We start from the raw sequence: 57671 nt of genomic DNA, 5'->3' as shown, positions 1-57671 counted from the left end.
TTAGTATACTCTCTGGGTCTGAGCTAAGTTCTCCATTGCTATTCCACCCACCGGGATGGGGCAATTTAATATCTCTTAATGCATGCTCTTGTATCTTGCCAAAAGAAAATTGAGAAAGGGCCATATCAAGCACTACATGGCTACCACATCTACGTGGAATAGAAATCATAAACGGGTTATTGCCGATCCTATTTTCTATGCCGCCCCATGCAGGCATATTAGGTTGGGTATTAGTAAACATGATAGCTATGCAGTCGTTTTCAGCAGCTAACCAGCCATAATATCCAGCTCTCATCCAATGATTTGTATTGCGCAATGCTATTATGCCAATTCCATTTGTCTGAGCGAGTTGTATGGCCTGTTTACTACACCGAATTGCGTTCAATACGCCAGAGCCTTGATTACCATCCCAGCGCTCAATACTCCCAAATTGCTCTGTTAAAGTAGCTTCAGAGTCAGTCTTAACAACCCCATTTTTTACGCATTGTATAAAAAACGGAACTCTGTTTATTCCGTGTGAATGTACCCCGCGCAATGTGTTCTCAGTATGAACTTCTGCAAGAGTTTGTGCTTTGTTATTGCTAAATTCATATTTACAAAAAAGCTTAAACAGAACTTCGTTCATTTCAGTTGCAAATATTGTTTGAGTCGCTGTCATAAATTACCAACTTATACCGCTGTAATCTTGCGCAGCAAATAGCATTCCCCGAGGCTCTTCGTCGCCTTGTTTGCCTAACATCGCAGGAACTAGTGCACCAGGCAGTACCGACCTTACATCGTTCATCGCATCTGGGCCGCCTAAATCTGTGCGACACCATCCTGGATCAAGTAGATTTGCCAAAACGCCAGTATTTGCTAGTTTCACTGCTAAGTCTCTAGTGTACTTGTCCAGAGCCGCTTTTGTAATGCTGTAGGCGTCTAGATTTGGCGTATCTTTGATCCCCGATGTGACATTTATGATACGACCGTAACCACGGGTCTTCATATGCTGCGAAAAATAATTGCAAATTTGGATAACGGCCAACACATTTATTTGGAAGCTTATATGATAATCTTCGACTGGAACGTTATATAAATCGATAAACTGAGTCATTATGGCTGCGTTATTATAAATTATGTCTATACCACCACTTACTTTTTCAGCTTGCTCTATGCATTGGCTAATTGCATCTGGCTGACTTAAATCACAAGCCACCTGTCGAATGTTGATATCGAAATTGTTCAATAGTGCCAACGTTTTTTCTTGGTTTGCTACCGCGCTAGAGTGCAGTACCAAGTTGACGCCTTTTGATGCTAGGCCAATTGCTATTTGCTGGCCTATACCTCGACTTGCACCCGTGACAAATGCCCATTTATTTTTAATCTCGCTCATTTTGCTTCCTGTGTGTTCTTTAGATTAACGTGGCGTAAATTAAATCTTGCCTCTAATATATGGTCTTATTTTTTGTATGTATAAATCCGCAAGCGCTTGGTGCGTAGATTGCGGCAACGGCGGATTTGTACTTGCTGCTGCATTATCTCTTACTTGCTCTGGTGAAGAAGCACCCGCCAATACACTGGAAACACCATGTTGATCCAAACACCAGCGCAAGGCAAACTGAGACATTGACATCCCATCGGGCACCAGTTCGCGTATTAACTCAACTAATTCTAACCCCTTAGCATAGGGTAAACCTGAGAATGTTTCGCCTACGCTAAAGGCATTGCCATCACGATTGTAATTACGATGATCACTATTTGAAAATACAGTGTTTTTATTCATTTTTCCGCTCAACAAGCCGCTTGCTAAGGGGAGGCGCGCGAGTATGCCAACATCAGCATCTTTTGCCGCAGCTAGGAGAGTTTCACAAGCATCTTGTCTAAAAATATTTAAGATTATCTGCAGTGAAGTAATGGCCGGAATGCCAAGGCAAGTATGCGCTTGTTCGATAGTTTCAACACTTGCGGCAACATTGTCCACTAGCCCTTCACGCGTTAAGTCGTCAAGGCAATGCCAAAGAATGTCGTCGTTAAGCATTTCTTCCGGAATACAATGCAATTGAATAAGTGGAATACTCGATAGTTGCAAGCGCTCCAATGAGCCTTCAATACTTTTACGAATGTTTTCTGGAGTATAGCCGTTGGGGTATAAACTATCATTGCGTCCAAATTTGGTACCTATAATTCTTTGCTTTGCGTTCGATTTGCACCAATCGCCAATCCATTGCTCACTTTGTCCGCTGCCATAAACATCTGCAGTATCCCAAAAACTAACACCCGATTCGTCTGCGGCGTTTAAGATAGTGTTTACCTGTTGCTTACTTACCGGACCAAAATCGCCACCGAGTTGCCAGCACCCCAAACCAATTTCCGACACTAAATAGCCACTTTTGCCTAGTGGTCGGTGGGGGATTTTGTGGTCGTATGATGAGGATAAAGACTGTTTGTTTTGCATATAAGCGTCCTAATGAATTGTATTAACGAAACTCTAGAGGCTGTGTTATTGTTTATCAATGCATACAAATAAAAAGACTGTTTATATATGAAAACAGACATGCTCAAACATATCGCATCATTTATCGCTGTTGCTGAAAATAAAAGTTTGACGATGGCAGCTGAACAACTGGGCTGTTCTAAAGCGCATTTAAGTCAACAAATTAAAAAATTAGAGCAGTACTACCAGATCCAATTATTCTTGCGTACGACACGTCAGCTAACCTTGAGCGCTGTTGGTGAGGGATTTCTGAAGGAGTGTCAACTAGCGATAAAAATAATTAACAATGCTGAGCTCAATTTACTTGAGACGAAGAATTTACTTCGCGGCGAAATAAACCTAACTTCGGTAGGTGGAGTGATTGGCGAGCAATACATAGCGCCGGCCGTGATCCAATTTATGAAGATGCATCCCAACATTAAGGTTAACCTAGATTTTAGTTCAGACCATCGAGACTTGATTGCAAGTCGCTACGACCTTGCTATCAGAATGGGCGAGTTAGATGACTCGAGTCTAATAGCAAGGCACTTGTGTTGGTATACGCCTACTTTGGTTGCAAGCCCAGAGTACTTAAAAAAATATGGTTGTCCCTCTCATCCAAATCAGCTCGTCAATCACCAAACCATTTCAGGCAGTATTTCAAAGTGGCAGTTTGTCAAAGCCGATCCCAATTCACCGAAAATGCGTGAGGAATACGAGCTAAAAGTAGACAGTTGCCTAACCAGCGCCAATGGGCATGTGATGATGGCTGCTTGTAAGGCCGGTTTGGGGTTTTCGCGTCTGCCGTCTATATACGTTAAAGACAGTCTCGAATCTGGCGAGCTAGTGGCTGTGCTCAAACCTTGGAATCAAAGTAAGAGTCCTTGCCATCTCGTATACCCACCAAGCAAATTTAGACTTCAACGAGTAAAAGCATTGGCTGAATGGATAGTTGATGCAATGCAATAATTACTTAACTTTGCAGGCAATCGACATAGTTGAAGTAGCATAGCGCTTTTTGGTTAAGTCCTGTTATTGTTAGTTTTTACGAGTAGTGACATAAGTATGCAAGTGCCCTTCAAATTACCTTGAAGATTTGCGTCCCAAATCCAATTCTATTCGCTATCTCAACTGATTTGTGTGTGGCCGAATCGGTCATGAATAAGAATATTACTTCCCTTGTTTTTTTCATCTGGTACAATGAGTTAATATTTTGTTATAACGCTTTGAGTAATGCATGATTTATAAGTCACAAAGCCCAGCTGGGTTTGCCGAGGAATATATTGTTGAATCCATTTGGAGTGGGCGGTTTCCTCCTGGCACAATACTTCCTGCAGAGCGCGAGCTTTCTGAGCTAATCGGCGTGACCCGCACAACTCTTAGAGAAGTTTTACAAAGGCTTGCGCGCGATGGATGGCTAACTATTCAGCACGGAAAGCCGACTAAAGTGAATAACTTTTGGGAGACTTGTGGTTTAAACATATTAGAAACCCTTGCCCGACTTGACCAGGACGGTCGTCCTCAATTAGTCGACAACCTATTATCTGCTCGCACCAACTTAAGCGCAGTTTTCATGCGTGCCGCCTTTAGGCAGAACCCAGACCAATGTGTAAACATTATTAAGCGCTACGAAACCGTCGAACAAGAAGGTAAAGCCTTTGCGCAACATGACTATCAAATGCATCACGACTTAGCGTTTGCCTCAAATAACCCAGTTTATGTGCTCATGATGAACGGTTTCAAAGGGATTTATGCACGAATTGGTGGTTACTTCTTCTCTCACCAGAGCGCTCGTAGTGTTGCCACTGATTACTACAAACAACTTTTGTTGGTACTCGAAAGTGGAGAAAGCGATCGAGTTATCGCTGTCGTGCGTAAGTACGGTATCGAGAGTGGTAAAATTTGGCAGGAAGTGCGCCAAGACATGCCCACTAACATCGTTGATTAAGGGCTTTATAAAGTCCTTTTGAATAATAGCACCACGCAAAGCGAATTGTTGAATAAACAGTCGCTTTTGTTTTATTTATAAGGTGTTCGTTCACACTTTTTTTTGTAAAGCCGTGTACGTGCTCTATAAGGAATACTTAATGACAACCGCTGTAAAGAATCCATTCCCACATCTTTTTCAACCCTTAAATTTAGGCTTCACTCAGTTAAGAAATAGAGTATTGATGGGGTCTATGCACACTGGTCTGGAAGAGGCACCTAATGGTCATAAACGCATGGCGGCGTTTTTTGCTGAGCGCGCTAAAGGTGGTGTTGGCCTGATCGTTACTGGAGGAATTGGTCCGAATGATGAAGGGGCAACTCATGCAATCACTAAGCGCCTTGATTCTGATGAAGCGGTAGAGCATCACAAAGAAGTAACGAGTGCGGTACATAAGCATGGCGGTAAAATATGTATGCAGATTTTGCATACTGGTAGGTATGCTTACAATAAGGAGTTAGTCGCGCCAAGTCCAATTCAAGCTCCTATTAATCCATTTGTGCCAAAAGAACTTGATGAAGCCGGCATCGAAAAACAAATTGATGACTTTGTTTATACCGCTTTGCAAGCGCAACGAGCAGGTTATGACGGCGTAGAAATTATGGGTTCTGAAGGCTATTTCTTAAATCAATTTATTGCACAGCGGACAAATCAACGCAAAGATCAGTGGGGCGGCGAGTATCAGAATCGCATTAAATTACCCATAGAAGTAGTTCGACGAGTTAGGGAAGCTGTAGGCCGTAATTTTATTATCATTTATCGTTTATCTATGCTTGACCTCGTTGAAGGTGGTTCGACTTATGAAGAGGTGGTCGAATTAGGCCTCAATATCGAAAAAGCAGGTGCTAGCATTATCAATACTGGCATTGGTTGGCATGAAGCGCGTATCCCAACGATCGCTACCAAAGTACCTAGAGCTGCATTTACATGGGTAACCGCCAAGTTTCGGCAGGCTTTGAATATTCCTGTCATTACGTCTAACAGAATAAATACGCCAGAGGTTGCTGAAGAGGTGCTTGCTAGGGGGGACGCCGACATGGTGTCAATGGCGCGACCATTTTTAGCAGATGCAGAGTTTGTAAATAAGGCGGCTCAAGGTAAATCAGAAACAATTAATACATGTATAGGTTGTAATCAAGCCTGTTTAGACCATGCTTTTGAAGGCAAGATGACAAGTTGTCTAGTGAATCCTAGAGCATGTCATGAAACTGAGTTTAGTATCGAACCGGCTACTAAGATTAAAAAAATCGCTGTCGTGGGGGCCGGACCTGCGGGGCTTGCGGCTTCCACCACTGCTGCGCAGCGTGGACATAAGGTTACTTTATTTGATGCTGCCGACGAAATTGGCGGTCAGTTCAATATCGCTAAACAAGTGCCAGGTAAAGAAGAATTTTATGAAACAATACGGTATTTTGCGGTACAAATTGAAGCACTGGGTGTTGATTTACAACTAAATACTAAAGTTAATGCGGAAATGCTGAATATGTCAGACTTTGACGAAGTAATTATTGCTACTGGTATTACGCCTAGGACTCCAAATATCGAAGGCATAGAACACGAAAAAGTACTTAGTTATATTGATGTGTTGAAAGATAAAAAGCCAGTTGGACAAAAGGTTGCAGTATTGGGCGCAGGTGGAATTGGCTTTGATACATCAGAGTTCTTATCGCATGGAAAACGCTCGACAAGTACTGATATTCCCTCCTTCATGAAAGAATGGGGCATTGATATGACACTGCAATCAAGAGGGGGAGTCGAAGGAATAGCAGCCGATCCTGAACCATCACCTCGTGAAATTTTTCTGCTTCAGCGAAAGACAACAAAAGTAGGGGCTGGATTAGGTAAAACAACTGGGTGGGCACACCGAGCAGGGTTAATGATGAAAGGCGTTAAGATGTTAAACGGCGTCGAATATCTCAAAATCGATGATGACGGTTTACATATTAGAGTCAACTCAGAAGACAAACTTTTAGAAGTCGACAACATCGTTATTTGTGCAGGTCAAGAGCCTAATATGGAACTAAGTAAAGCGCTTAAAAAGCCAAATCATTTGATTGGGGGAGCGGATGTTGCGGCTGAGCTCGATGCAAAGCGGGCGATAGATCAAGGAACAAGATTGGCTGCGCGTATTTAATTATAGTGTAAGTGTGTCTATTTTTTGACCAGTCGCATTAGTTGCTGTGATTGGTCAAATGTCATTTCGTATGCTTTTAATATGTTCATTCCAAGTAAACCATCAAACTTCGTCATTGCATCATCGGGTAAGGCAAGCACTGATACTTGATTAAACTGACTCTCGCCGATTTGTAGATAGGACAATCGGTACAGAGGTGCTCTGATACTGCCACCCGCTGTCTGAACGTTAAAGTATCCGATAAAGTCCTTGTCATCATTGTCAATTCTATTGATCACACTGGCCTTAACCGCAGTGGTCGAAGCACCAGTGTCTAATAGCATAACGGTTGTTTGTTCTGCTAAAACAACACGCGTAATTAACTGATTATTATTACTCAATCTAGCCACAGCATCCGGTGGTTGACTAAAAGAATCGCCTTGCCAATTTTTATCTTGTGAATTATCAGCCGCGGTTTGGCTTTCCTGAGCGCTTGTGTTTCGCGATTCAAGACGTTGAGCGATTTGACTGCGCAAGCGTTGCGCACGTGGGTGATCAAAGCGCATTGACGCTAGTACATTTTCCATTAAAGAGTTTTGCTCTTGCATACCGTAGGCACGGGCCAAACTTAAAATATAATTTTGATTGAGCGGATCAATTTGTAGAAGAGGTTCTAAAAAGGTAGCCAGAATTTCCCAAGCGCCATCTCCTGTCAGCTGTTGGATCACTTTTGTGGTTTGTTGGTCAATGATACTTTGTACTTTATCTTTATTTGATGATGACAAAGATCGGTCAAGCAATTCATAGTAATGAGTCAACGCATAATTAAGGGTTTCGGTGCGCATAATCAATTGTGCTTCGAGCAATAGTGCTTCTTCGTGAAAAGGGTTCTGGTTTAAAAAATCTCGAAGCGCTAACTCTAAGTCTAAATAGTTTTCATCATTGAACAAATTGTTTAAACGATTAAATTCGTCAGACTTAATACCTGCTGGCGTTTTCGTCCGAAGGGATCCTTCTTGTTTCCTTTGTGTGTCTTTAACATCGGCAGCATGTTGCGTTAACTCTGTTAATACATTTTCTGGCGTAGCGCTTTCTTTTGGGCGTAATTGCTTTCCTAGCTTACTATCGCTACTTAGCAATACATAATTTAATGCTAGGGATGACAATAACAATATTACAAGCAGTTTATTCATTGGGGACGCTCGCAACTTCAAGATGGATGCAAGCCTCACCGTATATTTTTTGAAATAAATCAGGCATTGGTTTAGGGCGGCCAGTATCCAATGTACAACTAATAAAATCTGTATGTGCTTTAAAGACAGTTTTACGTGTTTTTACATTGATAAATTGAAAAGCTCTCGACAGACGAAATTTATAGTCACATTTAACAATCCACGTCGCACATGCGATTTCATCGTTTAAGTGACATGCTTGTAAATAATGCAATTCATGTTTGCTAATCACCATAGCTCGGTTAGCGTTTTGATAGTCAGAAAATGCAAGGCCAAGTGAGTTCGAATGTGCCCATGCTAGCGATTCTAATTGGCTCAAATAAGCTACATTATTGACGTGTTGGTAATGATCAATACTGGCTTCGTCTATCTTCCATTTGATCACAAAAGGATCTTTATAGAACCAATTTGTTTTGAGAGCTGGGTAATCCGCTTTTTTGGTCATTGAGTAATCATTAATACTTCAAATAATAGTCATAGATTACGACCGTTTGCGTTATAATGAAAGCCTTGTTAAAGAAGAGGGGGCAGGGTAAAACCTTGATTACCTTCTTTCGAACTGAATCAAAACAAAGCAATGTAATAAGTGAATGTTATGCAAAGTAGAGACGTTGTTGAAAAATTTAATCACCTAGATTTGCAACGAATCTTCAATAATTGTTTTGCCGTTGAATTTAGAACATGTCTGCAAGGATTCGCTGACGAACCACTATATATCCCAGAAAAAAATGGACAACTAGCAGAAATTCACTATAGCCATGACTACTTTGCTAGTGCCTTGCACGAAATTGCGCATTGGTGCATCGCAGGCCCCCGTCGCCGAACGTTAGAAGACTACGGCTATTGGTACTCGCCAGACGGAAGAAACAAAGAGCAACAGTTGGCATTTCAAAAGGTAGAAGTCAAACCACAAGCACTGGAATTAGCCTTTTCTTCTGCGTGTGGTAAGCCTTTTAGAGTCAGTGCAGATAATCTAAATGGCTCTTATCAAGATACTCAGGCATTCGAACAGCAAGTTCAGCAACAATATGCAACAGATCTCAAAAATGGATTTACGAAGCGCGCTTCTGTTTTCTTAATAGCGCTTCATCATTTCTATCAAACGCCTTATCTAAACACTCAGCTTGCAGCCATCGCGGGTGACCTTCAATCTTGGGGGCGTAACACAAAAACTCATTCGAAAAGCACAGTAATCGCAAAAAAGCAGGTGCAATTTGTTTAATATAGAAAGCGCTCGAAATAACACTAGAGCACGTAAATTTAAGCTTGGTTTAATCGTTAACCCATTTTCTGGAATAGGTGGTGCACTTGCGCTAAAAGGTAGTGATGGCGAGGAGGTTAGGCAAAAAGCACTTTCTATGGGAGCAGTCAAGCAATCCTTGAGTCGTGCGACTACAGCCTTGACTTGCTTGCAAGCTTTGGTAGATGATTTTGTGGTATATACCGCAAACAATGAAATGGGGCAATCGTTGTGCGAGACACTTGGATTTGACCACAAAATAGTCTATCAATCTGGCACCCAGACAGAAAGTACCGATAGTATTGAATTGGCACAAAGGCTATGCAAAGAAACTGTTGATTTGATTGTTTTTGCGGGAGGAGATGGAACGGCTAGGAATATTTTTGATGCTGTTGGGAATACAATTCCCGTGGTTGGTATTCCTGCAGGATGTAAAATACATAGTGGGGTTTACGCAATTACTCCTCAAGGTGCTGGCCGAGTTATAGAACAAGTCATAAAAGGTGAGCTCGTTTCTTTGATGCAAGCGGAAGTCAAAGACATTGATGAAGGTGCATTTCGAGAAGGTCGAGTTGTTGCTAAGCATTATGGTGAAATGAACGTTCCGCAAGAGCTTACTTATATTCAAGCCGTCAAAATGGGCGGAAAAGAATCAGATGAGCTGGTGCTTGCTGATATTGCAGCTGAAATTATCGATGAAATGCAAGACAACCCAGATACCTATTATGTTATGGGGTCTGGTTCTACCGTCGACTTTATCATGCAAGAGTTAGGTCTACAGAATACATTGTTGGGTGTGGATTTAGTAAAAGAGCAAACTGTTGTGGCTTCTGATTTAACAGCTGAACAATTACTTAAACTTCTGACTGGACAAGATTTTAAACTGGTGATCACACTTATCGGTGGGCAAGGGCATGTATTTGGTCGCGGCAATCAACAAATCAGCAGTGAGTTGATAAGACGGGCGAGCAAACAAAATTTGTTAATCGTTGCGACAAAAAATAAGTTAAATCAGCTAAATGGAAAGCCTTTAATCTGCGATTCTGGTGATATTGAGTTAGATAGAGCAATGTCAGGAACAGTTGCAGTAATTACAGGTTATAGAGACCGTGTGCTGTATCATTTTGCGTAAGTGACACTCATTTATTTAATAAATAACAAAAAGGAAACCAAAGTAGTGCCAGTAAAAGAAGTGTTTTACACAAAAGTTGATAGCATAGTAGCTGGGTTAGAAAGTTTCATCTCAGATGGAACTGATCAAGAGTTGTTTATTGCGAGTTATTTACATGGTCATTTTGATTTAGCCATTGTAAAAGCTGAAAAGGCTGATGTACCTGATGAATCAGTTCACATTTCTTATTTGAAACAGGCGTTAACCGAGCAACTTCAAGAAGCTTTTGATAACAATGAATTAAACGATAATGATCAAGCTGAAGTTTTTAGTTTAGTCGAGCGTTTATTCATTGATTCTTGAGTGAATATCACTGGTTCTTGTTAGCTTACAGTCGTTCAAATAAAACCTTTATTGTTTCTATTTTCGTTACTTTCTTTGTTACTTTCCTTGTCAATAACAACGAATAAAAGCTAAATATTTAAGCGGGTACTTTATGTTTATTTATATCAAGTAAGTCCTTTAAATTAACGTAACTTAAAAATCCAATTTTTATTTAACTTGCTATGCGCTTGCACAAAGACTAAAGTATAAAAAATAAACAAAAGGATTTTGCTCTCATGAAACACAATCATAAATATAAAAGCGCTGTTTCGTGTCTTTTATCTTCTAGTATATTCGCAGGTTCGTTGCTACTTACATCTCAATTTGCAAATGCAAACATTATCGCAATAGTAACTGAGTCTTCAGCTTCAGGCTCATATTTTGATCAAGCAGCAGAAGGCGACGGAGATGGTAGCGTTAGTTTCGATAACCCACAAATTGCTGAAGGGGTGGGTAGTCGAAGATTCGGCTCAGCGGGCAGGTTTGATAGTGTTTCAGATGTTGAGGGAGACTCGATATTTTTTAAAAATGGCAATGCATCCTTTGGCGCGCTGGCAAGTTCATCCTCTAGAACGGTAGTTGATATCACTTTCACTAATACTGGTGATGAAGCTGTGACTCCGTTATTAGACTCTCAAATTGTGCCTGCAGGCTTAGGGTTTTATTTAACAGGTTGCTCAGGAGATGATTTGGTCGAATGTACTTCCTCGACCGATAGTTTTAACAGTATAGAGACGTATGAAGGTTTCCAAGGTACACCAGGTTCGGTCGTTGCAGAATCCAGATTTAATTTTTCAGTTGAACTGGGTGATTTCGTCCTGTTTTCATTAACCGGCAGTTTGTCTTTGGTCACCAATGAAACTAGTACTGGAAATACAGTTGTCACAGAGTTTAGCCAGATTGAGAATTTTTTAACAGATTTTAGAAAGACTTCATCAGAAGACAGTACCAAACAAGTTACTTATGATTGGGGAGCAACTAACTTTCAGGTGCTTTTTCCTGAAGAACTTCTTTCGGGCCAAAGTGCAACATTGAGTTACATTACTGAAGTACATACGAGCGCCTCCTCATCTTGCGGATCTTTTGGGCCTGACCCATGCATAATCTCTTATGGAGCGTTTGGTGACCCTATTGGCAGGGGGGGGAAAACAGGAACACGGACCAATACAAATTCGGCGCCTCTGATTGCGAGTTTCCTAGCAGATGACACTACGATTGATGATGAAGAGACTATCGAGGGATATGAAGCAGGCCTTTTTACAATGTCTGCGTCATTTCAAAATGGAGTGTTAAATTACCAGGCAGTAAGTGGCCCAGGTATCGAAGTTGCAGAGGTTAATTCCCCAAGTATGTTGGGCTCCTTTATACTTTCGGTATTAGGTTTCGCGGTATTTAGGCGTAAATCTCAATCTGTAACCAAGTAAATCAATATGTCCAAGCAGGATGCCTCTCATACATTTAGAGCGTTTATCAGTTACAGTCATGCAGATAAAGAAACCGCAAAGTGGTTACATCGTTCTCTTGAACGCTATAAATTACCTAAAAAGTTAGTCGGGAAGAGCACATCTCTTGGCCCTGTTCCAAAGCGTTTAAGCCCGATCTTTCGTGATCAAGATGAGCTCTCAGCAAGTGGTAATTTAGACGCTGACCTTCAAAGTGCATTAGTTAACTCAATGTTCCTGATCGTAGTTTGCTCACCATCTTCCGCTAAATCTAAGTGGGTTAATGAAGAGGTTCGCCAATTTAAGGCTCTGCATGGGAAAGAAAGAGTACTTGCATTAGTTATAGATGGAACTCCAAACGCTATAACGACTGAACAAGAATGTTTTCCGCCTGCATTAAAATTTGAATTGGATGCAAACGGAAATACTAGCGAAAAACTTTCTGAGCCAATCGCAGCTGATCTCAGAAAAGCAGCTGACGGAAAAAAGCTAGCAAGCCTCAAAATAATTAGCGGACTGACTGGACTTCGTCTTGATGATTTGGTGCAGCGAGATGCGTCAAGAAGAATGCTGTTACTTATTCAAGTGAGTGTTGCTTCATCTTCGGCTGCTATTTTTGCGCTTGCATTGGCCTTTTATGCAAACGAACAACGTATTGAAGCAACAAAACAGCGAGCAATAGCAGAGCAAGAATCAAAAACTGCGATCGCTGTTTCCGACTTCTTAGTGAATAGCTTTGTTAATGCCAGTTCAGAACAAGAAAATCCTAATGAAGTAACAGCGAGAACAATTCTGGATAGAGGCGCCAAGCGAATTCTCCAAGATTTAGAAGGGCAAGCTGTTATCCAAGCTCGTCTATCAACGACTATTGCAAAAGCCTTCACAAATCTAGGATTATTTGATAACGCAATTGATGTCGTTGATAAAACCGCAAAGGTATCTGGACTACAGATTAGTTCGGCAACTCAAATGAAAGCTCAAGCTCTTTTCAGACAAGGAAAATTGGATGAGTCACTTCAAACTGCTACCCTTGCTGAGCAATTATTGCAGGAAGAGCGTCAACGCAATGATAAACTTAATGACTCAAGTAAATTTAAAACGTTAACTGATATTGCAAGTATGAAAGCAATAATTTATTCAGATTTAGGCGAGTTTGAGTTAGCACTTGATGAATTTGATATAGCCTTGAAAGTGTTTGAACAAAACCCAGATGCAGATACCATTGAACTGGTTTCATTACTGCAACGTCGCGCATTGTTACTGTCGGATATGGGGGAAATGGAAACCGCTAGCGCTGATTTATCGAAAGCAAAGTCTCTATTACTCAATAGTGTTGGAGAGCAGGATATTTTTTTCGGTAACGTATCTTTGGCGCAAGCTCAAGTAGACTTTTTATCTTGGAACTTAGAGCCTGCTTTATTTCAAATAACGCAGGCAATAGAGAATTTTGAAAACCTATTAGAGCGCGATAACCCTACGCTAGCCGATGCTTTATCGATGAAGGGACAAATCTTACATGGGTTAGGCAGATTAAAAGAAGCAGAACTTGCACTCACGGAAGCGGTCTCTATTTATACTAATGCGTTTAATGGTAGACATTATTTAAGTGGAATAGCCGAAGTGTACTTGGGTTTAATTGCGGGCGATAGAAAAAATCTCGCTTCTGCCTTAGCTCACTTCCAACAAGCAAAGCTTCATTACGATGAAGGCTATGGAGGCATTCATGCAAATCATGGCGATCTATTAGTAAATCAAGCAACAGTATTATCATCGCTTGGCGAAATAGACCAGGCAAAAACAGACTGTGCTGAAGGTATGCGAATTTTAAACGAAACCTTGGGTCAAGATGCTGCGTTTACTCAACAATTACAAGAGGTATGTAATGCCATCTACGCGTTATAATAACCAAGTTAGCAAAGTGCTTAGTTGATTTGCACTTGATAGGCGTTCATTTTGTACAACTGTAACCAAGCTGCATTTTCGCTTAACGCCTCTATACCTATTGTCTTAATTACCCCTTGGCACTTTTCAATGTGTTCACGACTTCCAGGTGAGCATTGATTTTCAATTTTATGAGTGCGCTTTAGAGCCTGTTGAAAAAAGTAACCCGTTCGGGTGTAGCGATGACTCAGTTCTTCAAATCCCATTTGTATCGAAAAAGTTTTCACTAAAGCTGAACTGATAAAAAGCATGGCAATTATAAAAAACAAAGCGTCATCGGAGATAAATGGGATCAATTGAAACTGAATCTTGAAAGCGCTAAATATCATCAAAATTAAAGCTGAAACAAAAAAGAAAATAGAGAATACCTTGTACTGTTTGGCTTTCATAAGAAGGTCAGCAGCTCTACCCGTTTTGTTTCTTGTGCCATTGAAGTATGCACTTTGGTCAGCTATCCAGCGTGTTTTGACAAACTCAATATTACTCTTTTTTGGTTTGTTAAGGTTAAATGATAGTTTATTCAAATTATCTACTATCCAATCCATTTCGTTGAGTTTGGTCGTTCTAAAGTTGTTTGCACAATTATCTGGCAAACCAGCTATATGCCAAAAAATTTGAACTCTCAGATTCTCTGCGAATACTCGCCACTCGACAAACTGTGCTTCTTTTGAGTCTCCGCCGGCAAAGAATAGGCGATAAATTCCTACTATAACTGAAATAAGCACAATATGAGTTGCAAACCACCCTAGAGTTGAATACACACCTGCATATATTTGCTGAGCAGCGATTGCAATTAATGAAAGCAGCGTGATAAATCTGAGTGAAGTTAGGCGTTGCTGTTGTCTAGCCTGCGCTAAACAGTCGGCTAGCGAGTAAACATTAATCAGTTTTTCAAGGTCTTTAACGTTTTCTTTTTCACTTACAGAACCTAGTAAATAGCTAATGCTTTTTGCTTTGTCTTTCTCGCCTATGGTTTTGGAGTCTAGATTAAATTTTTCAATTTTTCCTAAGATATCTTTCAATATTGATTCATCTTGATTGCCCTTTATTGGCAATTTTTTCCATTTACCAATCTCGTTGCTAGAAACGATACTTTCAGGAAGTTCGGTATGTTTACTTTGACTCATGACTAACCATTTGCAGTAAGTCTGATTTGGTTTTGAAAATAGTAGGGAGTTATCATCCATAATTCCGTCAACACACATATGAACCACATCTGCTGTGCCACCCGGTAGTGGAGTATTGTTACCTGTCTCTTTGCATTGAACTGTCACCCCATCCCAAACTGCAAATACAATATCACAACAGCGAACCAAGGTTCGCCCTAGTTCAATATAACCTTCATTTCTATTTTCGTTCTTTTCAGTATTACAAATAAGCACATCACTGCATTGCGCCAATAGTGCTCTAAATTTACTAATTGCCTGTGGGGTTTCAAAGTCCTGTTCATAAATACTCTGTACAAATGGCAAAACAGCCATGACATTGAAGTTGTTGGCTAACGCTGCACTAGCAATAATTTGGTCCGCTCCCTCTGCAAGTCCACAGAGCACATTAATTGTGGTATTTGGATATTTTGTACGCATCCGTTTGAGCTCTTTTATTACAGCTTCCTCGAGTACATGTTTGTGTACATTGGGAATATCTCGATGTCCTGTAATACCTACGTTGATAGATAGCGCAGAATTTGATGTTGTAGAAGTCATGGTGTCTTCTCTTGATTAATAATCACTTTGAAATCTTTTTCGAGTAAGTAAATTGAGGCTCTTAAATTTCTTTCGCGGTCGAAATTTCCTTATCAACAGCATAACACTGTAAATAGTAAAAAAGCATAATTTAAACATCTGTTGCCGGACTCTTCTTATAAATTGATGCACTAAAATTGCCCGCGAAATTGTTTGAATTTGGTTTAAACGTCAAAGCGTTCATGTTCCGATATGAATAGTTAAATAACGATACTAAGAAATATTGGTTCTAATTTTGCAGTTGGTGAACCAAAGCCAAACAAACAAGAATTATAGTCATGAAAAACTCAATCGCCAGCGGCGCGACATTTTTGCTCTGTATAGTTAGCGTTTTAGTGCTTATCAGCTTGAGTGGGTGTACCTTGACAAGCAGCATAAACGAACAAAGTACTTCCCCGAGTACTTCAAATGTAGGCAAAGCGGAAGCATTCACAAATGAACTGGCAGATGAACTTTTTGCCGCCCTGTTGCCAGATCGGCAATATCGGTATGCCGTTGCCGGATTTGTGCCAGTAGATTCTTTGCAGCGTGACCATCAACATCAGGGGCCACTTATGCATCTAGGGCATCAACTGGAGCAGGGTTTAACGAGTGAAGCAGTTAAGCGAGGCTTTATCGCGCAAGACTTCAAAGTGGCTAATGGCATCATCATCGATGATTTGAGTGATCGCGTGTTTACGAGAAACGTTGAAAATTTGACGAGTGTTCAAGCTATCGATTTTTATATCAGTGGTACGATCACACAGCAATCAACAGGAGCAATGGTCAACGCCAGAGTGATCGATGCGCGAACTAGAGACATTATTGCTGCCGCAACACAATTTTTCCCTGACGATCTATTTTGGCCTGGCGAAAGAGTCAGTACTCGCAATGGTCGCTTGTACAGAAGCGAAAGCTTTAAAAACGAGGTAAATTTATGAGAAAGTTAATCATAGCAAGTGCCACTTTATTGTCACTCTCGGCCTGTAGTGTTCTACCTGACTTTGCGTCTTTGGGGCAAGGGGGGAATGATGACAATATGGATGATTTGGCTAATAATAATCCTGTCGTGAATCAGCGCACCGATAACTTTGGTGCTATCGTCCGTCCGCAAACATTTTCAAACGTCAATGGCGCATACAAGAGTCGACCATTGGCTAAAAATATAGGCGACTATGTGCAAAACATGGCACAAGATCTCGTTGCTAATATGGAATATGTGACCGAGAGAACACCGGTAGCCGTAACTCATTTCTCTTTGATTGACAGTGATTTAAAAGAAACTAATTTACTCGGTCATCAAATGGCAGAATCCTTTGTGCATGAGTTCCATAAATTTAGGATGCCAGTGGTTGAATATAAATCAACACAGTTTATTCGAGTAACTGAATCTGGCGATTTCGTGCTTTCACGTGACTTTTTAGACCTCTCTAATAGCACGCCCATTCAATATGTGCTTACTGGAACCATGACTAAGCATCAAGGCGGATATATTGTTAATGCTCGCATGCTCGGAATGGAATCAAATGTCATTGTTGCGAGTGCTCAAATGTTTGTTCCTTATTATGTTGTTGATGCATTGATCCCAAGTGAGTCAAGCCGCCCCGCTGAAATTGTTGACGGTGTTCGTTTGATCAGGGGGGAATAATGAACTTATCTTCATTTTTAAGCGCTACATTCACGAACATACTTATTCGTGGATCATTGTATGCAGCAATTTTAGTATCATTAGGTGGCTGTGCGGCTGGTAAAATGTTTATGGCAGGTTACAAACCACCACAAACCATCGCTGACTTGTTACGCGAGCAAGGTAAATTGCCTGAAGTCAATGGTTTGCGTGGCAATGGTGTAGTTGGAGAAGAGGGAGTTTCAAATCGTAGCAAAAATGCGATTAGTCTCGAGGGCTATAAAGGTACTTTGGGGCAAGGAATTAATAGCGAAAGTGCCATGACTGCACCTCCTGAAGCAAATTATTTATCACCTTGGGTAACCTCTGATGTCAGCTTTAAACCAACTTACACTCATAAGTCTCTCCAAGATTATGCTGCACAACTTGCAATGGAGCTTTTGTATAACAGCCAACAACTTGCGGTCAACGATCTAATAGGTGTCAGTTCATTTGTGCGCTTGGATGAATCTTTGCGGAACAGTAATGTACTTGGCAATCAGTTAGCGGAGTACTTTATTAGCGAAATTCAACAACTTGGCATGTCGGTGGCTGACTTTAAGGTTAAAGGAAGTGTTGACGTTACGCGTTCGGGGGATTTAATTTTTTCGAGAAACGCCAATCGACTTGCTCGTGAGATGAGTATGAACCATGTGTTGACTGGAACGCTAATCGAAAAGCCCAATGGTACACAAATCAACGCTCGTATCGTCGCTCTCAGTGATAAGCGTATCGTATCAACAGCCAGTATCATTGTACCTGACTTTGTGTCGAACAGTTTAGTTCGCAACTCCACTATTTACAGTATGGACTGACACGGTAGCCGCTCAATATGGTTGACGTCGGATCAAAGAACGCACTAGAAATCGGTTTGGATTCAAAGCATTGAGGAGCTCATTCTGCATTGGCAGTGGCTGCTTTAACAACTGACTTACTGCTATTTCAGCGAGTATTGGTGCTGTAGTAAGACCTCTTGACCCTAGGCCCGTTAAACACATGATACGGCAGTTTTTGCTGGGAGTATCGTAAGACTCAGGTGCCTGCGCTTTGTATAAATCTTTTAGCGTTTGTTGTTGAGATATTATATTTGGGTATTCGCCCACAACGGGCAAATGATCCGGCATGCTGCATCTTACTGCCGCGCGAGCTGAATCAACGTTGTGATTTTGGGTATTGAGGTGTTTCATCGTTAACTCCGATAACCAATCACTGCCTTGCATCGCGCTTACATGCATATCTATGTTTGTTTCAGTCTCATCAGCACGTACTTCGATGTTTGTATCGTCTTTTATATATGTCGAGCCCATTGCATGCACACCGTGAATAGCAGGCGTCATATAACCTTTGTGGCATATGACTGTTTTAAGCTCTAGACTTTGGGTGCTTTCTTTTACGAGTTCCACTTGGCCTCTGGTTAGGCGGTATGGAAGCACTGGTGGCAAACTTGTGGGGGTATTGCTACCCATCGCTAAGATGACACCGTCATATTCCGCCGAATATTCCTGATTTGTTTCGACGAGTGATAAATGGCACGTGTCGCGGGTTTCTTCAACGTGCGTTAAACGGGTATTCGTTTTTAACGTAAATTCAGAAGTTTGGTGTGTATGGCAATAATCTATGCATGCTCTTACTAAGTCTGGCGGAGAAATCCATCCTGCTTGTGGGATAAATAATGCATCCTGTTTAAGCGGAACGTTAGCAATTTGGCTAGCTTGTTGCGCACTGACATACTGCACTAAATTATCAGGCCAAGTTGCTTTCTCACGGAGCTTTTGTATTCTGGTGAGTTGATTTGAATTGAAGCCAAGTTGTAACACGCCACACCAATCGTGTTCGAATCTTACACCACAATCATTTAGTTGCTGATAGAATCGATGTGCATACATAAAACTATGGATATGTACTTGTGAGTTTATCCCGGCTTCCGCGTTTAGTTGCGGGTAAAAACCACCAAGAGGGTTACCTGAAGCACCTTGAGCAACTTTGCTATCCGCGCAAATCAAATCAACTTTACAGCCTTGTTTGATTAGTTTAAGTGCACTGATTGCTCCCGCAAGACCTGCACCGACAACTGCAACATAGGGTTGGGTGGTTTTTGCCAAAGCAGCACGATAATAGGCTGGATGCTGGCATTTAAAAATTTGACTATGTTTTTTTGACTGTTGGAAATGGCCAAATATCATTTCCCGTTTCTTACCAAAGCCCTTCCGTTTTTTGACTTTAAATCCAGCGTCTTCAAGCCCACGTCTAACGGCACTAGCGGCTGTAAATGTCGCAAAACTAGCATTCTCTTTACTTAGTCGAGCCAATTGTAAAAATAATGCTTCGCTCCAAAGCTCATCATTTTTACGTGGTGCAAAACCATCTAAAAACCAAGCGTCAACCAGACCATCGTCATAAACATGCATATTGCTGAAACTGGTGATCGCGTCGCCAAAGTGCAAGTCTAATGTAATTTGGCCATCTAAAATACTTAACCGATGAGCACCGCTAACAGCGATGGGATAATGAGTAATTAAGTCGTCAGCGTATTTACTTAGCAAGGGCCAGTTTTTAATCGCTTCGGACAAATCAGCTATCGTTAAAGGAAATTTCTCAGTACTTACAAAGCTTAATCTTTGTAGTGCGTGATCAGGGTTTGCCTGTCTAAATAGGTCAAATTGTCGAGCTACACAGAGAAAGTTTAAACCTGTTCCAAAACCTGTTTCAGCAATAGTAAAATGCCTGTTTTGGTACTCTTTCCAATTTTCTAATAATCCATTCCCTTCAATAAAGACATAATGCGTCTCATCAAAGCCGCTCTTATTTGAATAATACAAGTCGTCGAAAGCCTTTGATTCAGGGGTTCCATGACAATTAAACGTTATTTTAGCTTGTTCTATTTTCACGTGATTTGATTATTGAGATCTACTGCATTGATTTGCTGACAGTATACAGCATGTCGTAAATAAATAGATGCCGACAAAGCCCAATACTTATGTCATTATTTGATTTATCGAAAGAGCCGACCAGTCTGGCGTAAAAAAACGGTAGTATATGCGCCCGCAAACGAGCACTAAATAACAATAGATAAGATGGAATCGACATGAGAAGAGCTGTTATTACAGGATTAGGCATTGTTTCAAGTATCGGGAACAATAAGCAAGAAGTGACCGAGTCATTGAAACAAGGCCGTTCAGGCATTACATTTTCTCAGCAGTTTGCTGATATGGGCTTGCGCAGCCAAGTCTGGGGTGAAGTTAATATCGACCTAGCTGAACATATTGATCGCAAAGCACTGCGCTTTATGGGATCCGCTGCAAGCTATGCTTATATTGCAATGCAACAAGCTATCGAAGATGCTGGTTTACAAGAAAGCGACTATTCAAATGAACGAGTAGGTATTATTGCGGGGTCTGGTGGTGCATCTTCTGAACATCAAGTTGGCTCAGCGGATACGTTACGTCAAAAAAGCGTTAAGCGTATCGGTCCTTACATGGTGACAAAATGTATGGGCAGCACAGTATCGGCATGTCTAGCGACACCCTTTAAAATTAAAGGCGTTAACTATTCAATTTCCTCTGCTTGTGCTACCAGCGCACATTGTATTGGTAATGCTTTAGAAATGATTCAATTAGGCAAGCAGGACATGATATTTGCTGGTGGTGGTGAGGAGCTACATTGGGCACTCTCAAGTCAATTTGATGCGATGGGTGCACTTTCTACAAAGTACAACGATAACCCGTCGGTTGCGTCAAGAACGTATGATGCGGACCGCGATGGTTTTGTAAGCTCAGGCGGTGGCGGTATGGTCGTTGTTGAAGAGCTTGAGCATGCTTTAGCGCGCGGAGCTAAAATTTACTGTGAAATTGTTGGCTACGGCGCAACTTCGGATGGTTATGACATGGTAGCACCTTCAGGAGAGGGCGCAGTGCGTTGCATGAAACAAGCACTTGCCGGAATCGAACAGAAGGTAGACTATTTGAATACTCATGGCACATCAACACCAGTTGGTGATGTTAAGGAGCTAGAAGCAATTCAAACACTTTTTGGCAAAGATAGCCCTGCAATGAGCGCAACAAAATCACTTACCGGTCATGCTCTAGGTGCCGCCGGTGTTAACGAAGCAATCTACAGTATCTTGATGATGGAAAATGATTTTATTGCGCCATCTATTAATATCGACAACTTAGATGATGCAGCAAAAGGTCTAGATATCGTGACTGAAAAACGCGACACTAAGTTAGACCTTATTATGTCAAATAGCTTTGGTTTTGGTGGCACAAACGCGAGTTTGGCTTTTAAAAAGTACAAATAGGCGCGGCATTACTCTTAATTGAGATAGCGCCGCTTCTGAGTGGCGCTATCTCACCATCACTTGCATGAATAACATATTGCGTGAATAACGCTAATTAAATTGTTTTTCGTCTCAACTGCTTACCTTCTGTTTATCAATATTTAATGCAGGCTTGTAAAATAGTTGTTTAACTTGTGTTAACTTTATGTGCTACGTAAAATATCAGAACATCGTATATGCCGCATAAAGTATTAGAAGACTACAAGCAAAACGCTTTATTCATGGAAGTTGAAGGGGTGAAGATTGCCTATTGGATGAATGATTGGCAAGAAGATAAACCGCAACTGAGCTTTCTACACGGTTTTCCGAGCGCATCATGGGACTGGCATAATCAATGGCGGGCCTTTGATGGGAAGTTTAATTTGTTAGCATTTGATTTTTTGGGTTTTGGCTTATCTGATAAACCTAGGAATATAAAATACAGTTTGAAAAATCAGGCTGATTTACAAGTGCGTTTGTGGCGTCACTTAAGAGTCAGTAAAAGTCATTTAGTGGCCCATGACTATGGCGTTTCGGTTGCGCAAGAGCTGTTAAGTAGAGAGCATCAGCTTGAAGGTAGTATTCAATTGGAAAGTATATTGTTTCTTAATGGCGGCTTGTTTTCAGAGTCCCATCGTCCACTTTTAACACAAAAGGTGTTAGCAAGTGCTATTGGTGGCTTTGTCGCTAAATTGATAGGAAAACCGAAGCTTAAAAAAACTTTTCAACAAATATTTGGTCCAAACTCCCAACCTAGTCAGGAAGATATTGACGTTTTGTGGTCTCTTCTAGAAATGCATAACGGCACGCATGTAATGCCTCGTATTCTTGGCTACCTTAAAGAACGAGAGGTGTTCAGAGACAGATGGGTTGAAGCTATGACTGCTAACCAACATAAAATTGGTTTTGTAAATGGCATCCACGATCCTATTTCAGGTTTGCATATGTTGGAGCGCTTCAAAAGCTTACTGCCAAACTCTGTCAATATGCCAATAAATGTAGGTCATTACCCTCAGATAGAAGCGCCAGACATTATTACTCACGCTATTAGTACTTTTGTTGACTCGCAAGGAAGATCGTTACACACCTAATCAAAATAGCCGTATTAGTCTCGCTTTGATACACTTCCACCAAAGTAGTTTCTGAGTTGTTAACATTGAAGATTTTGTATGATGAGGCGATGCCATATGGCTCGCTTTTTTTTGATGAATTAGGCGATAGCAAGGCGTTTAGTGTTGGTAATCTGAATAGTGAAATACTGAAAAACACTGAAGCGTTACTGGTTCGTTCAACCACTAAAATTGATCAAAGACTGATTAAATTAGCCCCAAAGCTAAAATTTGTTGGAACGGCAACTGCTGGCTTTGATCATTTAGATATGGATTCATTAGAGGACGCCGGCATAAATGTGAGTATTGCATCCGGTTGCAATGCTATTGCAGTTGCACAATACGTTTTATCTGCCATCGCACATCTTTCGAATGTCGATGATTTTAAACTTGAGAATAAAACGTTGGCTATTATTGGAGCAGGGCAAGTGGGATCTGCGTTGTCAGGCTTTTGTGAAGCCCTAGGCCTCGAGTATTACTTATACGATCCGCCCTTACAAGATGCAGGTGATCCAAGAGCGTTTGTGTCTATTGAGCAAGCATTAGCCTGTGACATTGTCTGTTTGCACACGCCTTTGGTGGTAGATGGCCCATATCCAACTCTTCATATGTTTGACAATCAAAGACTAAAAAATCTTCGCCCAGAACAATATTTGATTAATGCATGTCGCGGGGAAGTTATTGATAATAGCGCCCTTTTAGCATTGTTCGAGTCTGGGCATAATCTTAATGTAGTACTTGATGTGTGGGAAAATGAGCCTTGTATAGAGCAAAAGCTAATACCCTTTGTTCGAATAGCGACAGCTCATATCGCTGGGCATACGCTTGAAGGAAAAGCGCGCGGTACGTCAATGCTTTATGATGCTTTGTGCAAATTTACTACTCAAGTAAATGAGTTACAACTTTCAGCATTTCTACCAAGTTATGATAAACCTCATGAACTCAAGAGCAATAGCATGCAAGCCATACTAGACTTGTGTCTCGAGGTGTATGATATATCAAAGGATGATAGAGTTTTTCGTGCAGAAATGGCACAATCGAACGCGTTTAAAGAAATACGTCGAAACTACCCAGTAAGAAGGGAGTATTCAGCCGTTAAAATAGTGAACAAAGATTCACATGCTAATATCAAGACACATGAAATAGCACGAAAATTAGGCTTTGATGTGCAGGACTAACGACAGTTGCCTGAATGCTCAACATGAGCGTAATATTTTTAAAGTTAGGAGAAAGACACAATGTCGCAAGCATTTGATGTTGCCGTATTAGGAGCAACAGGCTTAGTTGGTCAAACAATGATGGATTTACTGGCAGAAAGAGATTTTCCGATTGGAAAACTTTATCCATTAGCCAGTGAGCGTTCTGCTGGTGGAAAAATCGAATTTAAAGGTAAACAAATTGAAGTGCTCAATGCCGATACCTTTGATTGGTCTTTGGCGCAATTCGGTTTCTTTTCAGCTGGTGGCAGTGTTTCTGCTAAATTTGCACCAATTGCCGCAGAAGCTGGGTGTGTAGTCATCGATAATACCTCTCATTATCGTTACGAGCCTGATATCCCGCTAGTCGTGCCAGAGGTAAATGGACATGCTTTAGCAGATTTTAGAAATCGCAATATTATTGCTAATCCAAATTGTTCAACTATACAAATGATGGTTGCACTCAAGCCCATTCAAGATGCGGTAGGCATTGAGAGAATAAATGTCTGCACATACCAATCTGTTTCGGGTGCAGGTAAGTCAGCGATGGAAGCATTAGCGAAACAAACGGCTGCGTTGTTAAATGCAAAGGATGTGACTGATCAAGAGTTTTCTCGACAAATTGCATTTAACGTTATCCCACAAATTGATGTGTTTCAAGATAATGACTACACCAAAGAAGAAATGAAAATGGTGTGGGAAACACAAAAAATAATGGGCGATGATTCTATTTTGGTTAATCCTACAGCTGTTCGTGTACCAGTCTTTTATGGGCACGGCGAAGCTATCCACATTGAGACGCGCCAACAAATCGATGCTGAAGACGTGAAGGCTCTTCTTAGAAATGCGCCTGGCGTGAAATTGTATGAAAATCGCGAAGAGTTTCCTACTCAGGTTTGTTCGGCTAGCGGTAATGATGCAGTGCACGTTGGCCGAGTAAGAAACGACGTTTCGCATTCTCACGGTATCAATATGTGGGTCGTTTCAGATAATATAAGAAAAGGTGCAGCAACTAATAGTGTTCAGATTGCAGAAACCTTAATTCGCGATTATCTTTAGTAAAATCTAATACTTGCCGATAATACTTTAAAGGGTACACTCATCCTTTAAAATATATTTTTAACGGGATAGGGCAATTTGCCTTGTCCCGTTTCCTTATTTTAGTTTGATATTATTGATTGGAGCATAAGTTTTCAGATATGCGATTCACCTTTAAGCTTGTCTATACAATCTGGTTAGCACTTTTACTGGTATTCTCTTCGTCGGTGCTTGCTCAGGGTGCGCAAATACAGGGGCCTCGTGACTCAGCAGGGGTGTATTCTGGTGTTGTTTACGGTCCAATAGACCAAAGCGATACGCTATGGGGGATTGCGAGTCGATACAAGCAAGGGTCAGAATTTACCGTATATCAGGTCATGATGGCGATTTACGAACTCAATCGCAATGCATTCGAAAATGGTAACTTTAACACTATGGTTAATGGCTCAATGCTACAGCTGCCAAGTGACCGTTACATTGCTAGAGTCGACCCTCAACGCGCAAAAGCGAAGGCAGAACGGGATGATCGGGCTTTTGGGCGAACGCCCGCCAATAGTAATATTCAAGCCCAAGCTGCACTGCCTCCCTCAGCTAACCTAAAACCAGAAATTCCATTAGTAAATAAAGAGGATCTCAGCGCAACTGAACAGCAACTTCAACGCCAATTGAATGGCTTGAGAAGTCAACAAAATAGGCTGTTTGACGAAATTAAAACGCAAATGGAAACTTCAATCAGTAACACTCAAGCGATAGTTGAAAATAATATACAACTTCTTGAGCGATTAGACCAAAACGAGCAAGAGTTTTTACAATTCAGAAGTACGCTCGAATCAGACTTTCAGTCTCGTTTGGACACGCAGTCACAACAAATTCAAGCGTTAACAGATTTGGTCAAAGATGCTCAAGCTCGCGAGCTTGAAAAAGAAGCAAACTCATTAATGGCAACCTTGTCTCAACCAGCGGTGTTGATTGGTGGGTCGGCATTTTTAAGTTTACTTGTGTTAGGTGGACTTGCTTTTTGGTTGTTTAAAAAACCAAAAGTGAGCAGCGAGAGCGCACAAATACCAGCAGCTAAAAAAGCAGTTAGTGAAGATATTATTGACGATGAGTTGGTTATTGGTGAGGCCGATGACTTGCAAGATGATGATACTGACGAGCTCCTTGCTGCCCTAGAAAGTGATGTGGATGATGAAAGTCTGTTAGACGATATCTTATCTGAAGAATTGGAGGAGTCGATCGATGAAGTGCCAATCGAGGGAGACAATTTTGATGAAATTGCCGATGAAATGCTGGTTCCTGACCAAGCCCCTGCGGATGATGCCTCTGAAAGTATTGATTTAGACGACGAAGACGCTGAACAGATTGATTTATCAGACGACGATTTAAGCAAAGCGTTAGATGACTCAGATGATTTAGGAATCGAGGATATAGAGGATGAAGACTCAATCACCAGTGAAGGCGAAACGCTATCTAAATCTGTTGTTGATAATCTGCTAGATGAAGAAGATGAAGAAGATGAAGAGCTAGAAGAAAACTCAAAATTTGATACCGAAGGCGATAATTTACCTGACGGGATCGCACTTGATGGCGATGGACAGATCGATGAAGATACCTTAAATCAAATCGAAGCTAGTATTGTTGAAAAAGATGAAGAGCTAAATGATTTGACCGACGATATTATCGAAGGTATTTCACCAGATGAATCCGTAAGTGACGATGAGGCGTTGAGTCAAGACGATTTAGATAGCCTATTAAATGAAGCTGCGGATGATACTGCGGATGCACAAGAACCCGAAGAAGACTTCGATGAGGATGCTGAAAGTGTTCAAGGTGACATCGAAACTGAAGAGCAGGCGTCTGAAGCTACTTCAGATTCTGAAGCAATTATAGACCTAACAGAGAACACCGAATCAGAAAGCGTCGAACAAAGTATTGACCTTGAAAATGTAACTTCGTCAAGCACACCAGAAGAAGATGATATTACAGATCTTACTGACGAAGGGTTGGAGTCAGGAGATGACATCGAGATTTCTGAAGAAATTATCAGCGTAGAAACTGATGACGTGCCGGAAATTGATGATGACGCTAGTATGATGGCTGAAGAGTTGTTGTCTGAACTCGAATCTTCAGCCGAGGACGAAAGTGTCGAAGATGAGCTTGATGCGCTTCTTGATGAAATGGATGTTGATGAGGAGTTGGTCGTTGATGAAATGATGGCTGAAATTCCTTCTTTAGCAGAAGAAATGTCATCCATGAACTTTGAAAAAAGCACTGATAGTGAATCAAGTGAAGAGAATCTTGATTTATCAGTACCAGTTGAAGAGCAACAAGTTGATACTGATAATGTTCTTGAGCCAGAGCCAGAGCCAGAGCCAGAGCCAGAGCCAGAGCCAGAGCCAGAGCCAGAGCCAGAGCCAGAGCCAGAGCCAGAGCCAGAGCCAGAGCCAGATGATCCATTTGAGCAGTTAGAAAGAGCCGAACTTGACGGAGATGATGATGTATTGTCTGAGTTACCTGATTTGGACGGTTGGCTAGATGAAGACGAAGCCAAACAGGATACTCAAACCAATTCAAATCAAAGTCAAACTGACGAAATCAGCTCCGACATTGATACCAATATCAATTCAGACGATATCGATGATGAGTTGCTCAAAGAAATTGAAAACGCTGACTTTGATTCATTACTCGAAGAAGTTGAATCGATAAGTGACGAAGACAGTGAAACACTTGATAACCCTGACCTTGATTTAAGCGCCTTACTAGATGAAACCGCTGACGAATTGGGTGAGAATGAAGATTATGTTGATGTTGATGCGCTTTTAGAAGAAAGTGAGTCTGCTCCGCAGCTAAAGGATGAAGACCTAGAACTTAAGCTCAACATGGATATTCCTTCAATGAGTGATGGTGATATTGAAGAGAGTATGAACATATCTGAAGAAGCCACCAATCAAGCTAGTAACCTCGACCTAGCGCAAGTATATATCGATATGGGGGATACTGAGGCTGCTGTTGAAACACTTCAAGAGGTGCTCGAGAAAGGTGATGCAGCCCAACGAATAGAAGCTAAAGGCTTATTAGAGAAGATTGATCAATAGAAGCGCCCTGTTGGCTTGAAAGTGACTTATAACACTTTGCGCTAGCTAAAAGATTATTTGATTGCTGATCAGTACGCGCAGGGGTGCGACTGAGCACACCCTTTGGGTTATTATTTTCGCTGAGGTATGAGCTAGACAGTCACTGAATATGACTTAAGCTTAATATAGTTAAGCATCTAAAGGTATATTGAATTCTTCGGGTAACTCGAAGTCTCCTTTAACCTCAGCAACTCTTCCTTCTTCGAATCTAATGATAAGGTCTTTTTTAAAGTCTTCTCCACGCTTTTTCATGCCGCGTTTCATTTCGTAAACGTAGTACCACGTATCGTTGTCAAACGAGTCTTTGACTACTGGGTTACCTAAAACAAAAATAACCTGTTCTTTTGTCATCGCGATACGAAGTTTCTCAACGTCCCTGTCATCTAAGTAATTGCCTTGAGGTACATCTATTCGAAATATCCAATTAGAGCAGGCTGTAGTACTTAGGGTGACAATTACAAGAGCAACAACAGACAAAAACTTCATTTAACACCTATTAAAACTAAACTATACGGATTTTGTGATGATTGAGGGCGCCCAAGCGCAATTTGATAGAAGTGGACACTAACGCATCCATCAATTTGACTATCCATGGACTCAAACGACGCACGATGCTATCACGTTACTCAGACCTTTTAAATTTTAATTAGTTCGTTAGCTTAATTTTAATAGTTCTCTTGCATTAGCTAAGGCACTGTCTGTTAGTTTATCGCCGGCAAGTAAACGTGCAACTTCATTGACTCGTTCGTTATCAGTTAGTTTGAGTATCTTTGTTTCGCTGGTTTTAGTATCAGTTAATTTAGTTACAAATAACTGGTTGTGACCTAATGCAGCAACTTGAGGTAAGTGTGTTACACAAAGCACTTGTGACTCTGCACCCAATTTTCTGAGGAGTTTGCCGACGATCGCCGCAGTAGGGCCACTTATACCGGTATCTACTTCATCGAATATCAATGTAGGTGTGTTATCTGTGCCTGAGGTAATCACTTGAATAGCCAATCCAATTCGAGATAGTTCACCACCAGATACTACTTTTTCAAGTGTATCCGCCGCTAATCCGGGATTAGTCGCTACTTTTATATTGATGAGATCTTGGCCGAATGCATTGACAGGAATGGTACTATCAAATTCTACATCAACTTCTAGCACTGCATGAGGCATGTTCATCTCTCTGATGCTAGTTTGAATTTCTTTGCCTAGTTTGAGTGCTGCTTTTTTGCGTTTATTGCTGAGGCTCACCGCCAATGATTCGTATTCTTCTTGTCTTTGCTTGCAAGAGGCTTGCAAGGCTTCGATTTGACTCTCGTCTTGATTCAATTGTTTAAACTCTGCATCCAATTCCATATGCTTTGAAAATAAGAGCTCAGGATCGACATGGTGCTTTCGAGCAAGGTCCATAGCTTGAGAGTAACGTTGCTCGACTTGTTGAAGTCGCATAGGGTCGATTTCTAACTGCTCACAATATTGCCTAATTTCTTGTGAAGCTTCTTCAACCTGAATCGCTGCTTCGTTCAACATCTCGACAATAGGCGACAAACTTGCGTCATGTTCTTTCATTTCGCTTAAATTGTCGGCACTAGAGCGAATAGAGGACAAGGCATTAAAGTCTTCCCCTTCGTACAATTTATGGAAGCTTAATTGTGCCTGCTCTAAAAGCGTTTGACTGTTACTCAGCCTCTTGTGTTCTATTTCTAGCTCTGAGAATTCGTGTTCTCCGATACTAAACTCATCGAGTTCTTGTACCTGATATTGCAATAAATTTCTGCGATCTGCACGCTGTGCTTGTTCGCTGATCAATTCATTTAAAGCCTTTCTTTCACTTGTTAGCGCCTGATAGGCAATTTTAAGCGCATCTAACTCTTTATTATTGCCAGCATAATTGTCTAAAAGTTCACGTTGAAAATTAGGTTTGAGCAATTGGTGATGAGCATGTTGACCGTGGATACTGATCAGCATTTGACCCAATTGTTTAAGTTGAGCGAGAGTGACAACACTGCCATTTACAAATGCTTTTGAACGACCTTCTTGACTAATCACTCTGCGAATAAAACATTCATGTTGATTATCTTCTTGTAACAGCTCGTGTTCAGATAACCAAGATGTAGCCTTTTTCACCGAACTTACATCAAAATAAGCGACGATCTCAGCTTTTTCAGCGCCCGGCCTTACCGAATTAGCATCCGCTCTTGCACCCAAACAAAGGCTTAACGCGTCTATCGCGATAGATTTACCAGCGCCTGTTTCACCTGTAACGACGGTTAATCCATGGTTAATATCTATTTCGACGTTTTTGACAACAGCAAAATTCTTGACCGATATGTAAGTAAGCATTGTTCAGTTCTCACGAGAATTACTCAATTACTGTTAATATATACAGTATTAAATTGGCTGTAAAGTAGGTTTTTAGTTCCGGTGATAATTGCCAGTATCAAATATTAATAAATGACTTACAATGCTTTATAAACTAACTTAATGCGCGATTATTTAGGGAAGATAGATGCATAGGGCTCATTTTTGGATTTATGTTACGGTATTTATTTTAGTTCTCACTTCTGTTTTGGTGTTTCTTCAAACAAACAAAAAAGCTCAATTAGACGACACCAAGTTATTGCACAATATTCGAGTCGAGCCTTCCAAAGAAGTCACTGACCAACGTTTTTTGTTAGAAATACAGCCCGAAAGAACGACTGGATTAATGAATCAAGCTAACTCAAACATATTTACTGCTCTAGAGTTACTCAACAGCGCTAATCTCGCTTACTCGTGTCGAAACATTCCAGAAAGCCAAACTGAACTGGAAGAGTGGATGTTAAACGCAAACCAAAATAACGAGATTCCTGAAATAATCGAAAGTGTCTCATCTAGATTTGATAAATGCGTGAATATTGATCGTAGTATTCATTACGTTGAACGCTTTTTTGAAGCAGCAAAAAAAGGCTCAGACGATGCGGTTGATATGCTTTGGTTTCTCACAAATAGAGAGCTAATTGAGGGATTTGATCTAGCACACCTATCGCGTGATGAGCTTGTGGCTAAGCTAAGTGAAATCAAAGCAGAGATGTACGACTTATCGCGAAACATTGCCCTTTTGGGGGGCGAAAAATCAATGTTTAGGATGATCAGAGGTTTCCAAGATTTTGACCCAGCAACAAAAGGGCAGAATTTTGAAAAATCTTTGGCATATACTTATTTGCTACTGGCTACAACGGACGATAACGACAACTATCAAAAGGCAGACAAGTCCAGACAATGGTTAGAGAAACGCATGACCTCTGATGAAACTAACAACGCGATAAGAATCTTTAATGAGTTGAAGTCAAAATACAAAAGAATTTAATCCTTGAATACCTTTGTAAGAATGAAATATGCATACTACAGACAACAAATAATCGCTAAAGCGGAAATGAAACTTTCCCCATGGAAACCCAAGGATAATCAGAATTACTAGACTGTCTTTGAGCCTCATTTACATCACTAGCAACCAATTGATTTGCCAAAATTGCAAACAACATCGCTTCTTTTGCATCAGGGTCTAAGCCGATTGCTTCACTGGTGCCATCGAGCGGACGCTTTAGATATTGTTCGATATTCCTGATTAAGTATTTATTCAAGTATCCACCACCGCTGAGTAAAATCTGTGTATGTGCTAAATCATTGGTAACAGATCTGATTGCATCAGCAATGCATCGTGCTGCGAAATGATTTAGAGTACATAGAATATCGAACTTGCTGATTTTTTTGAGGCTATTTGAAGAAAATATGTTTGTTAGCCAGTCTAGATTAAAATAATCCTGTCCTGTTGTACGAGGAAGCGATTGCTCAAAGAACGCATCATTCATCAATGCACTGATCAATCCATCATGAACCTTACCCGAAGCTGCAATGTCACCATTTTTATCGTATGGTTTGTTGAAGTGCTGCTGCACAAAAGCATCCATCAGTGTATTTCCTGGTCCAACATCGGTGCAAACGACCTCGTTTATGCTGGCATCTGTCGGGAAATAGCTAAAGTTTGCGATTCCGCCGATATTAAGAAGTACCCTGGCTTGCGCTGCGCGACCTGTTAATAAATAGTCTCCGTAAAGCGCAAGGGGAGCGCCTTCGCCGCCATGTGCGATATGCTTCTGCCTAAAATCACTGACGGTAATAATTCCTGTCTTTGCTGCGATATGGTCGCCATCTCCGACTTGTAAGGTGGCATTGGGTTGATTGGGAATTTTGTGTTGTCGTTTGGGCATATGGAAAATAGTTTGCCCGTGACTCGCAATTAGGTCTATTTCTTCGCTTGTTCGCCCCCAACCTGCAAGCGTTTGATTGATGAGCGATGCATGCATACTTGCAGTTGTCACGTTCAATAAACAAAGGTCAGTTGATTTAACGTGAGATTTGGCGAAGACCTCTCGCGTTTGCTCTTTAAACTGTGTTGGATATTCTGCCGTTGTAAATGCTAATAGTTCAACCTGAGTATCAAAGTCAGCGCCACTGACTTTGCATAAGGCGATATCAAGCCCATCAAGGGAAGTGCCACTCATTAAACCTAGAATAAGCCTTGAGGGTTTATGAGCAAGCTGATGCAGTTTGTTTATTTGTGACAACATTTAGTAAAGTTTGCTACCCCAACCGAGCTTCGTTCGAAGCACATTGAAATAGTTATAGTCGGGTGGATGAATAAGGTTGAGTTTATCTGGATTCTTTCTGATCACGACTTCATCACCGGGCTCTAAGGTGATGACAATGTGACTATCACAACTTACCTGTAGATTTTGCGTATTTGCTTTGGATACACGCAAGGTTATCTCGCTATCCGCATCGACAACAATCGGGCGGCTACTCAAAGTATGAGGAAACATCGGTACAAGCGTGAGTGCATTTAGTTGAGGCATTAAAATCGGACCACCACCTGACAAGGAGTAAGCGGTCGACCCTGTAGGCGTGGCAACAATCAAGCCATCGGAACGTTGACTGAATACAAACTGCTTATCTATATACAGTTCAAACTCCATCATATGCGCGACTTTTGTATGGTGAAGCACGACTTCATTTACCGCAGCGTCTGCACTTTGAAGGGAGCCATTGCGAAATACACTGGTTTCAAGCACAAAGCGGGCTTCTCGATGACCTTGTCCGTCGAATAAAAGCGCCAGCTGACGAGCAATATCTTCAGGGCTAATGTCAGTCAAAAAACCTAAGTTTCCTCGGTTAACACCGACCACATCAATTTGATGCTTAGCTAATACTCTTGCAGCGCCCAACATATAGCCGTCGCCACCTACCACAATAGCCAAATCACACGCCTGACCAATTTCATCTAAGCTACAAACTTGTAAAGACTTATCTAGGATTTCGTCTTCGATACGTTGTTCGATGAGTATTTTGCATTGCCTAGCGGTGAGTTCTTTAACCAAGGCATTCAAACTATCGTGAGTACCTGAGTGTGCAGGTTTTCCAATCAAGCCGACTGTTTTATAAGGCATTATATTGCGATTTCTTAACTTCAATAGGCTACGATAAACGCAAGTAAAAGCAAGATGCAAGTAAATCTTGGTTTTACTTGATGTTTATCAGTAATTGACAAGCCTATCTCGCTACCCAACCGCCGTCTAATACCAAGGTTTGCGCAGTCATATTGCGCGCAGCAGGTGATATTAAAAATTCAGCAGTACCTGCAAGTTCTTCAACGCTGATGAATGCTTTTTTGGGCATAGGTGCAAGCATAATGTCTGAAACAACTTGTTCTTCCGTCATGTTGTTTTCTTTTGCTTGAGCCGCTATTTGTTGTTCGACTAAGGGCGTTTTTACATAGGCAGGGCACAAGGTGTTAATTGTAATGTTGGCATCACCCATTTCTAAGGCAATGGTTTTTGAAAAACCTAAGAGTCCGTGTTTTGCAGCGACATACGCTGACTTAAATGGCGAGGCGACCAACGAATGTATCGAGCCCACATTGATAATACGGCCAAAGTCGTTTTTGCGCATATTTGGTAAAAATGCCTGAGTAAGCAGTGCAGGTGCAACGAGCATAATATCTATTAATCGTTGCCACTTTTCTGCGGGAAAATCCTCGATACGACTGACGTGCTGTATACCTGCGTTGTTGATTAATACGTCTACTGGGGTATCTTTCAATTGCTCAGGTAGCTGGGCAACTGCTGAAGCATTGCATACATCAATTTGTATTGCTTGTGCGCTTCCGCCCCTACTTTGCAAGGATTTAGCTGCTTGTTCGGCTGCATCTTGATTGATATCGGCGATGATAATGTGGTGACCCAGTTCGCTAAAATGTGCTGCGATCCCAAAACCGATCCCACTTGCGCCACCCGTTATAAATATGTTTTTTGAACTCATATTGCGCTTCCTTGGTTTTTATCGCGTTTTACTTTGGTAACTTATTGAATTGCTCACCTGACTGTTATTGAATTACTCACCTGATTTAATTAAATCAGCCGGAAATAACAAGTTTGCTTAGATTTTGAATCATAGTGTGAACCGCCATGATTTGCTCGCCTTTTTTATTTGCGTAATCTTCAGAGGTATATCCCCACCAATCCCAACAACCTTGAGGGTTTAAAGGCATGAATAAGGATTTTTTTGTCTGTGGATATAGAACTAAAATATTATTGCTCTGTGCCCATACATTTAGACCAGTATTTTCAACATACTCTCGTCCAACGGCGTCTGCGAATTGATTGCATCCATGAAAACTAACATGCACCTTACAAGCTTGCCCTTGTGCGCATCCGCTGGGCACAAAGGCATATCCAGTATCGGCAAGGTCAGAGGCATACTCGCCGCCTAACTCGCTCTGCTCAAATTCGATGATTTGTGTAGCAAGTGAGTCTGCTGATTCACGCGATTTATCTTTCAAATCAGAGTATAAGTGAGACAAAAATTCACCCGCTGCATCATAGTCACAATTCCCAATAAAAGGAGCTTGAGATATTGAGCATTCATGTCCGCTAGCGAGTGTCGGAAAATGGTGGGCGAATGGTTTATCGGAAATATAAACTAGATTTTCTGCTTCTATCCAAGCTGAATATTGCGCGGCGAGCATATCCGCTGCTTTGCGATTTACTTTATCGTCGTTCTGGCCATGCAGAATCCAAACCTTGTCATTTTTGTGAGTGCTTTGCTTAGCTAAGAGCCCTTTAGATTGGTAAGACGCTACTTTTTCTTGTAATACATCTAAACTTAAAAACTCTGAAGTTTTATTCACGCACTGGGCAAGTGCAGTCCCTATGTCATTTTGTCCACAATAGTAGGGCCCTGTGCCAATTAGTGCGGAACCGTCAACGTATTCAGAATGTGCTAGGTGAAACTGTGTTGCCATGTAACCGCCAGATGACAGGCCTGAAACGGTAACGGAGCTGGTATCAATATTAAGTGCAACACCTTGAATATCTTGATCATCGGCTGCAACTTGTGATGCAAGGCCTAGCGCACATGCAATCGACATCGTGCGAAATGTAGCTTGTTTATTCATCAATTTTCTCCGAGTAAGTATTCGATGCATCTGATTCTAAAAACGATTTGATCAATTGAGCTTGTTGGCTAATCGCAGATACGCCGTCTAAGTGACCAAGACCAGCGGATAACTCTGTATATTGATGTGTGTTATCGGGTGATACTGTTCTCAAAATATCATGTGCCATTTTTGCGTGATAAGGCATGAGCAGCAAATCATCAGCGGAGGGGATGAAAAGCGTTTTTGCTTTGATGTTCGCTAAACCTTGCCGCAAAGAATCTCCGTGGCCAGTCATAAACAATTGGTTAGCTTTCACTAAATATAAAAGGTGATTTGCATCCATTAATTCAGCACGCTCCTTTGCCCGGTCATAAAGCCACTGATTAATTGAGTGCTTTGCAAGGATACTCTTTGAGGCAGCTTCTTCTAGTGGTTTATAATTGAGTTGTTCGCCTATTTGAGCAAAAAACTTAGGATGCAGTGCTGATTGAGTAATAAACATCAGCGCGGCTGTTAAACCTTCAATGGGCGGCTTACCCGAGTAGTAATTTCCCTCATTCCAATTTCGATCTAGTTTTATCGGGATCGTCCATTGTTCAAGTGCTGCGGATGTCCAAGGATCACTTGAGGCGGAACCAATCACCGAGACTAGTCGTTTGACTTTATCAGGATAGGCACTGGCCCATTCAATTGCTTGCATAGATCCCATTGATGGACCCAATACGGCATGCAAGGTTTCTATACCCAGACTATCGAGTACAGACTTTTGAACATTGACAAAATCTCTCATCGTCACAATGGGAAAGCTTAGCCCATAAGGCTTTCCAGTATCTGGATTAATACTCGCGGGGCCAGTTGTGTGCACATTAGGATCATGTGCGGAAATATTAACTAAGCTATCGACACTGATCACAAAAAACTTATTGGTATCAATGGCCTTGCCGGGTCCAATAATACTGTCCCAATAACCTGGTTCGGCATCATCGTGTTTGTATTTTCCAGCGGCATGGGAACTGCCGGTAAAATAATGAGTGATTAATACTGCATTAGATTTAGTGTCATTTAAGTTTCCATAGCTTTCCCAGCCGACTTTGACATCTTTTATTGTGACACCTAAAAACGTATCGAAACTGTCTATTCGATGAATTTGCTTTTTAACTAATGCTAGATTTTCCACTTGTTTTTCTTCCATGGGTGGCACTTGCTCATTATTCATTGCATTCGAGAGTAGCGACATTGTGGTAAGTAATACCAAAAAACTCAGACAAATGGTTCGTCGAATTGTCAGTTTAAACAAATTGAACCTAGTTATTTCTCTTTTCTTGGTAATAAACGGTTTTATTTTGAACATTTTTGAATAGCTCAACCTTAAAACATAATAAATAGGCCAATGGCCATCGCAAGCCCAATAAGCGGCACAACAACAGTTAACGCTGCCATGGGGCCGTATGCACGTTGATGGGTTTCGTTACATATTGCGCGTATTGTGGTGACAACGTAGCCATTGTGGGGCAATGAATCAAGCGCTCCGGACGAAATTGAAACAATTCTGTGCAATTCTTCAGGATCGACGCCTTGGTCAAGGTAATGTGGACCAACTAAGGGCAGGGCAATAGCTTGTCCACCCGATGCCGAGCCGGTTAATCCTGCAATGACACTCACTGCAATAGCAGCACCGATCAATTCATTGCCCGGAATGGCTGTCATTATCGTCACCGTTTCTTGAAAAGCGTCGGTTGTTTTAGCAATTGAACCAAAGCCAACCACCGCGGCGGTATTACCGATCGCGATCAATGCGCCTGTGGTGCCGAGATTCACTGCGCGTCCAAGATTGATAAAGTATTTATAGTTAATCAACATAAGGCTTAGTACTCCGCCACCTAAGGCGACGATGAGTGCCAGTTGAGCAAGGGCCTCGTGTAATAAGAATGAAAGTACGAGAACGACTAGCAAAGGAATAAAACCTGTAAATGGATTTGGGAGAGGCCGATCCGTGATTTCAGGGTCATTATCATAGGCTTCAAAGGCTTCCCCATTCGCAACCGCTTTGTTGACCATCTTGCTCAGCCAATAGTAACCAAATAAGGCCATGAATACTGCGACGACTAAGCTGACTTCCCACGCTGCAAAAGGTGATGTACCTAAATATTTAATCGGGATCCAGTTTTGTATTTCAGGAGAGCCTGCAGAAGTCATGGTGAATGTGACTGAACCAAATGCCATTGTAGCGGGAATAAAACGTCTGGGCAGGTTGGCGTCTTTGAATAAGCTCAAAGCCATTGGGTAAACAGAAAATGCCACGACGAATACGCTAACACCGCCGTAGGTCAAGATTGCACAAGCTGCAACAACGGCGAACACCGCGCGCTTATAGCCTAGCTTGGCAATGATCCATCGCGCAAGCGAATCGGCAGCGCCAGTATCTTCCATAAATTTGCCAAATAAGGCACCAAGTAGAAACATGAAGAACCACGAGGCGATAAAACCAGTGAAACCCGACATATAGGTGGCGACAAAGTTGCCATCACCCAAAAATACAGGCAAGCCATTGGTCAAGGCGACTAATAAGGCGCATAGCGGAGCAGCGATAAATAAATTCATGCCGCGAATGGTTAGGAAAATCAGTAAGCCAAGCCCACCAATTAAACCAATAAGACTGATCATGTAAATGATTCCTGTTTTGATATTTCTAAGTTCATTCAATATTCAAATTGGTCGCATTAAATGAGACTTCAATATGTTAATAAAATGCGCAAATAAGTCGCATTTCACCTATGTATTTGTTGCTGCAAATACTCAGGAATGTTTGCAAGTCTAAGTAAAGTATTGATTTTATTCGATAGTACGATCGTACTATTACATTTTTCGATCGATTAACTTAAATTTAACAAAGCCGCAAATGCTTCATGAAAACATAGATGCCTAGTTGAGCGATTTAATCGCGCTACATAAATAAATTAAAAGAGAGAATTAGGGACACACATGAACAGATCGACTCGTAAGTCTTTTAACCGTAAAAGCAAGACAACACTATTTAACGCAAGCGTGCTAAGCCAAGCGGTGTTAGCAGCCTTGTTGAGCAGTCCAATCATAGCTAGTGCTCAAGAGCAAGAAGCAAAAGGAGGCTTAGAAGTCATTGAAGTCACTGCTCGTAAAACCAGTGAGTCTTTACAAGAAGTCCCACTTGCTGTGACATCTATAGGCGGGCAAGAGTTAGCAGAAAAAGGTATTTCTGTACTTACTGAAGTGCAAGCCTTTTCGCCCAACACCACCTTACAAACTAGCCGTGGCACTAACTCAACACTAACAGCCTTTATTCGTGGTGTAGGACAGCAAGACCCTTTATGGGGCTATGAACCAGGCGTGGGGATTTATATAGATGATGTATATATGGCAAGGCCACAAGGTGCTGTATTAGATCTGTTAGATGTCGATCGAATTGAAGTATTGCGAGGCCCTCAAGGTACCTTATATGGCAAGAATACCATTGGTGGTGCGATAAAGTACGTTACCAAAGAAATGTCGGGTGAAGCACGTGCTACTGCTCAGGCAACTATCGGTAGTTACTCTCAAAGAGACATTAAACTTACTGGGCAAATTCCACTAGTCGAAGACAAGTTATATGTTGGGTTTGGTTTTGCTGATTTGACGCGCGACGGTTTTGGAGAATACTTAATCTCAGCATTACCCAATCAAGATCTAGAAAACTATAATAAAGACCTTTGGGCAGGCAGAATTGATGTCGAGTATTCGCCAACAGACGACCTGTTTATTCGTGTGGGTTACGATAAAACCAAAGATACTTCAAATGCAAAAGGAGGATATCGCCTTCTGCCTAGCTTATTGACCCAAGCGCCTGTGCCCGATAGCGTATTTGATTCATACACTAGTTTGCCGACCTTTAACGAAGTTGAATTAGAGGGTTTTAGTGTAATGGCGCGCTATGACTATTCTGAGAACCTCGAGTTAAAATACATCGGAGCCAGCAGAGAAGGCTATTCGCCTACCAATATTGATTTTGATAACACGCCTTTGGATATTTTTGATGTACCTGCCGAATACAAAGACGAAAATACATCTCATGAATTACAAGCTAACTTTGATAATGGCCGTTATTCCTTGGTAAGCGGTGTGTATCTATACGATGGTGAATCATGCGGAAACTTTGATGCGATTCTCGGTTTTTTGGGCAGAGTCGCGTTTGCGACACCAGGCTTAACACGTGAAGTAACTGGCTGTAACAACTCAGAAAGTTGGGCTGTTTATGCTCAGTCTTCTTTTAATTTAAGTGACCAACTATCGATGACGGTTGGCGCACGCTATACCGACGAAGAAAAAACAGCATTTGTAAACAACGGATTAGTATTTGCCAATGTGTACCCTTCAAGTGGTTGGGTGCCTGGTTACGTTAGACCTGATGGTCAGCTTGTTCCGACAGTACTTGGCAGTGACAGTGATGGTGATGGTGTGTTGGATGCGCCCAAGTCTGAAAGTTGGTCTCGTTTTACGCCTCGTATTGGACTTGAATATCAAGTAAACGATGATTTGATGCTATTTGCATCATATTCTCAAGGCTTTAAGTCAGGCACCTTTAACCCTAGAGCGACCATCAATGAAGACGGTGTTAACCCAGAAATCGTCGACTCTTTTGAGCTTGGAATGAAAAGCGATTGGAATGACTCACTGCGCGCAAACGTCACTTTGTTTTCATTTGATCACAAAGACCGACAGTATGTTGGTTTTGGGCCAGGTAATACTGCAACTGATCTGCAACAAGTGCTTCGCAATGTCGCAGAATCGTCTGCATGGGGTATTGAATCTGAATTTACCTATGTTGCTACAGACAATCTGAGTATTGATCTAGCACTTGGTTATATTGATACAGACGTTGAAGCAGGCAATACCATACCACCGGTAATTGGTTTATCGAATACGCCTGAGATGACCATAAATTTATCTGCGAATTACTTTTTAGAAACTGACTTTGGCAGTTTTGTAATTAATGGCGGCGTATACAGACGAGATGATTACTTGCTTTTCGAGACCAGTGACCTGCTAGAGCAAGATGCGTATAACATGGTGAATGTGAGCGTGGCATGGGAAAGTATGAGTGGTGATTGGTTTGCAAGCCTGCATGCTAAAAACCTAACTGACGAAGAATACTTGGTGGGTGGTTACGACTTTGTCACGCGCGGTGAAAATGGCGAGTTATTGCCCGGTTTAGGCGGTGATTTAACACTAATAGGCTATTACGGCGACCCGCGTACGATTCACTTAACCGTAGGCTATCGTTTTTAATTAGCAAACTGTTCCATTGTGTATTGCAGTCTATTACTTACTGAGTCTAGACTGCTTTTTTGTTTTCAGTAGTTTATGTTCAGGTGTTTGTTTCTTAGCAGATGTTTGAAAATCAAACAAAGACAGGCTAAGTTTACCAAACTAGCATTTGAGGATCGTAATGTGTCGATAGGATATAAGCAGTAGATGGCATCCCTAAGTAGTATTATTGCAGATGATCACCCATTATTTCGTATGGCCTTGCAACAAGCAATTGCTGAGGTGATCGGCGACGAAGTAAGGTTTACTGAAGACTTTGAGCAAACAATCGAGGCGCTTAGCAAACAAGAAAATACTGATTTACTCTTTCTCGACCTGAAAATGCCAGGCAATGATGGGCTCACTGGCCTAATGAATATTATATCTTCGTTTCCCAACCTATCTGTCATCATCGTTTCCGCAGAAGAAAGTGTTCAGGTGATTCACAAAGTGATGGAGATGGGCGCTTGCGCCTTCATTCCCAAATCCAGCTCACTGGATAAAATGGCAGAGGCGGTCGAACATGTATTAAATGGTGGGTTTTGGGTGCCTGATTATATCAACCTTGATGCCATAGAAAACACTGATACCCAAAACGCTGACATCAAAGAAAATCTATCACGATTAGCACAACTCACGCCTAATCAATTAAAAGTATTAAAAATGATGGCTGATGGCTTACTTAACAAGCAAATCGCATATGAACTCAACATATCCGAGTCCACTGTTAAACAACATTCATCACAAGTTCTTAAAAAGCTAGGTCTAAATAATAGAACCCAAGCTGGTGTGATCTACAAACAACTTACGTCTATCGAAAATTAAGTTTTAAGTAGTTTGTTTAAACTGCGTTTTAATACGATTTCTTTGATGGGCTTCGTCATGTAAATTAAATCGTTATTTGCAGCCAAGTTTTGAATGCTTTCATCTCGATTGGCGGTAATTAGTATACCTTTTACAGGGGGATTCATGTTCTTGTTAATTTGCTTGAATAAACTAATTCCATTCTCACCAAAATCTAGATGGTAATCGATGATGGCTATATCAATTTTCTCCGATTCAATACGTATCAAGTCGTTTGAAGATGCGCAGTGATGTACAAGCATTCCCCAAGACTGCAAAAGTGTGCTCATGGCCCGCGTCACCAACGCATCATTTTCGATTAACAAAACATGTTTGCCGCTAAACTGTTCACTGCGTTGAATGACTTGCCTTTCTTGCATAGCTTTAGTTAGCTGACTTTCAGAACGACGCATCGTCAAACTAAATTGCGTACCTTTGTCTAATTCAGAAGCAATTTTAATCTTGATACTAAGAAGCTCACTCAGCTTTTGAACAATTGTTAGCCCCAAGCCAAGGCCTTGGCCAGTATTTGAAGTGCTTACTTGCTTAAACTCATCGAACACAAATTCCAGCTGATCATCAGGTATACCGCTTCCCGTGTCTATTACCACAAGTTTAAAATGTGTTTTACTGACGCGCTTAATACCTAAAACAATTTTACCTTGTTGAGTATAGCGAACAGCATTACTCAACAGGTTTTGAATTATTCGAGATAATAATTGTTTATCTGTATGAACCCAGATAGAGCTTTGAATATAGCTTAATTCGATTCCTTTTTGTTTTGCTATCATCGAAAACTCATGAGCCAAGGGGGCTAACAAATCATCCAGCATAAATAATGTGGGTTGGGGTTTAATCAGACCCGACTCTAGTTTGGTCATATCCAGTAACATAGATAAGAGTTCATTAGCATTATCCAAAGCACCAATCAGGCCGCTTGATAGTTTAATGTCGTCTTCATTAACTTGTTGTTTGTGCAACAAATTGGCAAACAGCGATGCGGCGTTAAATGGTTGCATTAAATCATGGCCAGCGGCAGCCAAAAACTTAGTTTTACTGAGGTTGGCTCTTTCTGCTTCATCTTTTGCTTCGTTGAGTTCTGCTGTTCGGTATTTGACGCGCTGTTCTAGTTCAGACTTTGAGCGTTCAAGTTCTTTTTGAATCTGCATATACTCAGTAATGTCATTAAAGGCAGTGACGTATCCGCCTATCGGTAACGGGCTACCTGAAATTTCCATGGTTAAGCCATTTGACTGAGTCACGACGCGTTTAAATGATTGTTTGTCCTTAATCAATAACAAGCGTTTTTCAATCGCATCTTGATCATCAATCGTCCCTTCAAGCCCTAAAATTCCTCGCTTGGAGTTAAACTCAAGGATATCTTGCAGTTTCATTCCTATTTGAAGATAACCGTCAGGGTATTCAAAAAGCGCTTCGTACTTTTCGTTCCAAGCAACTAAGTTTAAGTCCGCATCCACGAGCCTGATGCCTTGGGGAAGATAATTGACCGAGGATTGCAATAATTCACGGTTGAATTTAAAGCTTTTAGTGGCCATTTCGACCCACTCTCCAAAATCGTCTTTTGAAATGCTGGTGGATGAGCTAATTGCGTCTAGCACGATTTTGGCGCTAGCGTTGCCAAGATGAGCAGATAAAATTTGTCTGGCTCGAGTGAGTTGACTGGCGGTCGCTTGTGCGTTTGGAAACTCAGTATTTTGTTCAAGTAAATCATCGGTGAACGAATGGTTGGGTATCACTTGCTCAAAGGTTTTTGATAGTTGCTCAATAGTCACGCCACGCGAAGTTTTGGTTTCATCATTAAATTGTGGGTTTTCATGACGGTTAGTGATCAGAGAAACAATAACAAAAGTGACAATATTAACTGTAATTGATATTGCGAACCCAGCAGCTAATGCTAAATCAGAGGGTGAGTCTTCAAAATAAAAACCAGCCAATATGCTAGGGTAAAGTAGATAAATTACCCATAGTGACACGCCTAATATCATGCCGCCGAATACACCTTTTAAAGATGCCTTACGCCAGTAGATCGCGCCAATAATTGCAGGAAATGTTTGCGCTAGCAGTGACATCGCAACCGATCCTGTTTTCACCAAACTAGCAGATTGACTCACGTATACATGGTAAAAATAGGCAATGCCGATAATCACTAAAATACTTAGTTGCCGAATTAACAGAATGTTGTCGACACTCAATCCGCGCTGGGCAATGTTTGATTTTTTTATGAAAAACCAAAGTGGAGTAATAAAGTTATTAGCAATCATAATACCCAATGCAAGGGTCGCAACAATGACCATGCTGGTGGATGCAGCCAATCCACCAATAAAGGCACTTATAACCCCCCACATGTTGCCTTGTGACATAGGAATACTAATTGCGAAACTGTCAGAACTAAATTGACCGTCAGGAAATAATAAGGTGCCGGCTAATCCAATGGGTAATACGAACAGACTCATTAAAAGCAAATAACAAGGAAGCACCCATCGTGCAGTTTTTAACTCTTTTTCATTATTAAATTCGATAAAGTTGACATGAAATTGCCTTGGCAAACAAAACATCGAAGCTATACCTAGAACAATGTGGGTTAAATATACCCAAATAGATGACTCAGCATAAAATATCTGACGGCTGGTAGGCTCTGCAAAAGACTTAGCTAATAAGTCGAAAATGCCATCAAACAAGAAATAACAAATATAAATACCGACAAAGCACAACGCGATCACTTTGATGAGCGAACTGAATGCAAGGGTAACCATTAATGCAGAATGCTTTTGGGTTAAATCAAGTTGTCTTGCGCCAAATAAAATCGCAAACAATGCCATTAGTAACGAAACATAAGCGCCAATACTGCTTGACCAACCGCCGCTTTGAATTGAAATCAATGAGATGATCATGGTAATTGCATCAAGTTGAAGTGCAATATAAGGAATGACACCGACAAAACACAATAGCGTTACGGTTCCAGCCAACAGATTTGAATGTTGGTATCTAGCGCCTAAATAATCAGCGAGCGAACTAATATGATGTTTTTGGCAAACCCTTGCAATTTTGAGCAAGGCCGAGTAGCCAAAAATCATCACAAGAATCACACCGAGATATGTCGGAACAAACGCCCAACCAAATTGAATAGCTTGGGTGGTAGTGCCAAAAAATGCCCAAGAAGTGCAATGGATACCCAAGGCCAACGCGTAGACATAAGGCGAGGCTTTTTTCACACGCGTACTTGAAAACATAGCCACCATAAAAACGATTGCCAAGTAAACAAATACGAGTCCTGCAACACTCCAAATTGATAACATAATATTTTTGTGGTTTTTCCTTAAAACACCCCTTGAAGCTATGCAAACAAGCCCCATATACCTTCGCAACAACAAATTATAGCGTGTTTTGAAGGCAAAAAAGCTTGATTTCACACTTGATTAACATATCACCTTAAAGACTAACGCAAAAGTTGCAACAAATGCGGAGAAAAACATGAGCGACGAGCAAAATAAAGCACAAGAAGAGCAAACAGTAGATGAAATGCTGCAAGCCGAAGATAATCAAACTGCCGAAAATGATGCGCCGCTCGAAGGTGAAGTCGTTGATGCACCAGAAGTCGGTGATACCGATATAGAGCGCATTGCTGAACTCGAAGCCGCTCTGGAAACTGCTAACGCGACGATTAGCGGGCAAAAAGACGCAGTGTTAAGAGCAAAAGCTGATAGCGAAAATGCTCGCAGACGCGCTGACCAAGAAGTAGAAAAAGCACGCAAGTTCGCATTAGAACGCTTTGCTGGTGAGTTACTGCCAGTATTGGATAATCTTGAGCGCGCATTACAGGTATCTAACCCTGAAGATGAAAGTGTTAAGCCTATCTTGGAAGGTGTTGAGCTCACGTTTAAATCCTTCGTTTCTACTGTCGAAAAATTTGGAATGGAAGTTGTCGACCCGCAAGGTCAAGCTTTTAATCCAGAGCAACATCAAGCAATGGCGATGCAACCGTCAGAAGAATTTGCGCCTAATACTGTTATGGCAGTTATGCAGAAAGGTTATGTGTTAAATGGTCGCCTGTTGCGTCCAGCAATGGTGATGGTATCGACAGCTACTACTGACGGCATCGATACACAAGCATAAATAAAGGTTTTTGAGTTTTTTAAAAAACTTAAAACACGTATTGAAAACAGGGGTATTAACCCCACTTTAGATTCATAAAGAAAGTTATTGCATCAAGCAAGCACAACATATTTTTGGAGACACACAAATGGGTAGAATCATTGGTATCGATTTAGGTACAACAAATTCATGTGTCGCAGTACTAGACGGCGACAAAGCAAAAGTAATTGAAAATGCAGAGGGTGATCGCACCACGCCATCGATTATTGCATACAGCAATGAAGGCGAGATTTTAGTGGGTTCACCTGCAAAGCGCCAAGCAGTTACCAATCCTAAAAATACACTTTTCGCAATTAAGCGTTTAATTGGTCGCCGTTTTGAAGATAACGAAGTTCAGCGCGATATCGATATTATGCCTTTCAACATTACAAAGGCTGACAATGGCGATGCATGGGTTGAAGCAAATGGCGAGAAAATGGCACCACCGCAAATTTCTGCTGAAGTGCTTAAAAAGATGAAGAAAACAGCTGAAGACTATCTTGGTGAAGAAGTAACTGCAGCTGTTATTACAGTACCTGCATACTTCAACGATTCTCAGCGCCAAGCAACGAAAGATGCTGGTCGTATTGCTGGACTTGAAGTTAAGCGTATTATCAACGAGCCGACAGCGGCTGCGCTTGCTTATGGTATGGACAAGAAGAAAGGCGACAGCGTAGTTGCTGTTTATGACCTTGGTGGTGGTACATTCGATATCTCAATCATTGAAATCGATGAAGCTGATGGCGAGCATACGTTTGAAGTACTCGCAACTAACGGTGATACTCACTTAGGTGGTGAAGACTTCGATAACCGCATGATTAACTACCTAGTTGAAGAGTTCCAAAAAGAACAAGGTTTTGACTTACGTAAAGACCCACTTGCAATGCAACGTCTTAAAGAAGCGGGCGAGAAAGCTAAAATCGAACTTTCTTCTGCGCAACAAACAGAAGTTAACTTGCCGTACATCACGGCAGATGCAAGTGGTCCTAAGCACTTAGCAATCAAAGTAACACGCGCTAAGCTTGAGTCGTTAGTTGAAGACCTAGTTAAGCAGTCGCTTGAGCCATTAAAGCAAGCGCTAGCTGATGCAGACCTTTCTGTTGGTGATATCAATGATATCATCTTAGTAGGTGGTCAAACGCGCATGCCTTTGGTTCAAAAATACGTCACAGATTTCTTCGGCAAAGAGCCGCGCAAAGACGTTAACCCTGATGAAGCAGTTGCGACAGGTGCTGCAATTCAAGGCGGTGTATTAGCGGGTGATGTTAAAGACGTTCTATTATTAGACGTTACACCATTATCACTTGGTATCGAGACTATGGGCGGTGTAATGACTGCATTGATTGAGAAGAACACAACTGTTCCGACCAAAAAATCGCAGACATTCTCTACGGCTGACGATAATCAAGCAGCAGTAACAGTACACGTACTACAAGGTGAGCGTAAGCAAGCATCTGGCAATAAATCACTAGGTCAATTTAATCTAGAAGGTATTCGCCCTGCGCCACGTGGAACCCCTCAAATTGAAGTAACTTTTGATATTGATGCTGACGGTATCTTACACGTATCTGCAAAAGATAAAGATACAGGTAAAGAGCAGAAGATCACGATTAAAGCTTCTTCTGGTTTAAGTGAGTCAGAGATCGAGCAAATGGTTGCTGATGCTGAAGCAAACAAAGATGCTGATGCAAAATTTGAAGAGTTAGTACAAGCAAGAAACCAAGCTGACGGTATGATTCACGGTACACGTACTCAAATCGAAGAAGCAGGCGATGCATTACCAGCTGAAGATAAAGAAGCAATTGAAAAAGCGTTAGGCGAGCTTGAAGAAGCACGCAAGGGCGATGACAAGGCAGCTATCGAAGCTAAAACGCAAGCGCTAATGGAAGCATCAAGCAAGTTGATGGAAATTGCACAAGCTAAGGCTGCCGCTGAAGGTCAAGCAGCGCCAGAAGGTGCAGAGCCACAAGCAAAAGCAGCTGACGACGATGTTGTTGACGCTGAGTTTGAAGAAGTAAAAGACGACAAAAAATAAGTCGGTAAAGCAAAGCTAGGCTGTCTGACAATCTAGCTTTGACAAGTGTTTAAGGGGTCAGACATTGTGCTGGCCCTTAACGCGTTTATAAAGTATTAACACTTAGTGTTGTTGACTTTAGTTTTGTTTGCAACGATTTTCAGTAGTAATAAACCTGAAAATGACACAACTCAAATCAACAACATTCAGCACGAAACACAGCATTAGTTAGGAATTGTCACTCTTATGTCCAAACGAGATTATTACGAAGTATTAGGTGTCGCTAAAAGCGCTACAGAGCGCGAAATTAAGAAAGCCTATAAAAAACTCGCCATGAAGTATCACCCTGATAGAACGCAGGGCGACAAGGGCATGGAAGAAAAATTTAAAGAAATTCAAGAAGCGCATGAAATCCTAACCGATGATCAAAAGCGTGCTGCCTACGACCAATATGGTCACGCAGGTGTTGATCCAAATCGTGGTGGCGGTCATGGTCAAGGTGCTGATTTTGGTGACATCTTCGGTGATGTCTTCGGTGATATATTTGGTGGTGGTAGACGAGGCGGTGGTTCGCGTGCACGCCAAGGCTCAGATCTTCGCTACAACCTAGAAATGACGCTTGAAGAAGCCGTTCGTGGAAAAGAAGTTGAGATTCGCGTCCCAACGTTGGTCGAATGTGACAGCTGTCATGGCTCGGGCGCTAAGAAAGGCACCTCGCCAACAACCTGTCCAACATGTAAGGGCAATGGTCAGGTCCAAATGCGTCAAGGCTTCTTTGCTGTTCAGCAAACCTGCCCAACCTGTTCTGGTAGAGGCAAGATAATTTCAGACCCTTGTACACCCTGTCGTGGTCAAGGTCGTATTGAAAAAACTAAAACCTTATCGGTCAAAGTACCTGCTGGCGTAGATACCGGTGATCGTATCCGTTTAAGTGGCGAAGGTGAAGCTGGTGAAATGGGCGCACCAGCGGGTGATTTATATGTTCAGGTCAACGTCCGTCAACACGAAATATTCGAGCGCGATGGCAACAATTTGTATTGTGAAGTGCCAATTAGCTTCACGGTAGCCGCCTTAGGTGGGGATATCGAAGTACCTACCTTAGACGGTAAAGTAAAACTTAAAATTAGCGCCGAAACACAAACGGGTAAAATGTATCGTCTGCGTGGCAAAGGTGTTAAGTCTGTAAGAAGCGGATCAGTTGGTGATTTAATGTGTAAGGTAGTGATTGAAACACCGATAAACTTGTCATCAAAGCAAAAAGAAATGCTAGAAGAATTTGAAGCGTCAATGGGTGGCGGTAAAAACCGTCCTAAAGAACAGGGTTTCTTTGACGGTGTTAAGAAGTTTTTTGATGATTTGACTAATTAAGCAGTCACTAGTTATTTTTAGAATAAAAAGCCAGCAGTTTGCTGGCTTTTTCATTAATGCTGTGAAAAGTTGTGAATATCGTTAACGTTTTTCAAGCCTATTCAAGCCTATATTGGAGAGTGCGATGAATTCAAATATTAAACGAACAGAGAGGTTATTTCTTCGCTTTATCTAACAATGCTTGGTTTGGTTCGCTACCCTTACGCTCTTAAAAGCATTTTGAGACTAAGCCTTTGCTTTTTTATTTTAGTTACAGTGTTTCGGAAAAAGTTTAAGCAGCCAATGTAAGCAGAGTAAATTAGATATTGCGTTGCAATTAAAATACGCGGATTAAAAAAGACTTAGTTCTCAAAAAGCTAAAATTGGTCTAATCTATAAAAGTACATCTTGCGTAAACAATTAGTTACTTACGTACACTCAATATAGGTAGGAATTCAAATATGAAAAAAATAATAATAATCAGTGCTTTGGCTAGTTTAATTTGTGCGGGGAATGTGGTAGCTCAAGAGGCTAAGTCTGAAAAGCAAGCTAACAACGCTGTTAAGTTTAGACAATCAATTTTTCAGCTAGTGCGCTCTAATATGGGGCCTCTAGGTGGAATGGCAAAAGGTCAAATTCCATTTAACGAGCAAACGATGGAAGTGAATGGTCAACGCATCGAGCAATTGGGCCTAATGATTGAAGACTATTTTGCTTTGGACACTACGCCAATTGATGTTAAAACGGGTGCAAAAGACAGCATTTGGAAAAATCGTGACGACTTCAATAGCAAAGCAATGGATATGGTCAAAGCCGCTCAAGCGTTGCAACTTGTAGCTAAAAACAAAGATGAATCGAATTATCGCAAAGCTATCGGCGCAGTCGGTGCGACATGCAAAGCGTGTCACGATGACTATAAAAAAGACTAAAACGCAGAGTTTATCAACGAGTTTTAAAAAGCTTCATTTTAATGAATAACGTGAGAAACGTCGTTGAAGTAATCAAACGTCATTCCCGCGAATGCGGGAACCTAATTTGCACTGCAACCTTTAAACATCAATCACCGCAATGCGTAAGCTTTATTCAGCTTTTGCCAGATAAGCCCTATGCATTCATAAAACCGCTGTTCGCCATATATTGCCGCTGCTACCAATACGTCCTGTATTGGAAGCTTTTATGAATGCATAGGGCTTATCTGGCGCGCTGAATGTTCTTTGGTAATGTGCACTCGATAGTTTAATTTTCTTGTTACTATCATTTAACACGAAGAAATATCAAAACAATCACCCACAAAGACACATGATTACCATTAATTACAAAGAATCTTCACTATTATAACCTACTGAGAAACATCATCACCTTGAAAAAGGTGGCCTCCTTAGAACCCTTCCTCACTATTACCCATGTACAGGCCATATGAAAAAGTTTGTATTTATCTGATAACCGCACTCAGCAAACAGTGTTTCAATCATTCAATAATAAAAATCATCCACCACTTCAGGAGCCCAAACTTCAACGATGCAATAAACCAACACTACCGTTAGTGCTAGGGTAATCAAAAACCAGAGCGGGCTCACATGGGTTTTAAGTGGTTTATCAATATCACTCTCGCTTCCATTTAATTCTTTATGCCCCGTAATCATGGCTTTAACTAACGCTTGTCTTTTGACGAGTTTATAGAACAACATCGCGCCAAGATGAAATACTAAAAAGACCCAAATCGCGGTAAAAAGGTTGTGATGAAGCCAACTGGCGATGTCCTGATAAAACGAGGGGACAGAGGAGTAATAGGGTCCTTCTGAAAAAATATCGTCTGTAGTGAATAAACCGGATACTGCTTGCGTCGCGATGATGCTTAGAATCGCAATAACAGAATAAGCACCCATTGGATTGTGCCCTAAGTGGGATGAGTTTTGCTGAGATCCGAGCAACTTTGCATATTGATACGTCGTTGCTGGGCTCTTTATAAAATTTACAAACCTTGCATGAAAACCACCCCACATCCCCCAAAACAAGCGAAAAATAATCAAGCCAAGCGTGACATAGCCGCCATAAAAATGGAGTTGAATAGCGTCATCAAGGATTTCGACTGTAATGTATTGAAATGCTATGGCTGTAACTAGTAACCAATGAAATGCGCGGGTAGGGAAGTCCCAAATGTGGATTTTTTGTTTCATTACATTCCTATCTATTCTACCGCAATTAGTACATCAGAAAATGATGCGAACTTGACTGTATATAATAGCTAGAGAATCAAAAAGTTAAATATCTATCTTTAAATAAAACAATATTAGGAATTCTAGGACGGGGTAGTTATCATTCGATGTATTGAATGATCAACAGGCTCTAGCTGCCAGATAATTATTTTACTGAAAAAATTGGTGAATCTAGAGCATAGAACGACGGTGATAAGGATTAAGAATGACTAAGATGGGTGTATTGGGCGCGAACGGGCGCATGGGGCGAGTATTGATTGACGCTTGCTATCAACATGCTGAAGCGTCCTTAGGCTTTGCAAGTGTGCGTGATTCATCGAGCTTTATCGGTTTAGATGCAGGAGAATTAGCCGGTATTGCAAAGCAGTACATCAATATATGCAGTGTCAGTCAGCAAAATGCTGATTTGAGTGATGTGATTATTGATTTCACGCTTCCTGAAGCGCTCGAGGCAAACCTTGAATGGTGCGTTAGCAATAATCTACCCATAGTTATTGGCACAACGGGATTGAATCAGCAACAACTTCAAGCTATTGACGACGCAGCCAAGCACATTCCAATTGTATTTGCCGCTAATTATAGTGTTGGTGTGAATTTACTTTTAAAACTGGCAAGAATGACAAGCCAAGTAATGGGTAATGGCAGTGATATCGAAATCGTCGAAGCGCATCATCGCTTTAAGCAAGACGCGCCCTCTGGCACGGCAATGGCCTTAGGTGAAGCAATTGCTGATGAGCTCGGAAGAGATTTATCGAAATGTGCGGTTTATACGCGTGAAGGCAACACTGGGCTCCGTGATCCAAATACAATTGGGTTCGCGACCGTTCGTGCGGGTGATATTGTAGGGGAACATACGGCTATTTTCGCAACTATTGGCGAGCGTCTTGAATTAACGCATAAAGCATCTAGTCGACTTACGTTTGCAAATGGTGCATTAACAGCTGCAATCTGGTTAAAACAAAAACAGAAAACGCAGGCTAACGGTTTGTTTTCGATGCAGGATGTACTGAATTTAAACTAAGGTTGATATATAAACTTGCTTATTTTAGCCATTTCAATTGGTTTTTTGCCTTAAGAGGCTATTTTCACTGGTTTAGTTAATTAAAATAAGAAAGAAATAGACCTCGTTGCTTAGTTAATATATACTTTGCGGAATTTGCCAAATGTTTGCAATTTTACTGGTTGAACGGCAATAAAAGTGTGGTGCAATGCCTTTTAAACGCTTTGTCGGTGATTGGATAAAATAATGTGATATTCAGCGAAGACATCTCGATATTTTTGATTGTAGGCTAAAAATATCGTGTTTTTCGGAAGTTTAGGCGTTTCGCTTGAATTTCCCTAGTTATCCTTAATTTTCGGAGGTTGACTTGGCTATTTCCGCCCTATTAGTGCTAGAAGACGGTTCAGTTTTCAAAGGCACATCTATCGGCGCTGCAGGTGCTAGCGTTGGTGAAGTCGTTTTTAATACATCTATGACTGGCTATCAAGAAATCTTAACAGATCCTTCATATGCTCAGCAGATAATTACCCTCACATATCCTCATATTGGTAATACAGGAACCAATGATGAAGATAAAGAATCCGACACCATATGGGCTAAAGGATTGGTCATCAGAGACCTTCCACTTATTGCCAGTAACTTCAGAAATCAACAAACCCTCTCTCAATACCTCACCGAAAAAAATATAGTTGCCATCGCCGATATCGATACAAGACGCTTGACTCGAATCTTGCGCGATAAAGGTGCGCAAAACGGCTGTATTATCGCAGGTGATGATGTAGAGGTTTATGACGCGGTCGAAAAAACGCGCGAATTTCCGGGCCTGAAAGGTATGGACCTAGCAAAAGTTGTCTCAATTAAAGAACAGAAAACTTGGAATGACGGTTCTTGGGCACTAAGCAGTGGCTATGATGAAAACAAACAAGACTTGCCGTTTCATGTTGTCGCTTATGACTTTGGCGCCAAGCACAATATTCTACGCATGTTAGTTGATCGTGGTTGCAAGCTAACACTTGTGCCTGCACAAACACCGGCTGAAGATGTGTTAGCAATGAATCCAGACGGTATTTTTCTCTCTAATGGCCCAGGTGACCCAGAGCCATGTACCTATGCGATTGAAGCAATTAAAGTCTTTTTAGAAAAATCGATTCCAATCTTTGGCATTTGTCTTGGTCACCAGTTATTAGCCCTTGCAAGCGGTGCAAACACTGTGAAAATGAAATTTGGCCATCACGGCGCCAACCATCCTGTCAAAGATCTGGATAGAGATGTGGTTATGATTACCAGCCAAAACCATGGTTTTGCAGTCGATGAAACTTCATTACCAGACAACCTTAAAGTGACGCACGTATCGCTGTTCGATAAGTCATTGCAAGGTATTGAGCGCACTGACAAACCCGCGTTCAGTTTTCAAGGACACCCTGAAGCGAGTCCTGGCCCACATGATGCGGCCCCTTTGTTCGATAAATTTATCGAACTTATTAAACAAGCTAAACAATAGGAAACACCGATATGCCAAAACGTACCGACATCAAGAGCATTCTTATTCTTGGCGCTGGCCCTATTGTTATTGGTCAAGCCTGCGAATTTGACTACTCTGGCGCACAAGCTTGTAAAGCACTGCGCGAAGAAGGCTACAGAGTTATCTTAGTTAACTCTAATCCAGCAACGATTATGACTGATCCAGAAATGGCCGACGCAACATACATCGAGCCAATTCATTGGGAAGTCGTTCGCAATATTATCGCAAAAGAAAAGCCAGACGCGGTTTTACCGACCATGGGTGGTCAGACCGCACTTAACTGTGCCTTAGATTTAAATAAATACGGTGTACTAAAAGAATTCAATGTTGAATTGATTGGTGCAACTGCTGATGCAATCGATAAAGCGGAAGACCGCGAGCGCTTTGACAAAGCAATGAAGTCAATTGGTCTTGAGTGCCCGCGCGCTGAAATTGCGCATACGCTTGAAGAAGCCCATGACGTGCTGACGCGTATTGGTTTCCCTTGCATTATTCGCCCTTCGTTTACCATGGGTGGCACGGGCGGTGGTATTGCGTATAACAAAGATGAATTTAATGAAATTTGTACGCGCGGCCTTGATTTGTCGCCAACTTCAGAACTGCTTATCGACGAATCACTTATCGGTTGGAAAGAATATGAAATGGAGGTGGTACGTGATAAAGCTGATAATTGCATTATTGTATGTACCATTGAAAACTTCGACCCGATGGGCGTGCACACGGGTGATTCAATTACCGTCGCGCCGGCACAAACACTGACAGATAAAGAATTTCAAATTATGCGAAATGCAGCAATGGCTGTATTGCGCGAAATTGGTGTTGAAACAGGCGGTTCTAACGTTCAGTTTGGTATCGACCCTAAAACAGGCCGTATGGTGATTATCGAGATGAACCCTCGCGTGTCTCGTTCATCAGCGCTTGCATCAAAAGCGACCGGTTTCCCGATTGCTAAAATTGCAGCGAAACTGGCCATTGGATTTACCTTAGATGAACTGGCTAACGATATCACGGGTGGATTAACGCCAGCATCGTTCGAGCCTGCTATCGATTATGTTGTCACCAAAATACCTCGCTTTAACTTTGAAAAGTTTGCGGGTTCAAATGATCGCTTAACGACTCAAATGAAGTCTGTAGGTGAAGTAATGGCAATTGGTCGTAACCAACAAGAATCATTACAAAAAGCATTGCGCGGCTTAGAAGTCGGCGTTAATGGCCTAGATCCAATCGTTGATTTGGACGACCCAGAAGCAAAAAATAAAATTGTTTACGAACTGCGTGAGCCCGGTGCCGAGCGTATATGGTACATCGGTGATGCGTTTAGATTAGGCATGAGCGTTGATGAGATTTTCGCGCTAACAAATATTGATCCATGGTATTTGGTTCAACTAGAAGAGATTGTTCAACTAGAAGCTTTGATTACTCGTCTTGGTCTATCTGAAATTGATGCAAACCTCATGCGTACGCTTAAGCGTAAAGGCTTTGCTGATGCGCGAATTGCGGAACTCACAAACGTTGCCGAAAGCGATGTGCGCGATGTGCGCAGCAAATTCAATGTATTACCGGTTTATAAGCGTGTAGATACCTGTGCGGCAGAATTTTCAACGTCAACGGCCTATATGTATTCAAGCTATGACGAAGAGTGTGAAGCTCAAGCGTCAGATAAAGATAAAATTATGGTGATTGGTGGTGGTCCAAACCGTATCGGTCAAGGCATTGAATTTGATTATTGCTGTGTTCACGCGGCATTAGCAATGCGCGATGATGGCTACGAAACCATCATGGTTAACTGTAACCCTGAAACGGTTTCTACCGACTATGATACTTCGGACCGCTTGTATTTTGAGCCAGTCACACTAGAAGACGTGCTTGAAATCGTGCGTGTTGAGCAACCTAAAGGCGTGATTGTTCAATATGGTGGTCAAACACCGCTTAAATTGGCAAGAGCATTGAAAGAAAACGGTGTACCGATTATCGGTACCTCGCCCGACGCAATTGATCGTGCTGAAGACAGAGAGCGCTTCCAGCAAATGGTCAATAAGTTAGGCCTTAAACAGCCTGCTAACGCGACGGTTAGCAACATGCAAGAAGCCTTAGAGCGTGCAGAAGAGATTGGTTTCCCGTTAGTTGTTCGCCCTTCATATGTTTTAGGCGGGCGCGCGATGGAAATCGTATATGACATTAAAGACTTAACACGCTACCTAAACGAAGCGGTAAAAGTCTCGAATGACTCGCCAGTGCTATTAGATCGCTTCTTGGACGATGCGATTGAAGTAGATATCGACGCAATTTGTGACGGTACAGATGTTGTTATCGGTGGCATTATGGAGCATATCGAGCAAGCAGGTGTTCACTCTGGTGACTCTGCGTGCAGTTTACCGCCATATTCACTTCCTAGCGATATTCAAGACGTGATGCGCAAGCAAGTTAGAGATATGGCCTTAGAGCTAGGTGTAATTGGCTTGATGAACACTCAGTTTGCGATTAAAGACGGTGAAGTTTATCTTATCGAAGTCAATCCAAGAGCCGCGAGAACCGTACCTTTTGTTTCTAAAGCGACTGGCGTTGCGCTCGCGAAAATAGCTGCACGCGTGATGGCGGACACGAGCTTAGCTGAGCAAGGCTTCACGAAAGAAGTAATACCACCTTTCTTCTCAGTAAAAGAAGTGGTGCTTCCGTTTGCTAAGTTCCAAGGTGTTGACCCACTTTTAGGGCCAGAAATGCGTTCAACAGGTGAAGTGATGGGTGTGGGTGACGGCTTTAACGAAGCCTATGCAAAAGCCAACCTTGGCGCATCAGCTCCACTGCCTGTTAAAGGTAAGGTACTGCTGTCAGTGCGCAATAATGATAAAGCCCGATTGGTGGAGCTTGCGAAAGAAATGATCGAAAAAGGCTTCACGCTTGAGGCAACTAGCGGCACATCAAGCTTCCTAAATGATAATGGCGTAGCGTGTAGCGTCGTCAATAAGTTGTCTGAGGGGCGCCCCAACATTGTAGATGCAATCAAAAATGGCGAATACTCTTATGTTGTGAATACAACCGAAGGTCGTCAAGCTATTACGGATTCAGTGTATATTCGTCGCGAGGCTTTGCTTAACAAGGTAGCTTATACAACAACCCTTAACGCTGCATTTGCTACTATCCGAGCGAAAGAGGCTGACGCCAAAGTCAACGTGACATCTGTGCAAGATTTACATAAGCGAATTAATGCATAACAATGCTTAAGGTAAAACTTTCATATAGTTGATAACGTTGTAACAAGTTTGTCATCATCGACAATTGTTATATACTTCGAACATTAAAAAAATAAAAGTGCGCTGTTTGGCGCACTTTTTGTCTTTACTGATACTGAACAACACTCACGAAATACTGATTATTTATTTGGTGGAACCCCCGTAAAGTGCTAATCAATACAGCTATGTGAAAAGTTGTTTGAGTTCGGTGATTAATAAAAATAACTTAGAGAACAATCAATGAGTAAATACCCAATGACAGCTGCGGGTGCAGAAAGCCTGCGAGCAGAACTAAAAGAACTTAAAAGCGTAAAACGCCCACAAATTGTCAATGCCATTGCTGAAGCTAGAGAGCATGGTGACCTAAAAGAAAACGCCGAATATCACGCAGCCAGAGAACAACAAAGTTTTTGTGAAGGTCGTATCCAAGATATCGAAGGCAAGCTTTCAAATGCTCAAATAATTGATGTTACTAAGATGGAAAA

The 57671-nt window shown here is 41.5% G+C and carries 44 protein-coding genes (2 of these 44 only partly in view); 27 read left to right on the top strand and 17 right to left on the bottom strand.

Annotated features, from left to right (window positions below; genetic code table 11):
• The 3 genes in view from yiaK to KUL10_RS03575 are tightly spaced (at most 39 nt apart) and all read right to left on the bottom strand, a layout consistent with a single transcriptional unit that may run on beyond the window.
• Positions 1-658, bottom strand: partial view of a 3-dehydro-L-gulonate 2-dehydrogenase gene (yiaK, locus tag KUL10_RS03585; protein ID WP_110427496.1) — the 5' portion only. The gene continues 356 nt to the left of window position 1, outside the view; 658 of the gene's 1014 nt are visible here — the first part of the coding sequence; the start codon lies at positions 656-658; its stop codon lies beyond the left edge, outside the window.
• A gap of 3 nt (positions 659-661) precedes the next feature.
• Entirely contained in the window at positions 662-1372 is a 711-nt protein-coding gene (locus KUL10_RS03580; RefSeq protein ID WP_110427495.1) for an SDR family oxidoreductase, read from the bottom strand.
• A gap of 39 nt (positions 1373-1411) precedes the next feature.
• Complete coding sequence (locus KUL10_RS03575; protein WP_233499681.1) at positions 1412-2434, bottom strand: aldo/keto reductase; 1023 nt, start codon at positions 2432-2434, stop codon at positions 1412-1414.
• Positions 2435-2521: 87 nt separating this feature from the next.
• Here KUL10_RS03575 and KUL10_RS03570 point away from each other — a divergent pair, with 87 nt between their 5' ends.
• From KUL10_RS03570 to KUL10_RS03560, 3 genes are all read left to right on the top strand, one after another.
• On the top strand, positions 2522-3421 hold the full coding sequence (locus KUL10_RS03570; RefSeq protein WP_110427494.1) for a LysR family transcriptional regulator: 900 nt from the start codon (positions 2522-2524) through the stop codon (positions 3419-3421).
• 268 nt (positions 3422-3689) lie between these two features.
• Complete coding sequence (fadR, locus tag KUL10_RS03565) at positions 3690-4400, top strand: fatty acid metabolism transcriptional regulator FadR (RefSeq protein WP_110427493.1); 711 nt, start codon at positions 3690-3692, stop codon at positions 4398-4400.
• Between the two features lie 139 nt (positions 4401-4539).
• Positions 4540-6573, top strand: a complete 2034-nt coding sequence (locus KUL10_RS03560) for an NADPH-dependent 2,4-dienoyl-CoA reductase (protein WP_110427492.1) — start codon at positions 4540-4542, stop codon at positions 6571-6573.
• Between the two features lie 17 nt (positions 6574-6590).
• On the opposite strand, the gene KUL10_RS03555 is transcribed toward KUL10_RS03560, so the two are convergent.
• Positions 6591-7745 (bottom strand): TIGR02281 family clan AA aspartic protease, encoded by a 1155-nt coding sequence (locus KUL10_RS03555; RefSeq protein WP_110427491.1) that lies wholly within the window; start codon positions 7743-7745, stop codon positions 6591-6593.
• Positions 7738-8229, bottom strand: a complete 492-nt coding sequence (locus tag KUL10_RS03550; protein WP_110427490.1) for a thioesterase family protein — start codon at positions 8227-8229, stop codon at positions 7738-7740. Before KUL10_RS03550 ends, KUL10_RS03555 begins: the two co-directional genes overlap by 8 nt.
• Before the next feature lie 150 nt (positions 8230-8379).
• On the opposite strand from KUL10_RS03550, the gene KUL10_RS03545 reads away from it, so the two are divergent.
• From KUL10_RS03545 to KUL10_RS03525, 5 genes are all read left to right on the top strand, one after another.
• On the top strand, positions 8380-9006 hold the full coding sequence (locus KUL10_RS03545) for an elongation factor P hydroxylase (protein WP_110427489.1): 627 nt from the start codon (positions 8380-8382) through the stop codon (positions 9004-9006).
• Positions 8999-10156: an ATP-NAD kinase family protein gene (locus KUL10_RS03540; RefSeq protein ID WP_233499680.1), complete on the top strand. Its 1158-nt coding sequence runs from the start codon at positions 8999-9001 to the stop codon at positions 10154-10156. Before KUL10_RS03545 ends, KUL10_RS03540 begins: the two co-directional genes overlap by 8 nt.
• A gap of 45 nt (positions 10157-10201) precedes the next feature.
• Positions 10202-10498: a YfcL family protein gene (locus tag KUL10_RS03535; protein ID WP_233499679.1), complete on the top strand. Its 297-nt coding sequence runs from the start codon at positions 10202-10204 to the stop codon at positions 10496-10498.
• A 257-nt stretch (positions 10499-10755) separates the two neighbouring features.
• Entirely contained in the window at positions 10756-11943 is a 1188-nt protein-coding gene (locus KUL10_RS03530; protein ID WP_110427488.1) for a hypothetical protein, read from the top strand.
• Between the two features lie 6 nt (positions 11944-11949).
• Complete coding sequence (locus KUL10_RS03525) at positions 11950-13863, top strand: TIR domain-containing protein (RefSeq protein WP_110427487.1); 1914 nt, start codon at positions 11950-11952, stop codon at positions 13861-13863.
• 20 nt (positions 13864-13883) lie between these two features.
• Here the strand turns inward: KUL10_RS03525 and KUL10_RS03520 are convergent, their stop codons facing one another.
• Positions 13884-15608 carry a hypothetical protein gene (locus tag KUL10_RS03520; RefSeq protein WP_110427486.1) on the bottom strand — a complete coding sequence of 575 codons (1725 nt, stop codon included), beginning with the start codon at positions 15606-15608 and terminating at the stop codon, positions 13884-13886.
• Between the two features lie 317 nt (positions 15609-15925).
• Here KUL10_RS03520 and KUL10_RS03515 point away from each other — a divergent pair, with 317 nt between their 5' ends.
• The 3 genes from KUL10_RS03515 to KUL10_RS03505 are packed head-to-tail and all read left to right on the top strand — an operon-like array spanning position 15926 to position 18107.
• On the top strand, positions 15926-16567 hold the full coding sequence (locus KUL10_RS03515; protein WP_110427485.1) for a FlgO family outer membrane protein: 642 nt from the start codon (positions 15926-15928) through the stop codon (positions 16565-16567).
• A complete protein-coding gene (locus tag KUL10_RS03510) occupies positions 16564-17274 on the top strand; it encodes a FlgO family outer membrane protein (protein WP_110427484.1) in 711 nt (236 codons plus the stop codon). Before KUL10_RS03515 ends, KUL10_RS03510 begins: the two co-directional genes overlap by 4 nt.
• Positions 17274-18107: a FlgO family outer membrane protein gene (locus KUL10_RS03505; protein WP_110427483.1), complete on the top strand. Its 834-nt coding sequence runs from the start codon at positions 17274-17276 to the stop codon at positions 18105-18107. The genes KUL10_RS03510 and KUL10_RS03505 overlap by 1 nt, the downstream gene beginning before the upstream one ends.
• 12 nt (positions 18108-18119) lie before the next feature.
• Here the strand turns inward: KUL10_RS03505 and mnmC are convergent, their stop codons facing one another.
• Positions 18120-20180, bottom strand: coding sequence for a bifunctional tRNA (5-methylaminomethyl-2-thiouridine)(34)-methyltransferase MnmD/FAD-dependent 5-carboxymethylaminomethyl-2-thiouridine(34) oxidoreductase MnmC (mnmC, locus tag KUL10_RS03500; RefSeq protein WP_110427482.1), 2061 nt, complete (start codon positions 20178-20180; stop codon positions 18120-18122).
• Between the two features lie 197 nt (positions 20181-20377).
• Between mnmC and fabB the strand changes: the two genes are divergently transcribed.
• From fabB to KUL10_RS03475, 5 genes are all read left to right on the top strand, one after another.
• The gene (gene fabB, locus KUL10_RS03495) at positions 20378-21589 is read left to right on the top strand and encodes a beta-ketoacyl-ACP synthase I (protein WP_110427481.1); all 1212 of its coding nucleotides are present in this window, start codon (positions 20378-20380) and stop codon (positions 21587-21589) included.
• A gap of 215 nt (positions 21590-21804) precedes the next feature.
• Entirely contained in the window at positions 21805-22698 is an 894-nt protein-coding gene (locus tag KUL10_RS03490; protein ID WP_110427480.1) for an alpha/beta fold hydrolase, read from the top strand.
• Positions 22699-22763: 65 nt separating this feature from the next.
• Positions 22764-23894 carry a 4-phosphoerythronate dehydrogenase gene (locus tag KUL10_RS03485; RefSeq protein ID WP_110427611.1) on the top strand — a complete coding sequence of 377 codons (1131 nt, stop codon included), beginning with the start codon at positions 22764-22766 and terminating at the stop codon, positions 23892-23894.
• Between the two features lie 60 nt (positions 23895-23954).
• The gene (locus KUL10_RS03480) at positions 23955-24971 is read left to right on the top strand and encodes an aspartate-semialdehyde dehydrogenase (RefSeq protein WP_110427479.1); all 1017 of its coding nucleotides are present in this window, start codon (positions 23955-23957) and stop codon (positions 24969-24971) included.
• Between the two features lie 140 nt (positions 24972-25111).
• Positions 25112-28045, top strand: a complete 2934-nt coding sequence (locus KUL10_RS03475; RefSeq protein WP_110427478.1) for a FimV/HubP family polar landmark protein — start codon at positions 25112-25114, stop codon at positions 28043-28045.
• A gap of 168 nt (positions 28046-28213) precedes the next feature.
• Here KUL10_RS03475 and KUL10_RS03470 read toward each other — a convergent pair whose 3' ends face one another.
• Together KUL10_RS03470 and recN are read right to left on the bottom strand one after the other, a co-directional pair.
• Complete coding sequence (locus KUL10_RS03470) at positions 28214-28570, bottom strand: outer membrane protein assembly factor BamE (RefSeq protein WP_110427477.1); 357 nt, start codon at positions 28568-28570, stop codon at positions 28214-28216.
• Between the two features lie 168 nt (positions 28571-28738).
• Positions 28739-30415: a DNA repair protein RecN gene (gene recN / locus KUL10_RS03465; RefSeq protein WP_110427476.1), complete on the bottom strand. Its 1677-nt coding sequence runs from the start codon at positions 30413-30415 to the stop codon at positions 28739-28741.
• 166 nt (positions 30416-30581) lie between these two features.
• Here recN and KUL10_RS03460 point away from each other — a divergent pair, with 166 nt between their 5' ends.
• Entirely contained in the window at positions 30582-31421 is an 840-nt protein-coding gene (locus KUL10_RS03460; protein WP_110427475.1) for a hypothetical protein, read from the top strand.
• Between the two features lie 55 nt (positions 31422-31476).
• Here KUL10_RS03460 and KUL10_RS03455 read toward each other — a convergent pair whose 3' ends face one another.
• From KUL10_RS03455 to KUL10_RS03430, 6 genes are all read right to left on the bottom strand, one after another.
• Complete coding sequence (locus KUL10_RS03455; RefSeq protein ID WP_110427474.1) at positions 31477-32682, bottom strand: anhydro-N-acetylmuramic acid kinase; 1206 nt, start codon at positions 32680-32682, stop codon at positions 31477-31479.
• Positions 32683-33558 carry an NAD(+) kinase gene (nadK, locus tag KUL10_RS03450; RefSeq protein ID WP_110427473.1) on the bottom strand — a complete coding sequence of 292 codons (876 nt, stop codon included), beginning with the start codon at positions 33556-33558 and terminating at the stop codon, positions 32683-32685.
• 103 nt (positions 33559-33661) lie between these two features.
• Positions 33662-34429: a 3-hydroxybutyrate dehydrogenase gene (locus KUL10_RS03445; RefSeq protein ID WP_110427472.1), complete on the bottom strand. Its 768-nt coding sequence runs from the start codon at positions 34427-34429 to the stop codon at positions 33662-33664.
• Positions 34430-34523: 94 nt separating this feature from the next.
• Positions 34524-35564: a PHB depolymerase family esterase gene (locus KUL10_RS03440; protein ID WP_110427471.1), complete on the bottom strand. Its 1041-nt coding sequence runs from the start codon at positions 35562-35564 to the stop codon at positions 34524-34526.
• Positions 35557-36762 carry a homoserine O-acetyltransferase gene (locus KUL10_RS03435; RefSeq protein ID WP_233499677.1) on the bottom strand — a complete coding sequence of 402 codons (1206 nt, stop codon included), beginning with the start codon at positions 36760-36762 and terminating at the stop codon, positions 35557-35559. The genes KUL10_RS03440 and KUL10_RS03435 overlap by 8 nt, the downstream gene beginning before the upstream one ends.
• Before the next feature lie 152 nt (positions 36763-36914).
• Positions 36915-38210 (bottom strand): GntP family permease, encoded by a 1296-nt coding sequence (locus tag KUL10_RS03430; RefSeq protein WP_110427469.1) that lies wholly within the window; start codon positions 38208-38210, stop codon positions 36915-36917.
• Positions 38211-38528: 318 nt separating this feature from the next.
• On the opposite strand from KUL10_RS03430, the gene KUL10_RS03425 reads away from it, so the two are divergent.
• On the top strand, positions 38529-40844 hold the full coding sequence (locus KUL10_RS03425; RefSeq protein ID WP_110427468.1) for a TonB-dependent receptor: 2316 nt from the start codon (positions 38529-38531) through the stop codon (positions 40842-40844).
• Between the two features lie 186 nt (positions 40845-41030).
• The gene (locus KUL10_RS03420) at positions 41031-41687 is read left to right on the top strand and encodes a response regulator transcription factor (protein ID WP_110427467.1); all 657 of its coding nucleotides are present in this window, start codon (positions 41031-41033) and stop codon (positions 41685-41687) included.
• Here KUL10_RS03420 and KUL10_RS03415 read toward each other — a convergent pair.
• On the bottom strand, positions 41684-45022 hold the full coding sequence (locus tag KUL10_RS03415; RefSeq protein WP_110427466.1) for a PAS domain-containing hybrid sensor histidine kinase/response regulator: 3339 nt from the start codon (positions 45020-45022) through the stop codon (positions 41684-41686). The two genes, KUL10_RS03420 and KUL10_RS03415, sit on opposite strands and share 4 nt — an antisense overlap.
• 175 nt (positions 45023-45197) lie before the next feature.
• Here KUL10_RS03415 and grpE point away from each other — a divergent pair, with 175 nt between their 5' ends.
• The 4 genes from grpE (at position 45198) to KUL10_RS03395 (ending at position 50147) form a co-directional block, all read left to right on the top strand.
• Positions 45198-45839 carry a nucleotide exchange factor GrpE gene (grpE, locus tag KUL10_RS03410; protein WP_110427465.1) on the top strand — a complete coding sequence of 214 codons (642 nt, stop codon included), beginning with the start codon at positions 45198-45200 and terminating at the stop codon, positions 45837-45839.
• Positions 45840-45966: 127 nt separating this feature from the next.
• Positions 45967-47892, top strand: coding sequence for a molecular chaperone DnaK (gene dnaK / locus KUL10_RS03405; protein ID WP_110427464.1), 1926 nt, complete (start codon positions 45967-45969; stop codon positions 47890-47892).
• A 225-nt stretch (positions 47893-48117) separates the two neighbouring features.
• Positions 48118-49239 (top strand): molecular chaperone DnaJ, encoded by a 1122-nt coding sequence (gene dnaJ, locus KUL10_RS03400; RefSeq protein ID WP_110427463.1) that lies wholly within the window; start codon positions 48118-48120, stop codon positions 49237-49239.
• Positions 49240-49679: 440 nt separating this feature from the next.
• On the top strand, positions 49680-50147 hold the full coding sequence (locus KUL10_RS03395; RefSeq protein ID WP_110427462.1) for a cytochrome c: 468 nt from the start codon (positions 49680-49682) through the stop codon (positions 50145-50147).
• A 543-nt stretch (positions 50148-50690) separates the two neighbouring features.
• Here KUL10_RS03395 and KUL10_RS03390 read toward each other — a convergent pair.
• Positions 50691-51395: a cytochrome b/b6 domain-containing protein gene (locus KUL10_RS03390; protein WP_110427461.1), complete on the bottom strand. Its 705-nt coding sequence runs from the start codon at positions 51393-51395 to the stop codon at positions 50691-50693.
• A gap of 244 nt (positions 51396-51639) precedes the next feature.
• On the opposite strand from KUL10_RS03390, the gene dapB reads away from it, so the two are divergent.
• From dapB to greA, 4 genes are all read left to right on the top strand, one after another.
• Entirely contained in the window at positions 51640-52455 is an 816-nt protein-coding gene (dapB, locus tag KUL10_RS03385; protein ID WP_110427460.1) for a 4-hydroxy-tetrahydrodipicolinate reductase, read from the top strand.
• 346 nt (positions 52456-52801) lie between these two features.
• The gene (carA, locus tag KUL10_RS03380) at positions 52802-53935 is read left to right on the top strand and encodes a glutamine-hydrolyzing carbamoyl-phosphate synthase small subunit (protein ID WP_110427459.1); all 1134 of its coding nucleotides are present in this window, start codon (positions 52802-52804) and stop codon (positions 53933-53935) included.
• Between the two features lie 11 nt (positions 53936-53946).
• Positions 53947-57168: a carbamoyl-phosphate synthase large subunit gene (carB, locus tag KUL10_RS03375; RefSeq protein WP_110427458.1), complete on the top strand. Its 3222-nt coding sequence runs from the start codon at positions 53947-53949 to the stop codon at positions 57166-57168.
• 258 nt (positions 57169-57426) lie between these two features.
• Positions 57427-57671, top strand: the 5' portion of a protein-coding gene (gene greA / locus KUL10_RS03370; RefSeq protein ID WP_110427457.1) for a transcription elongation factor GreA. The gene runs 232 nt beyond the window's last position; 245 of the gene's 477 nt are visible here — the first part of the coding sequence; its start codon is at positions 57427-57429; the stop codon falls past the right edge of the window.

This window comes from Glaciecola sp. KUL10 (genome assembly GCF_003203515.1).
Lineage (GTDB): Bacteria > Pseudomonadota > Gammaproteobacteria > Enterobacterales > Alteromonadaceae > Glaciecola.
This window is presented reverse-complemented; position numbering and strand designations above follow the sequence as displayed.

Excerpts from the sequence above, each read along its gene's own strand:
- KUL10_RS03580 (WP_110427495.1), bottom strand. The coding sequence starts at position 1,372 with ATGAGCGAGATTAAAAATAAATGGGCATTTGTCACGGGTGCAAGTCGA.
- KUL10_RS03575 (WP_233499681.1), bottom strand. The coding sequence starts at position 2,434 with ATGCAAAACAAACAGTCTTTATCCTCATCATACGACCACAAAATCCCC.
- KUL10_RS03570 (WP_110427494.1), top strand. The coding sequence starts at position 2,522 with ATGAAAACAGACATGCTCAAACATATCGCATCATTTATCGCTGTTGCT.
- fadR (WP_110427493.1), top strand. The coding sequence starts at position 3,690 with ATGATTTATAAGTCACAAAGCCCAGCTGGGTTTGCCGAGGAATATATT.
- KUL10_RS03560 (WP_110427492.1), top strand. The coding sequence starts at position 4,540 with ATGACAACCGCTGTAAAGAATCCATTCCCACATCTTTTTCAACCCTTA.
- KUL10_RS03555 (WP_110427491.1), bottom strand. The coding sequence starts at position 7,745 with ATGAATAAACTGCTTGTAATATTGTTATTGTCATCCCTAGCATTAAAT.
- KUL10_RS03550 (WP_110427490.1), bottom strand. The coding sequence starts at position 8,229 with ATGACCAAAAAAGCGGATTACCCAGCTCTCAAAACAAATTGGTTCTAT.
- KUL10_RS03545 (WP_110427489.1), top strand. The coding sequence starts at position 8,380 with ATGCAAAGTAGAGACGTTGTTGAAAAATTTAATCACCTAGATTTGCAA.
- KUL10_RS03530 (WP_110427488.1), top strand. The coding sequence starts at position 10,756 with ATGAAACACAATCATAAATATAAAAGCGCTGTTTCGTGTCTTTTATCT.
- KUL10_RS03525 (WP_110427487.1), top strand. The coding sequence starts at position 11,950 with ATGTCCAAGCAGGATGCCTCTCATACATTTAGAGCGTTTATCAGTTAC.
- KUL10_RS03520 (WP_110427486.1), bottom strand. The coding sequence starts at position 15,608 with ATGACTTCTACAACATCAAATTCTGCGCTATCTATCAACGTAGGTATT.
- KUL10_RS03515 (WP_110427485.1), top strand. The coding sequence starts at position 15,926 with ATGAAAAACTCAATCGCCAGCGGCGCGACATTTTTGCTCTGTATAGTT.
- KUL10_RS03510 (WP_110427484.1), top strand. The coding sequence starts at position 16,564 with ATGAGAAAGTTAATCATAGCAAGTGCCACTTTATTGTCACTCTCGGCC.
- KUL10_RS03505 (WP_110427483.1), top strand. The coding sequence starts at position 17,274 with ATGAACTTATCTTCATTTTTAAGCGCTACATTCACGAACATACTTATT.
- fabB (WP_110427481.1), top strand. The coding sequence starts at position 20,378 with ATGAGAAGAGCTGTTATTACAGGATTAGGCATTGTTTCAAGTATCGGG.
- KUL10_RS03490 (WP_110427480.1), top strand. The coding sequence starts at position 21,805 with ATGCCGCATAAAGTATTAGAAGACTACAAGCAAAACGCTTTATTCATG.
- KUL10_RS03480 (WP_110427479.1), top strand. The coding sequence starts at position 23,955 with ATGTCGCAAGCATTTGATGTTGCCGTATTAGGAGCAACAGGCTTAGTT.
- KUL10_RS03475 (WP_110427478.1), top strand. The coding sequence starts at position 25,112 with ATGCGATTCACCTTTAAGCTTGTCTATACAATCTGGTTAGCACTTTTA.
- KUL10_RS03470 (WP_110427477.1), bottom strand. The coding sequence starts at position 28,570 with ATGAAGTTTTTGTCTGTTGTTGCTCTTGTAATTGTCACCCTAAGTACT.
- recN (WP_110427476.1), bottom strand. The coding sequence starts at position 30,415 with ATGCTTACTTACATATCGGTCAAGAATTTTGCTGTTGTCAAAAACGTC.
- KUL10_RS03460 (WP_110427475.1), top strand. The coding sequence starts at position 30,582 with ATGCATAGGGCTCATTTTTGGATTTATGTTACGGTATTTATTTTAGTT.
- KUL10_RS03455 (WP_110427474.1), bottom strand. The coding sequence starts at position 32,682 with ATGTTGTCACAAATAAACAAACTGCATCAGCTTGCTCATAAACCCTCA.
- nadK (WP_110427473.1), bottom strand. The coding sequence starts at position 33,558 with ATGCCTTATAAAACAGTCGGCTTGATTGGAAAACCTGCACACTCAGGT.
- KUL10_RS03445 (WP_110427472.1), bottom strand. The coding sequence starts at position 34,429 with ATGAGTTCAAAAAACATATTTATAACGGGTGGCGCAAGTGGGATCGGT.
- KUL10_RS03440 (WP_110427471.1), bottom strand. The coding sequence starts at position 35,564 with ATGAATAAACAAGCTACATTTCGCACGATGTCGATTGCATGTGCGCTA.
- KUL10_RS03435 (WP_233499677.1), bottom strand. The coding sequence starts at position 36,762 with ATGAATAATGAGCAAGTGCCACCCATGGAAGAAAAACAAGTGGAAAAT.
- KUL10_RS03430 (WP_110427469.1), bottom strand. The coding sequence starts at position 38,210 with ATGATCAGTCTTATTGGTTTAATTGGTGGGCTTGGCTTACTGATTTTC.
- KUL10_RS03425 (WP_110427468.1), top strand. The coding sequence starts at position 38,529 with ATGAACAGATCGACTCGTAAGTCTTTTAACCGTAAAAGCAAGACAACA.
- KUL10_RS03420 (WP_110427467.1), top strand. The coding sequence starts at position 41,031 with ATGGCATCCCTAAGTAGTATTATTGCAGATGATCACCCATTATTTCGT.
- KUL10_RS03415 (WP_110427466.1), bottom strand. The coding sequence starts at position 45,022 with ATGTTATCAATTTGGAGTGTTGCAGGACTCGTATTTGTTTACTTGGCA.
- grpE (WP_110427465.1), top strand. The coding sequence starts at position 45,198 with ATGAGCGACGAGCAAAATAAAGCACAAGAAGAGCAAACAGTAGATGAA.
- dnaK (WP_110427464.1), top strand. The coding sequence starts at position 45,967 with ATGGGTAGAATCATTGGTATCGATTTAGGTACAACAAATTCATGTGTC.
- dnaJ (WP_110427463.1), top strand. The coding sequence starts at position 48,118 with ATGTCCAAACGAGATTATTACGAAGTATTAGGTGTCGCTAAAAGCGCT.
- KUL10_RS03395 (WP_110427462.1), top strand. The coding sequence starts at position 49,680 with ATGAAAAAAATAATAATAATCAGTGCTTTGGCTAGTTTAATTTGTGCG.
- KUL10_RS03390 (WP_110427461.1), bottom strand. The coding sequence starts at position 51,395 with ATGAAACAAAAAATCCACATTTGGGACTTCCCTACCCGCGCATTTCAT.
- dapB (WP_110427460.1), top strand. The coding sequence starts at position 51,640 with ATGACTAAGATGGGTGTATTGGGCGCGAACGGGCGCATGGGGCGAGTA.
- carB (WP_110427458.1), top strand. The coding sequence starts at position 53,947 with ATGCCAAAACGTACCGACATCAAGAGCATTCTTATTCTTGGCGCTGGC.